Origin of the sequence: Tibeticola sediminis (genome assembly GCF_003843835.1) — a bacterium.
GTDB lineage: Bacteria > Pseudomonadota > Gammaproteobacteria > Burkholderiales > Burkholderiaceae_C > Tibeticola > Tibeticola sediminis.
Genome location: NZ_RKQL01000002.1, coordinates 1 through 57,671, shown reverse-complemented (window position 1 = coordinate 57,671; position 57,671 = coordinate 1). Strand labels below are relative to the sequence as shown.

The window sequence follows — 57,671 nt, the reverse complement described above, 5'->3', positions numbered from 1 at the left end:
CGCTGCCCAGCCCCGCCGAACCCGCGCCCTTGGACGCGCGAGCCGCCGCCAACGGCGCGATTTGGCAAAGCAACACGAACATCGCCTTGTTCGAGGACGGGCGTGCGCATCGGGTCGGCGACCTCATCACCATCTTGGTCAAGGAAAACGCGAACGCCACCAAAGCCAGCAACACGGCGGTGAAGCAATCGGACGATGTCAGCGCCGGGCTGAAGTCGCTGTTCGGCAAGCCCGTCACGCTGGGAGGCGGCTACAGCCCCGACATCGGCATGAGTTCGAGCACCAAATTCTCGGGCGATGGCAGCACGGCCCAAAGCAACAGCTTCACCACGACGCTGCAAGCCACGGTGACACGGGTTTGGCCCAACGGCAACCTCGAAATCTCGGGCCAAAAAGAGGTCACCCTCAACGGAGGGCGCGAATTCATCCGCGTCGCCGGAGTCGTCCGCGCGCAGGATGTCAGCCCACAAAACACGGTGCTTAGTACCCAAATTGCAAATGCACGGGTGGAATACAGCGGCAATGGCGATGTGTATGCCGCAGCAAAGGTGCCCTGGCTGACGAGCTTCTTCCTCTCCCTCTGGCCGTTCTGAACATGACGATCTCCTCACTCAAGACTGCCCGCCCCCTGCGCCCAACCGGCGTGTGGCCGGCGCTGCGCGCGCTCGCCAGCGCCTGGCTGCTGTTTTGCGTGTCCGTGGTGAGTTCGGCTGCAACCATCCGCGACCTCACGGCGATCGAGGGGGTGCGCATCAACCAGCTCGTCGGCTATGGCCTCGTCGTCGGCCTCGCCGGAACGGGCGACCAGGCCACCCAGGTCCCCTTCACGACGCAATCGATGCTGGCGATGTTTCAGCGGCTGGGCATCAACCTGCCGCCAGGGGTGGCCAGCAACCTGCAGCCCAAGAATGTCGCCGCCGTCCTGGTCACGGCGAACCTGCCGCCGTTCGCGCGTCCGGGCCAACAAATCGATGTCACCGTGTCGACGGTCGGCAACGCGTCGAGCCTCGCGGGTGGATCGCTCATCATGACCCCGCTCAAAGGCGCCGACGGACAAACCTATGCCGTAGCGCAAGGCAATGTGGTGGTCAGCGGCTATGGCGCCAAGTCCGGCGGCAGCAGCAGCCAAACCAATTTTCTGACCGCGGGAACGGTCGCCAATGGTGCCACCGTCGAGCGCGCCGTGGCCTCGGGCCTGCAGCCCGGCGGCGCAGTGGTGCTCTCGCTCGGCACGCCCAGCTTCGGCACGGCCAGCCGCATCAGCGAGCGCATCAACGAGACCTTCGGCCCCGGCACCGCGCTCGCGATCGATGCAGGGACGATTCAGGTCAACGCCCCGCCAACACCCGGCGAGCGCACCGCCTTTCTGGGCCGGCTGCAAGCCCTCGAGATTCAACCCGACGCCCCGCCCGCGCGCGTCGTCGTCGACGCCCGCAGCGGAACGGTCGTGCTGGGCCAGAACGTGACGCTCGGCACCTGCGCCGTCGCGCACGGCAACCTCTCGGTCACGATCGACACCGAGTACCAGGCGAGTCAACCCAACCCCTTCGGCGCCGGTCAGACCGTCGTCACCCCGAAGACCGACGTCAAGGTCCAACAGGACAAGGCGAAACTCATGATGTTCAACGCCGGTGTCACACTCGAGGCGGTCGTCCGCGCCCTCAATGCAGTCGGCGCCAGCCCGAGCGACCTAATCGCCATCCTGCAGGCCATGAAATCCGCCGGAGCCCTACAGGCGCAAATCGAAGTCATTTGAGCGGTCGTACCCCATGAATCCGATGCTTCCTTCAAACCCCAGCGCTTCGGCCGCCCGCGCGACCGAGGCCTTGTCGTTCGATGGGCTGCATCGGCTCAAGCATGCGGCCAGCCAAGCACCGGCCGACCCGGCCACGCTCAAGGCCGTTGCGCGGCAATTCGAGGCCCTGCTGCTGCAGCAGATGCTTGCGGCCATGGGGAAGACGTCCTTCGGGCCCAATCTGCTTGGCGAAACGGCCGCTCCGGTGCTTCAGTCGCTGTACCAGCAGCAACTGGCCACCACGCTCAGCCAAGGCCCCGGCCTCGGACTCGGCAGCTTCCTCGCCAAGGAATTGAGCGTGCGCTACGGGCGCCCCAACGCCCCGGTCACCGCGCCCGCCTCGCCCGCGGCTCCTTCAGTCACCCCGGCTCCGGTCGATGCGCCCATGGGAAGCCAGCCGGCCGCGTCCCAACCACCCGTGCGCGTCAAGCCCTCCCCGCCCCAGCCGCCGCAAAACGCCCCGCAGCCGAACCCGCCGGGCGTTCCACCACACGCGGCCCAGGCGCCTGCGGCCGCAGGCGCCCCCTCCACTGCAGCTGCGGTGAATCGGCCCGCGACGTCCGCGGCTGCCAGCAGCGATTCCGCGAGCGCGCCGCGCGACTTCGTGGCCTCGCTGCTGCCGCATGTGGAGCGAGCCGCCCAGGCCCTGCGGGTGAGTCCGGTGGCCTTGCTCGCCCAAGCCGCGCTGGAGACCGGTTGGGGGCGGCACGCCCCAGGCAACAACCTCTTTGGCATCAAGGCGGCGGGCGGCGAAACGCAGAGCATCCAGACCCTCAAGACCACCGAATACACCCCGCTTGGCCAGGTCGTGCAGCATGCGGCCTTCCGGGCCTATCAAGACATTTCCGACAGCGTCGAAGGCTTCACCCAACTGCTGTCGCGCTCGGCCCGGTACGCCCAGGCCTTGGGACAACAAAGCGTCGAGGCGTATGCGCGGGCGATCCAGCGCGCCGGTTACGCCACCGACCCGGCCTACGCCGAAAAGCTCGTCGCGATTGCCGACAGCCCGCGGATGAAGGCAGCCCTGGGCGCGCTCGGCCGTGGTACTTGGCTCGCGAAACCGGCGGTGCCAGCGGGCTCAAGCGAACGGCTATCGTGACGTTATGGAGCCACACTCGCGGAGTCTTTCCATGCCCTACGCCCCAACGGATTTTGAGGTCGACGAAGCCGAGGCCGTCCAGCGCGTCCTTGCCTCGCTGCAGGCGCAACGTCGGGCGCTTACGGCAACGACCGGGATGCGTGCAGTCCCCGCGCACGACCACGACGCCACGCCGTTGCCGCTCGAGCCGGTCTGGCCGCCTCTGCTCGAGGCCTTGGCCGCGCACGCCGCCCGACGTCAGTCCAGGCAAGCCACCACCACCTCCGAAACCTTGGACGCGCTGGTGCGGCAACTCCAAGCGGAGTCCACCGAACTCGAAGCCCTCGTCGAGCAGCGCCTGGCTGCGCTGGCCTCAATGCTCGAGCGCCACCACCGGGCGGCTTCCTCGGCGCTCTATTCCGCCGCGCCGGCTGCGGCCGTGCCGACGCGACATAGCCTGGGGAGAGGCTGACATGGGCGGGATCTCTGGCCTCGTCGGCAACGCCCTCACGGGGCTGCAGGCCGCTCAAAAAGCCCTGCAAGTCACGGGCAACAACATCGCCAACGTCAACACGCCGGGCTACAGCCGCGAGACCCTGCTGCAAACGCCCCAGGCGCCCAGCCAACTCGGCGGGCTTTATTTGGGCAACGGCGTCCTGGCCGAAACCGTCAGTCGCTCTTACGACGCGTTCGTCCAAGGGCAGATCTGGTCTTCGACCGCCAGCGCCAGCGGCGCGCGAACGTTCAATGACTTGCTGCAACCGCTGGTGGGCTTGATCGCGAACGACGTCGCCGGTCTCGGGTCCTCGCTGAACCGGTTTTTCTCGAGCGGCGTCGCGCAGGTCGCGGCTTATCCTGCTGACACGGCTGCACGGCAAACCATGTTGGGGCAGGCGCAAACGCTCGCGCAGACGGTGCAGACCACGGCGAGCCAGCTCTATGAGATGAACGATGCCCTCAATCTGCGGCTGCGCCAGGGGGTCGAGCAGGTCAATGAGCTCACGCGCCAAATCGCACAACTCAATGTGCAGATCAACGACTTGTCGGGTTCCGGCCAGTCGCCGAACACGCTGCTGGACCAGCGCGACCAACTGATCACCGAACTGGCAGGCCAGGTCGGCATCAGCGTCGTGCGCCAAAGGGCGGCGCTGAACATCTACACCTCGAACGGTCAGGTGCTGGTCGCGGGAGAGCGTGCGCTCGCGCTCGAGGCCAAGCCCGGCAGCTTTGATCCGTCCGCGCTGGAGATCGGCTATGTGGGCAACCCAAACAGCCTGTCCTCCAGCCTGCAAGGCGGCGCGCTCGGCGCCTTGATTCAATTCCGCGAACAGTCGCTCCAACCCGCCCAACGCAGCCTCGGGCTGATCGCCACCGGCCTGGCCAGCGCGGTCAATGCCCAACAAGCGCAGGGGCTCGATCTGAACGGCCAGTTTGGTGGACCTCTGTTCGAGGTCGGTCCGGTCCAGGTGCTTGGGGCCAGCGGCAACAGCAGCGGCGTGTCGATCAGCGGTAGCGTCACGGACGCCAGCCGGCTGAGGGCGACGGCCTACGAACTGAGCTACGACGGCGCCGCGTGGAATGCCATCGACCGCAGCACCCAGCAAGCGGTCGCACTGACGGTTTCCAACTTAGGCCCAGTCACGCAGCTCGACTTCGACGGCGTGCGGGTGAGTGTCCAAGGCGCCCAGGCTGGCGACCGCTTCCAGGTCGAGCCGACCGCCGCAGCCGCCTACGGTATGCGCGCATTGCTGACCGACCCCAGGAAAATCGCCGCGGCCGCCCCCTACGTCAGCAGCGCCGGCGCGCTGTCGAGCGGTGCGCTGGTCAACACCAACCTGGGGAACCTGACGCTTTCGGCGGGCGCCGCTACGGCCACGAGCGGCTCCGTGCTCGTCTCCGCAACCGCCCCGCAGGCGTTGCAAATCACGCTGACGAGCGGGGGCACCAGCGGACAAAGCATCGGCTTTACCGTCACCCAGCCCGGCACCACGGCGCCCATCCTCGCTACGGGCAGTCTGACGCTTGGCAGCAGCGGGACGACGATCTCGGTTCCCTACCCCAGCCCCGGTCCGGGCGGGTATTGGACCGTGACGCTTTCGGGCAATACCGCCGTGTCGGGGGACGCCTTTACGCTCTCGCCACCGGGGCCAGGCAACGGCGGAAATGCCCGCGCCATGGCCGCGTTGCAGACGGCCAAGCTTCTCGATGCCGGGCCCACGACGCCCGCCCGCACCTCCCTCGAATCGGCCTATGCCCAGCTGGTGGGCCGAGTGGCCAGTCAAGGCAACCTCGCGCAAAACACGGCCAATGCCGCCGAGGCAGTGGCGCGGCAAAACGAAGCATCGCGCCAAGCGATCGCGGGGGTCAACCTCGACGAGGAGGCTGCCCGGTTGATCCAGTTCCAGCAGGCTTACCAGGCTGCCGCCAAAGCCATCCAGGTGGGCAACACGCTGTTTGCCTCACTGTTGCAGGCCGTTCAGTAACCCCAAACGGTGGACTCGCCATGCGCATCAGTACCCCCCAGTTCTACGGCTCCAGCCTCACCGGCATCCTCAACCAGCAGAACACGCTCAACACCCTGAGCCAGCAGCTCGCCACTGGCAGCCGCATCGTCAACCCCTCGGATGCCCCGGTGGCGGTCGCTCAAAACGCCGCGCTCAACGGCCAGATCGAACGGCTCGGCACCTACACGCAGAACGCCCAATACGCCCAGGGTGCTTTGCAACTCGAAAGCAAGACCCTGCAAAGCGTGGGCACGCTGATCGACCAGGTTCGGCAGTTGGCCGTGCAGATGAACAACGCCACGGTCAATGCGCAGGATCTGCGCAACGCCGCGGCCGCCATGAAAGGCTATGTCGAACAGCTGGCGCAGTACGCGAACACCCAAGATGGCCAAGGCAACTACATCTTCGCGGGCAGCAAGAGCGACGCGATGCCTTTCGTGCTCGAGGCCGACGGGCGTGTGCGCTATCTGGGCGATGGCGGCCAAAACCAATTGGCCTTGGGCCCCAGCTTGAGCGCGGCCATCAGCGACGCAGGCGACGGCATTTTCCTCAGCGCCCGGGCGGCCAACGGACAGTTCACCGTCAGTTCCAACCCGGCCAACAGCGGCAGCGCCACGGCCGGGCCGGGCACGGTGAATGACCGCGCACTGGCCGACCAACTGTTGCTCGTCAATGGCACGCAATATCAGATCAGCTTCAGCGGCTCCGGCAGCGGCACCACCTACACGATCACCAGCGGAACGGGTGGCGTGTTTTCGCCCACCCCGATGGCCAGCGGCAGTTACACCGAGGGCATGAGCCTGGGTTTGCCGCCCGGCGGCAGCCCGGCCATCACCGTCCCCATTCTGGGCACGCCCGCCAACGGCGATCAATTCACCGTGCAAGCGGCGTCGCCCCAGGGACTGTTCGAGACCTTCCAGTCGCTCGCCGCAGCCTTGACGGCGACCGACACATCGCCCGGCACGAATGCGCGTCGCGCCCAAGCGATCAGCAACGCGCTCGCAAGCCTCGACCAAAACCAAACCCGGCTGCTCGACACCCAGGCCACCATCGGCGCCCGATTGCAACAAGTGCAGGCAGTTCAGGCGCAAAACACCAGCCTCACCGTCCGCCTGCAAACGGAACAGTCCGAACTGACCCAAATCAACTACCCCGAAGTCATCACACGCTACCAGCAGAGCCTGACCGCCCTGCAAGCCGCGCAAAAGGCATTCATGCAGTTACAGGGGATGAACCTGTTCCAGTATCTGTAGAGTACGGGTCGTACAAGCAATGAACCCACCAGCCGCCGCCATCGCCGAAACAATGGCAGGGCTGAGGGGCACGCCGGGGACTGGCTCAGCATTGCCTTCGGTAAAACGCCTTGATCTCGAGGATGAACCTTGAACTTGCAGCGCGCTTTTGACGTTGATTCCAAGCTGAACGAGCGGCAACTGCATCGCCGCGTCACCCTGCAAACGCTCAGTGCGCAGCGTATCGAACCGGTAACGGTCCGATTCGACGCCCTGCTCATTGAGGGGCAAGCTCAGCCTCACGCCGATCTGTACTTTTACGTCCCGAGCCGGGGACGCTTGATTCCAGCGCTGGCGTTGCCCCTGGACACTCTCCGAAATCGCCTCGTTTGGCCCGAGGTGTTTGCTGCTTGGCCCGCCCAATTTCTGGCGGAAATTTCCTCGCGCGTGCTGGCTTTATGGCGGCAACAGCCGCGACTGGGACAAGTCATCCCGATCGGCGACTTTGACCGGGTGTTCGGTGGCTCGGTCCAACAAATGCTCGACGGCCGCTCGATTCCGGGACTCGAAAACTATTGGACCTCGGCCCAGGTGTTGAATCGCTATCAATGGGTCCAGGAGCGGGTCCACTCCGGGCGTATTCTGGAGGTCGCAACCGGACCCGGATATGGTGCGGCTTGGCTGCTCGAGCGACGCCCAGGGGTTTCCGATTACCTCGGCGTCGACCTCGACGCCTTAGCGATTGGACTCGCACGACGACTCAATCCGGAGGCACGCGCGCGCTTCCATCTGGGCCCGATCGAGGCGCTCGAGGAGAGCGGCTTCGACTGGGTTTTTTCACTGGAAACGATCGAACACACGCCCGACCCTGAAGCCTTTTTGATGGAACTCAAGCGACGCCTTGCGCCAGGCGGTCGAATGCTAGTGTCTTTGCCCTGCGAACGCTGGCACGGGTTCCATTTGAATCCGCATCATTGGAGCGCGTGGAACTACCGCCGCATTCGGGACTTCCTGCAACCCCATTTCGAGCGGGTTCATTACTGGCGACAGGGACGGCCGCGATTCACCGAAAACGCGCTCGAAGAAACGGGCCGCATCACGCCTTTGAGTCAAATCGATCCCGACTGGGATGAGGACTATCTCATGCTGCTCGAAGGTCCCCGACCAGCGCCTCCGCGCCCCAGGATCGTGGTGCAGCGGCGGTACGCGCGCGGGGATGTCTTGCAAGCCACGCCGATCGTGCGCGCGGTTCGGCAGCGCTTCCCAGACCACACCATAGTCGTCTCGACCGATATCGACGAGGTGTTTGCGGGAAATCCGAACGTGGACCTTCTGATGGCGACGTCCTCGGACTTCCGCCCTCGGCCAGATGACCAGGTCATCAATCTGGACGTCGCCTACGAACGGCGGCCAAAGCAGCACATCCTGAGCGCCTACGCCGAAGAGGCCGGAGTCACACTACCAAACCCCGCGCTGGAACTGCACCTCGACCGCCGCGATTACGCCCAGGTGAACCAGTGGATGGCGGGCGCGGGCCCATCCTGGGGAACAGTGAAACGTATCGTCGCGGTCCATATGGGCGCGACGCCAGATCGCTCCTGGCCACCTTCTCATTGGGCAGAGTTTCTCAGCGCCTTCAGCTCAGACACAGAGGTCGGCATCATCGCCGTTGGTGCGGGCGCTGATTTTCAGCCGCCGGCGGCCGAACGGATCCTCAACCTCGTCAATCGACTGGACTTGCGCGAAACGGCTGCAGCCATTGCGACTGCCGACCTCCTCGTGGGCCCCGACTCCGCATTGCTGCATATCGCCGCTGCAGTCGGGACGCCTGCCGTTGGCCTCTACGGAATGGCCGATCCACGCTTGCGCGTGCCCTTCGGAGCCGACCAGACCGCCTTACGCTCGCCGGTCGACTGCGCCGGTTGTCTGCATGATCTGCCCGCGCCAAACACCAATCCCCGCTGCAAATTCGGTCGATCATTCTGCATGGAGGAAATTGCTCCAGCGGTCGTCGTCGAAGCGGCACGGGCACGACTGGCCCGGTGCGAGCCTCATGCCTGGAGAGTCCGGCTGCACCTCGGCGGTGGACAGGATGTCCACCTCAAAGAGGCGGTCACCTCGGCTATTGGCGGTCAGACGGACACTCAGCCCTCCCCCCTACCAACCCTGCCCTGGCTCCCCGAAGCTCGATGCTTGCCCACCGAACGCTCCTGGGCCGAAGAAACAATCGAGCGCTGGCGCCAGGAGCCGGCGGGCCTGCCCCGCTTTACGATTGCGGTGCTGCCGCATCCCGAGAACGCCTTCGGCGCTGATGCGAGCGCCGCAAGTCTCGCGGATCAATGGCTGCCCGGCGAGTCCCAAGTGCTGGAGCCGCGCGGGGACGCCGCAGCGCTGATCGCGGACGCCAACGCGCAGCTGATCGGCAGTGGGGCCGATTGGGTTGGCGTCATCGATGCCGGGGACCGACTCGCCCCCGATGCGTTCTTCCGCATCGCCCATGCGCTGCGTCAGCATCCCGGGTGGCAAATCGTCTACACGGACGAAGACCAGCTCAGCGCCGAAGGGCAGCATCTGCACCCCCATTGCAAGCCCGACTTCAACCTCGACTATCTGCGCAGTCTCCCGTATGTCGGAGGCCTGCTGCTGATTCGGCGGGATCTGTTCCAGACCTTGGGCGGATTCGACCCACAGGCCGACGGCGCCGAGGACTACGACTGGATGCTCCGCGCTTGGGAACACCTGCAGGCCAGCGGCGCGGGCGAGGCCGCCATCGGCCATGTGCCCGAGGTGCTCTACCACCGTCTGCAGGGGTCGGGGCATACCCGGCGCTCGATCCCTGAAATTCTGGACGCCGGCCAGGCGGCTTTGCAGCGCCACCTCGACCGCGTGGCACCTGGGGCGAAAGCCGAGCCCGGTCCGTTTCCGCCGTCATTTCGCGTGCGCTGGCCCCTGCCCGAGGTGCCGCCGCTCGTCTCGGTCCTCATCCCCACGCGCGATCAGCTCCCGCTGTTGCAGCGCTGCATCGAGTCGGTCATCGAGAAAACCCGCTACCCGGCTTACGAAATCCTGATCATCGACAACGGCAGTGAAACGCCGGAAGCCTGCAGCTATCTCGCGGCGATCGAGGCGAAGGAAGCCGAGCTCGGGGGGCGTCTTCGGGTGGTCCGTCAACCCGGGCCATTCAACTTCTCGGCCATGAACAACGCGGCGGCCCGGCTGGCGCGCGGCGAGTATCTGCTGCTGCTCAACAACGACACCGCCGCGCTGCACGAGGACTGGCTCGATGAAATGATGGGTCATGCCGTGCGAACGGATGTGGGCATCGTCGGCGCGAAGCTGCTGTTTCCCGACGGAAGGATCCAACACGCCGGCGTGATCCTGGGAATGCGCGGTCCCGCCGAGCATCCGTTCATTGGCCACACCCCCGAAGACCGCGGCTACTTTGGCCGCGCGCAGCTCACGCAAGACCTCTCGGCCGTCACTGGCGCCTGCCTGCTCATTCGTCGGTCGCTCTATGAGGCAGTCGGGGGGCTCGATGAGACCGCATTCAAAGTCTCCTACAACGACATCGACCTCTGCCTGAAGGTGCGCACCGCCGGCTACCGGGTCGTGTTCACGGCTTTTGCGCTGTTGCTGCATGAAGGCTCGGCCACGCAAAAGGCGCAGAACTCTGCGCCGCAAACGAACCCGCCCCAGAAGGAAGCCTTGACGCCGCCCGACCCGGCCAAACTCCAGCGCTTCGAAGCCGAGAAAGAGGCGATGTATCGACGCTGGCTGCCGCTGCTCGGCCGAGATCCGGCCTACAACCGGCATTTGACGCTTGCCAGCACCGAATTCCAACTCGAGGATCAGCCTTGCGTGAGCTGGGACCCAGACTGGCGGCCACGGCCCCGGATCCTCGCGCATGCGGCAGACCGGGAAGGCTGTGGTGAGTACCGCATCATCGCGCCGCTGCGCGCCTTGAACCGCGCCGGCATGACGCAGGGTTGGGAGTCGATGCGCCTGTTCGAGCCGGCCGAGATGGCACGGATCGAGCCCGACACGCTCGTCGTGCAACGCCAGCTCGAGTGGCACCAGATCGAATTCCTCGAAAAACACCGACGTCACTCCCGGGCGTTTCGGGTTTTCGAAATCGACGACCTGATCACGAACCTGCCGCAAAAAAGCGTTCACCGCCAGCACATGCACAAGGACATGCCCAAGCGCCTGCGCCGCGCGGTCGGCCTGTGCGATCGCCTGGTGGTGGCAACCGAGCCGCTCGCACGCGCCTATGCTGGGCTGTGTGATGAGGTCCGCGTTCAGCCCAACTATCTCGAACGCGCCCGCTGGGGGGCGCTGCAGCCGCCGCGTCGCGAGCACCCCAAACCCCGGGTGGGCTGGGCCGGCGGCGTGGGCCACCTCGGCGACCTGGAACTGCTGCGGGACGTCGTGCGCGAGACGGCGAATGAGTTCGATTGGGTCTTTTTTGGTATGTGCCCCGAGCCGCTGCGCCCGTACGTCCGAGAATTCCACCCTGGCGTGCCTCTGGACCAATACCCCGCCAAGCTCGCCGCGCTCGACCTCGACATCGCCGTGGCTCCGTTGGAAATCAACCCCTTCAACGAAGCCAAGAGCCATTTGCGACTGCTCGAATACGGCATATTGGGCTATGCCGTCGTCTGCACCGACATCGTCCCCTACCAGGGGGATTTTCCGGTCGTGCGGGTGCCCAACCGTTTCAAGGAATGGACCAAAGCCTTGCGCGAGCTCGCCAACGACCGCAGTGCGCTGCGTGCCGCGGGCGACGCTCTGAAGCAACAGGTTCGCGCTCGTTGGATGCTCGAGGATCACCTCGGGAGTTGGCTGTCGGCCTGGACGCGGTCGGACGTATGATTTACCTCTTCGATGCGCAGCCTCGAGCCCGTTTGAGGCGCATGATCACAAACACTCGCCACCCATGACCGAACCTATGTCCGGCGCCTCCGCGCCCGATGCAGCCGCCGAGGCGTCCAACGGCGCGCGGCATGTGCACATCGGACGCCAGCCGCTGGTCGACCGCAAACAGAAAATCGTCGGCTACGAATTGCTGGCCCGCGAAAGCGCGACATCGACCGCTGCGCCATTGCCGCTTGCCGGCAATGCAGACTCGGTGATGCTCTTCAACGCGCTCTCCGAAGTTGGCAGTGAAAACCTCTTCGGTGACAAGTTCGCCTTCGTCAACGTGCAGCTCTCGGAGCTCGGTGGCGATCACTTCGACCTGGTTCAACCCGAGCGGGTCATTCTCGAGCTTCCGCGAGTCCCGGTCGATGATCCCGAACGAATTGCCCAAGCGGTAGAGCACATCCAGCGCCTGGCCGAGCAAGGCTTTCGGTTTGCGGGTGGCGTCTTTACCGCCACCGCCGCCTACAAAGCTTGGCTGCCGTTCATCCGTTTTCTGAAAATCGACGCGCGCTCCTTGCCGGCCGCAGCACTTCCCGCCTTGATCCGCAAACTCGAGTCGCTCAGCGGCGTCCAACTCGTGGCCGAAAAAGTGGAAACCCATGAGGCGTTTCAGAACTATCTGACGGCCGGGTTTCATCTGTTCCAGGGGTATTACTTCGCGCGGCCACAAACGGTGACCGTCAAGGCCCTGACACCGGCCTACACCACGGTTTTGCGCTTGATCGATCAGGTCAACAAACAGGCCGAAATCGCCGAGCTCGAAGAAACCCTCAAGGGAGACCCCGCGCTGTCGTACAAGCTGCTGCGCTACATCAACTCCTCCGGGTTCGGGCTGATGACCGAGATCACGTCGTTTCGCCACGCGATCTTGATCCTCGGCTACAAAAAGCTCTTCCGCTGGCTCGTCTTGCTGCTCGTCACCACGCCCAGTCACAGCGCGGCTTCGGCGCTCGCACTGAACGCCCTCACCCGCGGCCGAATGATGGAAATCCTCGCGCGGCACTCCATGCCCGATGAATTCGCCGATCACGCCTTCGTGACCGGCGTGTTTTCGATGTTGGACGTGATGTTGGGCACGACGCTCGAGGAGGCACTGGGGCCACTGGCCCTGCCCGAGACCGTGTCGCTCGCGCTCCAGCAAGAAGCGGGGCCGCTCGGCCCCTACCTGCACATCGCTCGTGCCTGCGAGACCGACCTCGACTCCGGACTCGAAGAAACGGCGGCCTTGCTCGGGCTGACTGAGCACCAAGTGGCCATGGCGCATCTGGAAGCGCTCGCCTGGGCGGAAAATCTCGGCATTTAATTCACAAAGCGCGAGCCCCACCGTCATGCGCGAAGTCACCGCCACGCTGTTCAAGGACGAAAACCGCCTCACGACCCAACAAAAGGCGGAAGTGGTCCTCAGACGCCTGCAGCAAAGTCGCGAGCCCATTGCCGTCATCCCCACCGGGCGTGCCGAGGAGTTCACCTCGATGATCCTCGCCCTCGACAGAGGCAAAGGCGAGATCCTCATCGACGAACTCAACCCCGAACATGGAAACGCGTTGGTCTTGCACGGCGACCCGTTTTTTTGTCTGGGCAAATCCGAAGGGGTTTATGTCGGATTCGAGACTCGGGTCATCGACCGGGTCATGTGGGAAGGCTATGGCGCGCTGCGCGTGCACTATCCGAAAAACACCTACTACCTGCAACGACGCAGCTTTTTTCGGGTGTTGGTCAACCCGGGCGACATCAATCGCGTGGAAATCGAACGCCGCGGCGCTCGCAACCTAACCGGCACCTGCCACGACATCAGTGGACGCGGCATGCGTCTGCTCTTGACCTCGCCCACGGACTTTGTCCTCAGCGAAGGCGAATACCTCCCACAGGTGCGTTTTGAACTCGAGGGCGTCGAACTCGCCAGCGAGGCGCGCGTTCGCTTCGTGGGCCCCGTCCGCAACACCCGCATCCGACAGCCGATGCGTCCAGTCGGGATCGAATTCCTGAACATGAGCCCGAATTTTGAGCAACGGGTCATGGCCTACGTGCAGCGACGCGACCGTGAAACCCTCCGCGAGCGCGAACGACGCTACTGACCGGAAATTCGGGACGGAACGTCCAACAACGCCCCAGCCCAAGCGCGCCGCAGCTCAGACTGCCGCTGCGGTGACAAACCGCACCAAATTCCTGCTCCCTCGACCTCGTCGGGCTCGAACACTCTTTGATGAAAGCTGCGCGTGCTCGGGTCAAACATCAGCGGCGCCCACCGGTGACAGCCGATCGAAGCCGAGCCGCCAGGCCGCGGAAGGATGACGAGCACGTAAGGGCCCGGCATCCCTGACTCCTCCGCGTCGATGCCCCCTCGGTAGCGCAGCCCAAACGCCTCTGCGGGTGCGATCAAAAACGCGAGCTCCGGGCTTTCCACCGACTGCAGCCAAAGAAACGGCTCTTGTCCCTCGCAACTCAGAACCAAGTATTGGTGCAGTCCGTCGAAACCCGGCAAGGGCGGCTCGCACCGCCATCCCAACCGGGCCGGTACAGTGAGGCGACCGAAACGGGTGCTCAACTCGTACACGCCAGGCTCGATCGCCGATGCATCCGCCTCAAGCATGCGGTCCCTCCTGTGGCACGTCTGTCGCATCGGCCGCGGGACATCCCTGCGTTTTCAGGAAGGCATCGAGCGCACCGGGACTCTGCGGCGCCAGCGACGCGGCCCGATTGAGGTCTACCACCTCGGTGTAGAGCTCTTCACGAAGAATGCACAGTTCGCGTGGCCCCTCGATGCCCAATCGCACCCGACCACCGCCGACGTGCAGCACCACGATGCGGACCTCCGAACCGATGCGTATCGCTTCGCCTTTGCTGCGGCTGAGGATCAACATCCGGGTTCACGCTTTTCCAAGGGGCCGCCCGGTGGACAAAGATGCGGCCGCCTGACCGTCCCCCCGATACACCGATGCCGAGGAACCACCGGCGGCGCCGCCCAGGGCAGACAACATGGCTTCGGCGTTTTGGAGCAAGGCGCCGACGAGTGCGCCGTTGGCGCGGTTGGTTTCTCCGAGGCGGCGGAGTTCTTCCTTGAGCGGCGGCGTCAGGTCACCGACCGACAGCAGCGCCTCGAGCGCCCGACAGGCAGCGAGCTTTTCCGCCGCCAGGCGTTCGATGGCATCGGCATCCCCTCCGATGAGTGCCGCATGCTCAGCCTCCAACACCGCGCGCAGCCGCGCCAGAACCGACGACGGTTCGCGATTGAGTTCGGGGCTTACGCTCACAGGGGACGAAGATCGTTCGAGCCCGCACCGAGCGGCGTCACGCGACGGGACGAACCGCCGCGAGCACTTCGCGGCTGTCGCGCAGCAAGCCTTGAGCGATGGCTTTCGGATCAGCCGGATACTGTCCCGCCGCCACCAGTGCCCGTAGCTGGCCCAGACGCTCCGCACGGTTCGGGTCATCTGCCGCGACCCCGGCCTGGAGTCGCCGGGCCGCATCGGAGATCGTCACCCGTTCCTGGCCGGGCGAACTCGGCTTCGGTCGCGCTTCCACCGCCGGCGCGCGTCCAGCCTGAGCCGCAGCGACGCTTTGCGCCGAACCGCTGCTGATCATGCTTGCCAATGCGTTTTGGATCGGATTCATCGCGTACTCGAAAAGTTCATCCAGACGGTTTCCAGATCTCGTAGCGGGGTTAACGACACCAACTCGAAAAACTTGAGGGCAAGCCCGGAATCACCGACTGGCCGCGGCCTGCGCCGGCTGGCTGGCCACCGGCGCCGACGCTGCCCCAGCACTCACGCCGGGCCCGGCATCGATTTGCCCCTTGGCCTCTTCGGCATCGGTGGCGACCTGCTCCAAGGCTTGGTTGGCAAGGATGCGCTTGGCGGCTTCCTGCGTCAAGACCACGATGCTCACACGCCGATTCAACGGCGACTTCGGGTCGCTGGGATCGAACGGCGCGGCCGACCCCATCCCAACCACGCGCAGCACCTTTTGCTCTTCGAGGCCAGACTGCACCAGCACCTGGCGTACGGCGTTGGCCCGATCGGCGGAAAGGTTGTAATTGCTGTAGCCCTTGCCTTGGTTCTGATACATCAGGGCGTCGGTATGACCCGTGATGCTGATCTTGTTCGGCAGCCGGTTGAGCGTGGGCGCGATCTCCTGGAAGATCGTGCGCGCATAACCCTCGAGCTGTGCGCCCCCGAGGGCGAACATGGGCCGCTTGTCGTTGTCGACCACTTGAATGCGCAAACCCTCGCGCGTGATGTCGATCATCAACTGCGACTTGAACGCGGCCAGCTGCGGGTTGGCGTCGATCTGGGCTTCGAGTGCAGCCTTGAGCGCCTGGAGGTTGGCCTTGTCGATTTCCGCCTCGCGGATAGCGACCACCGTCGTCGCGTTCGGTTTGACTTCTTTCCCGGGCGTGCTGCCATCGCGCACCTGCCCAGTGGTCCGCGTGAGGTCGGTGCCGCCGGCTTGCAAGACCGACATCGCCGAGCCCGCGCCGGACCCGCCCTCCATCGAGACCTTCATCGGGTTCTGAAAATATTCAGCGATGCCCTGCAACTGCGCCTTGGTGGTCGAACCCAGCAGCCACATCAGCAGGAAGAAGGCCATCATCGCCGTCACGAAGTCGGCATAGGCGATCTTCCAGGCGCCTCCGTGGTGTCCGCCAGCGACCTTTTTGATGCGCTTGACGACGATCGGCTGCGGTTTGTTCGGCTCGGCCATGCGTCACTTCCCTTTGGCGCTGCGCAGATGCGATTCCAGCTCTGCAAAGCTCGGGCGTTCCGTGCTGTAGAGCACTTTTCGGGCGAATTCCACGGCAATTTGGGGCGGGTAGGCGTTCATGGTCGCGAGCAGTGCCACCTTGATGCTTTGGTACATCTTGGTTCCTTCCTCGGCCCGGTCTTCCATGCGGGTGGCAATCGGCGCGATGAATCCGTAGCCGATCAAGATACCCAACATCGTTCCCACGAGCGCCGCGCCGACCAGCTCGCCAAGGACCGCGGGCGGCTGATCCACCGAAGCCATGGTGTGCACCACACCCAACACCGCCGCCACGATACCGAAGGCCGGCATGCTGTCGGCAAGGCGGCTGACCGCATGGATGGGCATCTGGGTCTCATGGTGGTGCGTCTCGATCTCGACGTCCATGAGGTTTTCCATTTCCATCACGCCCAGATTCCCGCCGATCATCAAACGCAGGTAGTCGGTGATGAACTCGATGACATGGTGATCCTTCAGGATGCCGGGGTACTTCTTGAACACTTCGCTGGCGTGCGGGTCCTCGACGTCGGCCTCGATCGACATCAAGCCGTTTTGGCGCATGCGGGTGAACAGGTCGTTGAGCAGCGTGAGCAGTTCCATGTACTGCTGCTTGCTGTAGGTCTCTCTCTTGAACGCCGTCGGCAAGGCCTTGAGCGTGGCCTTGAACGACTTGGGGAAGGTTGCTCCAAAGAAGGCTCCGAGCGCGCCACCCCCAATCATCACCAGCTCGAACGGCTGGAACAGGGAATGCAAATGCCCGCCGGAGGCTGCGAAACCGCCCAGAAAGGCAGCCAAAGTGATGACGTAGCCGATGAACAGAAACATGGAGGGTCGTGCGAGGGCGCGGATAGACGCGATCGCAACAATCGTAACCGATCCACCCCGCCCCCGATAATTTCTTTCCGGACCATAAAGTCGTATCCAAACGTGCCGTTAGCAGGGCATCGGCGATGGTTCTGTCCACGCAAACCTCAAACTGAATCCCAGGAGTACCCCTTGAAATTCCTCGTCGTCGACGACTTTCCGACGATGCGCCGCATCGTCAAAGGGCTGTTGATGCAGACCGGCTACGTCACGGGAACGATCGACGAAGCCGAAGATGGCGTCCAGGCTCTCAAACGCATCCAGCAAGGTGGCATCGAGTTCGTGGTGACCGACTGGAACATGCCCAACATGCAGGGCATCGACCTGCTCAAGGCCATCCGCGCGTCCGAAGACCCCGCCATCCGCTCTTTGCCGGTGTTGATGGTGACCGCGGAGGCCAAGAAGGAAAACATCCTGGCCGCAGCACAGGCGGGCGTCAATGGTTACATCGTCAAACCCTTCCCGGCCGACGTCCTCAAAACCAAGATCGAGGGCATCCTCGAACGCCTGGGCAAAAAGCCTGCCTCCGAGTAATTCGCCATCATGACCAGCCCTGCTAACGACTCCCACACCACGATCGAAGCCTTAGCCAAGCTGCGCGAGGCCGACGCCCTGCTCGCCGAAGGCGTGCACCGCATCATGGGCATCGCCCGGGACATTCCCGGCGCAAGCCACCCGCTCGAGGAAGCCCTGCGGCTGAGCGAACAACAGGCCATGGCCACGCTCGAAGCCGTCGAGGCTGCGCAGGCCGAAGTGCGTGCGATCCGCGCCACCAACGGCGGCTTCATCGATGCGCGCCTCGATCGGCTCGACGAGTGTCTGCAGACCATCCTCACCAGCCAGCAGGGCCAAGATCTGGCCGGCCAACGGCTCAAGAAGACGATCACGCTGCTGCAAGCGGTGGAGCAACGCATCCAGGATGCGCTTCATGAACTTGGCGCCCTGGCTCCAGCCGCGGCCGTCACCGCTGACGAAGACACCTTCACCGGCGAGCGGCTCGACCAGGGTAACGTCGACGACCTGCTCGCCCAGCTCGGCATCTGAAGACCCCAGGAGTAGCCGCGCCATGGACAACGACATCCTGCAAGAATTTCTCGCCGAATCCCGCGAACTGCTGGCCGAGGCGCAACAACAGCTGCTGCGCCTCGAAGCCAACCCCACCGATGCGGCCACGCTGGGCGCGATCTTTCGGGCCTTCCACACACTCAAAGGCGGGGCTGGCTTTCTGGAAGCGCAAAACATGGTCGACTGGTGTCACCACCTCGAAGACCTGCTCGACAAGCTGCGCAGCCACCAGCTCAGCGCCGACAGCGGCATGATCGACGCCATCCTGCGTGCGAGCGATGTGATCGAGCGCATGCTCGACGAAATGGCCAAGGGCGAGAACCCGCAACCGGGGCCGCAGGCGCTGGGCGACTTGATCCAGGCCTATGCCCGAGGCGAACGGCCCGAGCCCGCAGCGACGGGAACCGAACCGTCAACCGAGCCGGCCCAGCCAAGCAAACCCTGGGCAGAGACACGCTTGGACGCATCGGGCTCCTCGGGCGTCTATGTCACCCAGATGGCCGAGCGAGCTGCGCCGAACGCGGGCGCTTCCGCGGCGGAGGCCTCTGGCGAAGAGGACCTCGAAGCGCTGTTCAACCAAACCCTGGACCAGGTATTTGGCAAAGGCCGAGCGCCCGGCGTGGTCGAGCCGCTGCACCCGCCGAGCCCAGGCGCGGCCACACCGGTGAGCGCTGCCGCGCCTGCCCCCGCAGCGCCCGTGACCGCGAGCGAAACCGCCGCGCGCGAAGACACCACGATCCGGGTCGATTCGTCGCGGCTCGATCAAGCGATGAACCAGGTGGGCGAGCTGGTGTTGCTGCGCAACCGGCTCTCGGCGGCCGTCGCGCGGCTGGGGCAGGAAGACGAGTCGCTCGTGCGGCTCGTGCGTGAGACGGACCTTGCGGTCAATGACCTGCAAAACACGGTCATGCGGCTGCGCATGCAGCCCTGCAAGCGCTTGTTCCAGAGCCTGCCGCGGGTCGTACGGGACGCCAGCCGGAGCCTGGGCAAGAAGGTTCGGCTCGAGCTCATCGGCGAGGACGTGGAAATCGACAAGACGGTGATCGACGCGCTTTCCGGGCCGCTCATCCACTTGGTGCGCAATGCGCTCGATCATGGGCTCGAAACGCCTGCCGAGCGGCTCGCGGTCGCCAAGCCCGAAGAAGGCGTGCTCGAAGTCGCCGCGATTCATCTGGGCGACAAGGTGCAGATCCGCATCCGCGACGACGGGCGCGGCATGAACCCACAAAAGATCGCCCAGTCCGCGGTGGCCAAGGGCCTGATCCAGGAGGCCGATGCCGCCCGGCTGAACGAGCGCGAGATGCTCGACCTGATTTTCCTGCCCGGTTTCTCGACCAAGGAGCAGGTCAGCGAACTTTCGGGCCGCGGCGTGGGCATGGACGTGGTGCGCTCTGCCGTCCAAGGCTTGCGCGGGCGGGTCGAAATCCTCACGCGCATCAATCAGGGTACGACCTTGCTTCTGGAACTGCCCTTGACGCTGGCGGTCTTGCCGGTGCTCTATTTCAAGCTGCGCCGCGAAACCTATGCGCTGCCGGTTTCGGTCGTCGACAACCTGATGGAGATCGACCCCAAGCACATCCACAGCATTTCGGGGCGGCTGATGGCCCATGTGGGCGACAACCGCATCGTGCCCTACATCGACCTGGGCGAGCAGCTTCAAGGCCGGCCCTTGCGACTTGGCCGCGACCCCTGCGAAGGCATTCTGACCGAGCAGGGCCTGCTCGTCGTGTCCGAGGCCGTGGGCACCGAAGACTCGGTCGTCAAGCCGCTCGACATTTCCGCGCAATCGAGCTGGTATCAGGGCGCGACGATTTCCGGCAAGGGAGATGTGGTGCTGATCGTCGACATCCAGGCCCTCACGCGCTCGATGCGGCTCACCCAAGCCGCCTGAATTGGAGACTCTGCCCATGAATCTCAACGCTTTCGACGAGCAAAGACGTCGCTTCGTCAGCGTCGCCGATGCCACTTTTGCATTTCAAGGCCAACTGCAGCGCCGTCTGCGCGAGATCGACCGCAAGGCGCTCAACGCGCAGGTGCTGGTCAAACGCCACGGCAAGGACCTTGCCGGCTACGGCGTGGTCGCCCAGTCGTTCCGCGAGGGCGCGCAGCAGCTGCAGGCAGTCGCGCATGAAGTGCAGCAAGCCATCCACCCTTTGATGCTCGGGTTCATGGAAACCCTGAGGGCGAGCCAGCGGCTGACGCTGCTCGAGCGTCTGCCCGAAAACGTCCGTGCAGCGGCACCGCGGCTGGGGCTGCTGGCCTCGATGCGGCACGAGCAAATGGCGAGCCACGATGAGCAAAGCCGCCGCTCGGCCAGCCGGCTGCATCAGGCCCTGGGGCGCTTCGAGGCCGTCGTGGCCGAACTCGAATATGTCGTCGTCAACGGGCGCATCGAAGCCGCGCTCAAAGGCAGTGCGCAGGCGGCGTTGCAGCAGGTGTCGATGGACATGGACAAAGCGGTGATTCAGGTGCGCGAGTTGCTGCGTGCCTACCGCGAGCAAATCGACCGTGCCGTCCACTGACACGCCCCGCCCTCTTCTTTCACTTTGATCGGACCAGCCCCATGAAAGCCGAAAATTTTTACGCCGAAGCCGGCCGCGAATGGTTCATCGTGTATGACCAACAAGAGTCGCGCGTGATCGACTCGAACGTCTATGCCTGCCGCGTCGACGGCCACACGCTGCTGTGCGATCCGGGCGGCTTCGAGGTGTTCCCGCAGGTGTTCTCGGCGCTCGTGGACGTCTTGCCACCGTCGAGCATCGAAACCGCCTTCGTGAGCCATCAAGACCCCGATATTGCGTCAAGCCTGCCGCTGTGGAATGCCGTCAACCCCGACATCCATTGGCATGTCTCCGAGCTTTGGGTGGGCTTCATTCGGCACTACGGCGCTCTCGACGCGAAGATTTCCGGCATCCCCGACGAAGGTGGCGAGCTGGTCTTGGGATCGGCCCGTATGCAATTGATCCCGGCGCACTACCTGCATTCCTCGGCCAACTTCCACCTCTACGACCCCTGGGCCAAGGTCTTGTTCTCGGGCGACGTGGGCGCGGCCTTGCTGCCGAGCGGCCATGCGGCCTTCGTGGACCGCCGCAACCTGGAAAGACCCGAAGCCTTCGACCGGCACATCAAGCACGCGGAGTATTTCCACAAGCGCTGGATGCCGAGCAACGAGGCCAAGCGCGCCTGGTGCGAGCGCGTCTCGAAGCTCGACATCGACTTCCTGTGCCCGCAACACGGCGCGATCTACACCGGCGCCAACGTGCAGCGCTTTATCGACTGGTTCGACAGCCTCAAGGTTGGAAGCGCGCTCGCCTGAAGCCCCGAAGATCGCCACCGACCCTCCCCCGAAGCACCCGAAAACCAGGAGCCCTCCCGATGAGCACCCCCAGCAACACCGTCACCCCCGCTTGGATGCACGCCATCGAACAGCTGCTCGAACCCCTCGGCTCGCTCGAAATGCTGGCCGAAGCCGACGAGGCCATGGACAACCGCATTTTCTACATGAACCGCACGGCGCGCGACTTCATGATGCAGCACCACAGCGGACTCAACAGCATGTTGCGCGGCGCCGATGTGCGGCAGGCGTTCAACCATTCGATCCACCAGTTTCACAAGGATCCGGAGCGCATCCGCGTGATCCTCCGCGACCTCGCCTCCGGCAAGGTGGCGATGCATGAAACCGACATGACCGTCGGACCCGTCACGTTCAACCTGCGCTTTGCGCCCGTGCGCGACGAGGACGGTAAAGTGATCGCCTTCCATGCCTCTTGGACCGACAACACGGGGATCAAGCGGGCTCAGGATCTGATTCCGATCCTGAACGGCGCTATCGGTGCAATGGAGGGCTCGGCTCATTCAGTCGCGCGAGCCATTGACAAGGTCAATGACGCGGTCGAGAAGGTCGCCCACGTGGTTCAAGGCAATGCCGACGGCGTCGGTGCGCTGCTGCAGCAGTTGAAGTCCATTGGAACCTTGGTGCAGAACATTCGGGAGATTTCATACCAAACCAACCTGCTGGCGCTGAACGCCGCGATCGAAGCCGCCCGCGCCGGCGAGGCGGGGCGCGGCTTCGCGGTCGTGGCCGATGAGGTGCGCAACCTCGCGCGCCGCGTGCAAGACACGACGGGCCACATCGAAGCCGCCACCGAACAAATCGCCCAGCAAGCCAACGGCATCGACCAGACCAGCCGCACGGCCCAACGCGACATGTCGCAAATGAGCAGCGTCATCGCCTCGCTCGCGTCGACCATGCATGAAATGACGGTGACCTCGGCCAAAGCCCAACTGGAGATGGCTCAGCAGGCACATCTGGCCTTCATCGACCGCATCATCGCTGAGGGCCGCCGCAGCCCGCCCGCCATGCAGCCGCAGGAGGTGCCTGACCACCACCATTGCGCATTCGGCAAGTGGTACGACAGCACCGGACGCGAGCGCTTTGCGGGTCTGGCCGCGTTCCGTGCGGTCGAGAGCACCCATGCGCTGGTGCACCAGACCGCGCGCGAGTTGATTGCCGCAGCTCAAGCCGGGCAGCGCGAGCAGGCCCTGCATCTGGCGTCGACCTTGAGCACGCAGCGCGATGAGATTCTGAGCAAGCTGCAGGCGCTCAAACACGAGGTCGACGCACAGCAACGCGCTGGCTGAGCCCCAGCCGAGGACTGTGTACCGAGGAATGAAGTCATGAACACCGAAGCGATCGAAGCGGGCATGCAGGGCACCCAAGCCGAAGGGCTCTCCGGCTGGCCGCGCGTGGCCCCAGCCGAGCAGCCGCCCGCAGAGGCCGAAGGCTCGGGCGAAGCCGGCTTTCTCGAGCGGCTGCGCGCCGACCGAGAAGCGGTCTTGAGCGCCGTGCTGGACTGGTTCGAAGGCCGGGGCGACGGCGCGCTGCGCGCGATCGAGCTCGTCGATACCGAGCGCTGGCTCCGCGCGTTCGGGCAAGCCCGTGCCGCTTTGGTCGCAGGCGCCGACGCGAACCGCCGGGCGATGCGGCGCATTGCGTTTTCCGAGGCCCGCGTGGTGGGCTTCCAAAACGAGTTTTCCCGGCTGGCGTACCTCGTCACCGATACGGCGCGCGGGCTGCAGCAAGCCTCGTCCACCACGCAGTCGGCCGCGCAAGCGCTCGAGCGCCTGGGCGAACGCGCCCAGACGACCGCGGAGCGGATCGACCAAGGCGCACGCGCCTTGCTGGGCGTGCAGGAAGAAGTGCGCGACGTGCGCGGCTTCGTCGAGGCAACCCGCGGCAAGCTGACCGGCTTCGTCGGCTCGGTGCAAACGGTCGAGACACTCACCAGCGGCATTCAGGAGGTGGCGAACCAGACCAATTTGCTGGCGCTCAACGCCGCGATCGAAGCCGCCCGCGCTGGAGAAGCGGGCCGCGGCTTTGCGGTGGTGGCCGACGAGGTGCGCAACCTCGCGCGCAAGACGGCGCAGATCACGCGGCGCATCGAGGAACTGACGCTGACCATCCGCGACAACTCGGCCGACCTCGACACCGACATGGCACGCGCGGCGCAGCGCATGGAGCGTGTCGGGCATCTGGTGCGCGCCGTGCAGGACACCACGGACGCCGCGCGCCAAACCATGACCGAGGTGATCGAGGTCGCCAACGCCGAGCAAGCCGAAATGGCCGAGATCGTCGCCCACGCGCAGACCCAGGCGCGCAGCGCTGCCGAGGCGCAGACCATGCTGGGTGGACTGGAAGCGCAGTTTGGCTCGCTGCTGCAAACCGTCAACGACGCGCGCGCGGACCTCAAGACCGGCGCAGCAGCGATCGGTGCCTTCGGCGCGCCGGACCTGGCCCTGCGCGTGTCGCTGGCGATGCATTACGCCTGGATCGGCGAATTGCTGGCCGCGGCACAAAGCGGTCGGGTCGTGGACATGGATGTGTCGAACTTCCGCGCCTGCTATTTCGGCAAGTGGTATTACGGCCCGGCACAACACTACTTTGGCAGCCATGCAGGCTTTACCACGACCGAGTCGGTGCACCAGCGGGTGCACCGGATCGGCCAGTCGCTGGTGGAGGCGTTGCGCGCAGGCGACGCCGGGCGCATCACGAGCTTGGCGGCCGAACTCGAAGCCGCGAGCGACGCCATCACCGAACAACTCGAATCGCTCATGCGCGCCGTGAACTGAACCGAAGCGAACCGCGACGCCCCCTATTCCCCTGATTTCCACCGATGGAGTTTCCTATGTCTACCGTGCTTCAAGAAGTCGATGAGCGTTCCCGCCTCGCTGGCACCAACAAGTTCGAGCTGCTGCTGTTTCGTTTGGGCGCAGACCCGGGCGGGCGACGCGAGCTGTTTGGCATCAATGTGTTCAAGGTGCGCGAAGCGCTCGTCATGCCCCAGGTGACGGCGATGCCGGGCGCGCCCCAGCATGTGCTGGGGGTGGCCAATATCCGCGGCCAGATCGTGCCGGTGATCGATCTGCCTGCGCTGGTGGGCTGCACGCCCAAGGGGCTCAACATCCTGGTCGTGACCGAATACGAGCGCTCGGTGCAAGGCTTTGCGGTCGAGGATGTGGAGGAGATCGTGCGGCTCGAGTGGAGCCAGGTGCTCTCGGCCGAAGCCAACGCGGTCGGCGGCATGGTGACGAGCATCGCGCGGCTCGATGACGGCGACCAGACGCGGCTGGCGCTGGTGCTCGATGTCGAAAAAGTGTTGCGCGACGTGCTGCCATCCAGAGTGCAAGAGGTCAAGCCCGAGGCCGTGGGGCAGCGGCTGCAGATCAAGCCGGGCAGCGTCATTCTCGCCGCCGACGACTCGTTCGTCGCGCGCAGCCAGATCGAAAAAGTGCTGCAGGCGCTGCAGGCCCCCTACGTCATGACCAAAACCGGCAAGGAGGCCTGGGAGAAGCTGCAGGCGTTGGCGCATGACGCCAAGGCCGAAGGGAAGGATGTGCGCGACAAAGTGGCCGCGGTGCTGACCGACCTCGAGATGCCCGAGATGGACGGCTTCACGCTGACGCGCAAGATCAAGGAAGACGAGCGTTTCAAGGCGATTCCGGTCGTCGTGCACTCGTCGCTGACGGGCCAGGCCAACCAAGAGCATGCGCAGAAGGTGGGCGCCGAGGGTTTCGTCGGCAAATTCGTCGCCGAGGAATTGGGCGCAGCACTGCGCAAGGTGGTCTCGGGGGGCGAGCACTGAGAGCCGCCGCAAGCCCCAAACACGCCCCAAACACACACCAGGAGTACAGATCATGAAAACGGAGCGTCCCCAGAGCCTTGAAGCTTGGCTCCAACAGCGGCCGCTCGACCTTCGGCCCGAGGCCATTGCTGCCTTGCCGGCCGCAGAGCAGGAGTTGCTGGGCCTCCAGCGCAGCTTCACCGACAAGGTCACCGATGCCGCCACCGACGTGGGCTATACGCTGGCGCGGCTGCGGTTCAACACCAAGGCGACGATCGCCGAAACCCTGCGCCAGCGCCAGGCGCTCGTGGAGGCGTTGCGCGGGGTTGCCCAAACCTTGACCCAAACCGCGCAGAACATCGACCGGGTACAGATCGAAACCAACGCGGTCGAAAGCGACACCGACCGCATCGACCACCTGGCCAGCGAAGGCGCCCAACGCGGCGCGGCGATCCGGGCGAACTTCGAGACCCTGGTGCAGGCCAACGCGCGCAACCAGCGTGAAATCGAGGCGCTGCGGCAGCAGTTTTCGGGCATGGTGAAGGAGATGGCCGTCATACGCGAAATCGCGCAAAAGACGAATCTGCTCGCGCTCAACGCGAACATCGAAGCGGCGCGCGTGGGCGATGTCGGCCGCGGCTTTGCGGTGGTGGCCGAAGAAATCCGCAAACTCGCGCAGACCACCGAAAAGTCGGTGGTGTCGATCAACAGCGGCGTCGGGACCATCGACCAGCGGCTGACGCAGATTGCCGAAGCCACGCAGCGCTTCACGCAGGGGATGAGTTCCAGCGGCGAGGAGGTGCAGGTGATGTCGGAGCAGTTTGGCGAAATCGCCAGCGGTGTCCACGGCATTGCGCAGCGCATGCACGACGTGGCCGCGCGGCTCAACGCGGAAGCCACGCAACTGCGCGCGCTCGATGGAACCTTTGGTCAACTGACCGTCGAGCAAAAACGTCAGGCCGAGGCCGCCGAACAAGCCGGTCAGCGTACCGGCGAGGCGCTGGACGAAGCGCTCAACAAAGCGCAACGGATGTTCGAGGCGGCCACGATCTTCCGCACGCAGTCGCAGGTCAGCGCGGTCGTCGATGACGTGCTCGCCGCCCAAGCCGAGCTCACGGCGCGGCTGCAGCGGGCGCTCGATGAGGGTGAACTCAGTGAAGCCGACCTGTTCGACGAGGATTACCAGCCGGTTCCGAACACCAACCCGCAGAAATACCTGACCCGTTTCACCGCCTGGTTCAAACGCGAAATTCAACCGATCGAGGACCGCTATCTCGCCAAGTCCGATCAGTACCGTTACGTGTTGTTGGTCGACCGCAACGGCTATGCGCCGGCCCACAACAGCGTTTACGATCAACCCATGACCGGTGACCCCAAGCGCGACTTGCTGCACAGCCGATCGATGCGCATCTTCAACGACCCGGTAGGTGCGACCGCGGCGAAAAATCAGAGCGGTCTGCTGCTGCAGATTTACTCGCGCGACACGGGCGAGGTGATGCGGGAGTTGTCCGTCCCGATACACCTGCGCGGCCGCCACTGGGGGGCGCTGCGCTTTGCGTTCGTTTGACGGCGACGGCAAACGCACCGCCCGCGTGCGGTCATGATGGAAGCGGAGGATGTGCACGCATGACCGAGGAAACGCGTACCCGAGCCGGGTGGCTCGAGCGGCTGCGGCGGCTGTGGCCAGGCTCGGCTGCGGCCTCGGAAAATCCCCCGAGCTTGCCATCGCCCGCAGACGACCCGCGCCATGTACCGCTGCCGGTTTACGGCGATGCCCTCGCACGCAACGGCTTTGAAGCGCTCGCGCTTTGGGAAGCCGATGAAGCCGAGGCCCGGCAGATGCTGGCGCAGCGGCTGGCGGATGCGCGCCGGGGTGGGGCAGATTCGATCACGACCGCGCCACCCGGCCCTGCCGACTGCGCCTTCGGGCAATGGCTGGTTGCGCTGCGCCCCGAGGGGCATTTCGACCTGCTCGACGATTTGAAAATGTGGCACGACCACTGGCACCGCCTGCACCGCCAGATGGTCGGGGAGCTGGCACAGGGCCAAACCGGCGCGGCGGAAGACGCCCTGGGCAGCGCGCCGAGCCCATGGACCAACGCGGCGCGGCGCGTGCGCGGCTTGCTTGAAGCGCTGTGGCTGCAGCGGCCCATGCCGGCTTTGGAACTGCGCACCCCCGGGCGCACCCGATGGCTCGAAGCGCGGCTGCTGCGCGAGGCCGACGGCGGCGAACGCCTGACGGTCTCGGTGCGCCAGGAACTGCCTGTCGGCGCCCTCGTGATCGTGCGCGACACCCATCGGCCGGCTGCGCCTTCACGCCCGTACCGCGTCGATCACTGTCGGCCTGGGCAGCGGGGGCTGCTCGACCGGGGTGTTTACATCGCTTATCTCGTCGCCTGATTGCTCTTATTTTCAGAGCAACTGAGCGCCGATTCACGCCGGCAAACACCCAAAAATCCTTCAAAAACTTTTGAATCCCCCCTCGCACGGCCTTGCGGCAGGGTTGCGCGCAGGCAACGGCTCGAGCGAACCCAACACGCCACGGGTAGCCTCGGATGGTCACGAGACGCGGTGTGTGTAACACTATGCGTCGACTGTGCGACGCTGGCTCCGAGAGTGGGATGAGCCGGTGTTCTTGAGGCCCTATGCTCCACCCACGTCATGCTACTGAGCCGTCCTGCCGACGTTGACCCGACCAGCCGTCGCCTGTTGCGCGTGGTTCTGGCGGCCAACCTTGCGTTCGCCGCGGGGCTGCTCGCGCATCTGGCCTGGTCGTTCCAGGCGCACTGGCGCAGCCACCAAGGTCAACTCCGAAGCGAGACGGTTTTTCTGGCCGATGCCATGGATCAGCGCTGGGCGGCTTTGCGCAGCGCCTGCGACATGGCCATCCGACGGCTGCCGCGTCGCGCGGACGGACAGCTCGATCTCGACGCCGCCCGCGGCTGGCTGCCGCTGATCGGACAGCAACTGCCCTGGGCACGGCTGGAGTTGCTCCACGACATCGGTGGGCCGCCAAGTTCCACGGCGTCCGGGCTGGTGTTGCTGCCGACGGCCGTCGAAGGACCCGTGCCCGAAGCCTGGCAAACCCCCGTCCTCTGCCCTTTGCCACAGGCCGCCGGCGTGGCTGTGGTGTTTCAGGTGCCGCTGCATGCGATCCTGCGGCAATTGGCCCGGGCGGGTGACGACGGCACCGGGGTGCCGCCCATCATGGGTGTCGTCCGGGCCGATGGCCACGTGCTCGCGCGGGTGCCGGCCCCACCGAACGCGGCCGTTTTGTATGCGCGACCCGCCCAGGGCATCCTCGCGCGCACGCTGGTGGCTCAACCGCAAACGGAGGGTGGTGTCATTCGCGGCTGGGTCGAATCCGCGAACGCCGAGTTTGTCATTGCATGGCGTCGGGTCGCCGACGGCTCTGTCGCGGTGTTCGTGAGCCAACCGGTGCGCCAGATCCTGCTGACCTGGCTGCCCGACCTGGCAACCAAGCTTGCCATCTGGCTGCTGCTGATCGGCGTTCAAGTCATGGCGTGGCGGCAGTTCCAGCAGATCCAGAACCGCCAGCGGGCCCTGTTGCGGCTGCGCACCGCGCTGGCGCAACTGAGCCAGCAAAGCGCGCAGGCGAGCGACGCCGATCGTCTGTTTCAACAAGCCTGCGCCCTTGCCGTGCAAGACGCGGGTTTTGCCGCGGCGGCGGTGCTGCGGCTGGAGGCGGAATCCGGGCGCGCCCAGGTGCTTGCAGCCGATGGGCCGCTACCCGGTGCGGGCGTGCAGGTGACCGTCGCCGATTGGGTCCGCAGTGGCGGCGGGCCCGGCGCGCTGGCTTTCGCGGCACCGGGTGCCCCCCCTCTGGTCGTGCCTGCGGCTCCCGCAGCCGCCAGCGCCGCCGCGCTGCACTGGGCCGCCGTGGATATCGACGGGACCGAGGAACCGGGGCTGGTGCTGCTGCTCGGGCAGAGCGCGCCCTACACGCCGGAGGCACACGACGAGTTGCCGCGCTTTGGCCGCGAGCTGCATCGCGGCCTACAGCGCTTGCGGCTGCTCGCCGATGAGCGCAGCGCCCATGAACGGCTCGAACGCAGCCATGAACTGCTGCGGGTCATTCTGGCCGAAATCGACACCCTGATTGGCGCGCGCAGCGAAGCCGAGGTCTTGCAATCGGCCTGCACCCGGCTGCTCGAAACCGGCTTGTTCGTGGCAGCCTGGGTGGCCCAGCCCGAGGCGAGCGGGGCGCTACGCTTCATCACCGCCGCGGGAGACGCCGCCAGCACGGAAGCCGCTCTCGAGCCTCTGCGGCTCGGAACCACGGCCGCTTTGGCCCAGGCTTGGGAGACGCAGAAGTTGGTTCGCGCCGCCACGACCGATACCGTTCTGCTCGAGCCGTGGTTGCCATATGGCGTGCCCGGCTGGCAGATGGAAGCGCTGGTCCTGCCGCTGCGGCGCGCCGGAGCGCCGTGGGCGTTGATGGGCCTCGTGGCGCTGAACGGCGAGGACGTCGACACAGCGATGCTGCCCATGCTCGAGCGTGTGGCCGAACTGATCGCGCGGGCGCTCGACGAACTCGACCTCAAACACGCCCTCGAATCGGAGCGGACGCGGCAGGCCCATCTGGCCCGGCATGACGCCTTGACGGGTCTGCCCAACCGCCTCGCACTCGAGCAGGAATTGCCCCTGGCGCTGGCCCGAGCACGCCGACACGAGACGCTGGCCGTAGTCGGGCTGATGGACCTCGACGACTTCAAGCCGGTCAACGACCAGTGGGGCCACGCCGCCGGCGACGTTTTACTGCAACAGCTGGCCCAGCGGCTGCGCGCCGCGGTGCGTGAAACCGACTTCGTGGCGCGGCTGGGTGGTGATGAATTCGTCGTGGTTTTCGAAGATGTGCAGCGCGACGAGGACATCGAGCCGCTGCTCACGCGGCTGCACGGGGTGGTCGAGGCACCCTTCGTGCTCGACGGCTCGATCACGGTCTCGGTCGGGATGAGCCTGGGCTTCACGGTCTATCCCGACGACGAGGTCGAAGCCCATGAATTGATGCGACACGCGGACACGGCGCTCTATGCCAGCAAAGCGCACAAAGCGGACCGCACACGCTGGTGGGTGCGGTGGCACTCGGGCACCGAAGCCGAGCGCGACGGGGAAGCGCAAGCCGACGCCGACGTCGGCAACGCGTACGGCCCGGCGGCGCAACGCGTGCTCGCGCCATTGGGGGACGAGTTCGAGCGCTGGGCGCCGGAACTGGCCGACGTCTTGATCGCGCACGCACAAAGCATTGCCGCTTTGGCACCGTTGTTCGATGGGCTGGGTCCGACGTCACGGGCGCAGCACCGAGCGCTGCTGGCGACGCACATCGGGCTGGTGCTGCGGCCAGATCTGCTCGAAGCCGAGCATCGCCAGGCGGCCGAACGCTTCGGAGCGGGGCACACGCTCGCGTCGGTGCCGATCCGGGCCCATCTGGGGCAAATTTTCGCCCTCGAAGAAGCGATCGCTGAACGCGTCTCAGGCTGTCCGCTGCGCGGCAGCGAACGCCGCCGCATCGTCGACATCATCCATCGGCGCCTGGCGGTCGAACTCGAAGCCCAAAGCGACGGCGCGCATGAGTTGCAAAGCCGCTATCTGGCGACGCTCGACATCCTCGAAGATCGCCTGGCAGCCAGCCTGCATTGGGCCGACGCGGTGCGTGCCACGCTCGCAACCTTGATGGAACTGCCGGGCATGCGTGCCGGCGTGCTCTACAAGCCGGACGCCACCGGCGCGTTCGTCCCTGAATTCACGGCGGGTACCTTCGATGACTACGTCCGTGCCTGGCAGGCGCTCGGGCGCGCCGGCGTCTCCTTGCAGCCCGACAGCCCCTTTGGTCGTTCGCCCCATCCGCGCTGCTGGCACAGCGAGCACATCGAAACCAATGCCAGCTACGACACCGACCCGCGCATGGCCGTCTGGCGCGACGCCGCGCATTCGGTCGGCATCTACAGCTCGGCCGCGGTGCCCGTCAAAGACAACCACGGCCATATGCTCGCGGTGCTGGGGGTTTATGGTGCCTTGCCGGCCATGTTCGAGTCCCCGTGGATGCAGCGCTTTCTGCGCAGCGTCGCGCTGGTGCTCGAGCGCGCGGCTGCGCGCCGGGCGTCCACGGGCCCGCAGGTGCTTTCGGCCGACGAACGACGGCGGCTGCGCGCGCGTCTGGTCGATGGCGGTTTGGAAATGCACGCGCAACCCATCCTCGACTTCCAGAGCGGCACGGTGCGGGGCGTGGAGATGCTCGCGCGGCTGCGCACCGAGCAAGGCGAGCTGCTCGCGCCGGGGCAATTCCTGCCGTGGTTTGGCACCAGCGAGCTCACGCGGCTCTTCACCCTCGGTCTCGAGCAAACGCTGCACTGGCTGCAGCTGTGGCGCCGCGAAACCGGTGCCGACTTGTATGCCTCGCTGAACCTGCCGCTCGAGGTGCTGCTGCAGCCCGACTGCGCGCGCTGGGTACAGGCGGCGCTGGAGCGTAGCGGCATCGAACCGCATCGGCTGCATCTGGAGCTGCTCGAAACCAGCGACTTCGACGACGAGGCGCGGCGCGATGCCGCGGTCGAATCGCTCGCCGCGCTCGGCGTGCATTTGGTGCTCGATGATCTCGGCAGTGGCTATTCGAGCCTGCTGCGGCTGCGGTCGCTGCCCTTCGACATCGTCAAGATCGACCAGGGCCTGATCCACGAGGCCCAGGCCGACCCGGTGCGCATGGTTCGCTTCATCGGCGCTCTGGTCGAGCTGGCGCATGCCTTGGGCAAGAGCGCGGTGGTCGAAGGTCTGGAAACCGCAGACCTGATCGCCATGTCGGCCGCCCTCGGCGCCGACGCCGGGCAGGGCTATGCGATCGCGCGGCCCATGCCCGCCAGCAAGCTGGCCGCCTGGATCGAACAATGGGGCGCCACGGTATTTCATACTTCCACCGCCGACGCAACGAACCCGATCGTCGCGCACAGCCGTGCCTGGTCCCGGCAAAGGCACGCGCGGGCGGAGGGGACGGATGTGGCGAGCCTGTTCATGGAGGCCAACTGACATGAGCCGCAAACCGCTCGACCCCACCGATGGCATGGTCGATGTGAAATGGGACGACCCGCGCATCCAAGCCTTGATGGCCCAGACTGAAGGTTTGCGCCTGGAAAATCGGGGCTTGAGACGGCCGCAGCGCGTGCTCATCCACCGCGGCTGGAGCGAAAACCCCCGGCCGGATCGGGCCATGATGACCGCCGAATATGAGGATGGCCGTGTGGTCTTGCTGACCAACGTCGCGTTTGAACGGAACAGCCCCGTGATGGTCGAAATCGAAGCCGTCGGCGACGTGCCCGCGGTTGATCTGTTTGGCAAAGTCGTCGACAGCCGGACCGGCACCCGCGCCGAAGAACAGCAACACCGCGTGTGGGTCGTGACCGTACAGGTGGTCAAACGCGCCGGAGCGCATCTCTCGGGAGTCCATCCGTGAACCCCAGCACCGCCTCGTTTCTCTCGCTCACGACCCAAATTCTCGAAGGGATCGCCAAGGGACTATCCCCGACCATGCTCGCGGAACAGTTGTGCCGATCGGCCGAGGTGCTGGTGCCGGGCCGCATCGCGAGCATCATGCGGCTCGAACGCGACGGCCGCTTGCATGTGTTTGCGGCGCCCTCGGCCCCGACGGCTTTGCGGGCCATGTTGGACGGGCTCGAGCCGGGGCCTTGCTCGGGCTCTTGCGGCAGCGCCGTGTTTTTGCAGCAGCCAAGCCTTGTCGCTGAGATCGATCACGATCCGCGCTGGGACGACCGGCGGCCGGTGGCCGAAGCCTGGAACCTCCATTCCTGCTGGAGCTGGCCGGTCTGGTGTGGCGATGTCGTCGCCGGCACGTTTGCCCTGACCTCAACCGAGCCCGGAGCTCCCACGCCCGAGGCTCAGGCACTGCTGGAATTCGCCGCTTCGCTCGCGGGAACGCTGTTTCGGCTGGCCGAACTCGAGGCCGAGGGTGAGCCGCTGCAGGATCGGCTGCGCGCGCAGGCCCGGCGCGACCCGCTGACCGGCGTGTGCAACCGCCTGGGCTTCGAAGAGGCCCTGAACGAACGCCTCGCCGCGGCCGCGCAAGCGGGCACCCCGCTGACGATCGCGCGGCTCGACCTCGATGACTTCCGTGCCGTCAACGATCGTCATGGCCGCGCGACGGGTGATGCCTGTCTGCGCCAGGTGGCTGAGGTGCTGCAACAGCGGCTCGGCGCCCATGCCCTCGTCGCGCGACCGAGCGGGGACGAATTCAACGTGGTGCTCGAAGGCGAACCTCCGACCGATACGCTCGAGCGCACCCTGGGCGAATTCGATCTGCGCGTGCCGCTCGGGAACGACCCGCTGGGCCCGGCAGAGCCGGTCCGGCTGACCGCGAGCGTCGGGCTGGTGCGCTTTCCGGCCGACGGCCGCGACGCCGACACGCTGCTGCGCCGTGCGGGCGAGGCTTTTTTGCTGGCGAAGCGAAACAAGGGCGGTGGCCCCCACTGCTGGGTTTGGACCGCCACGCTCGCGCAGGCGCTCGAACCCCCGGAGCCCGATCTGACCACCACGGCGGCCTATGGCGCCGCCGCGCAAGCGGCTTTGCAGCGGGCACAGCCGAGCCTGAGTCCGGTTCTGGAAAGCCTCTCGGCGCGCTTTTATGCCCTGATTGCCAACGACGCGTCCGCCGCGCCGGTGCTCGCGCACCTGACCGAAGCGGAACAAGCGCATGCCGCGCAGCAGCTCATCCAGCACCTCCAATACATCCTGACGCCGGACCTGAACGTGCGTGAACATCAGGAGCGCTCGCGCCAAGTGGGCCGCACGCATGCGCTCGTCGGCATGCCCACGCGGACCTTCGTGCGTTCGCTGGGTTTTTATGCCCAGCAGCTTCGGGGCTTGATCAGTCACCTGCCTTTGCCCGCGGCGGAGCGGCGCACGCTCGCGCATCTCGTGAGCCTGCGCTTGCAAACCGAATTGGAATGGCAACTCGACGGTGCCCAAGAGATTCGAACCCGCTACAACGACCTGCTGTATCAACTCGAAGCGCAGCAGCGGCATCCTTCACCTGGCATGGAATATCTGCAGGATGCACTGGAAGCCGTCACCGAACTGCCCGGTATGGTCACGGCGGGAATCACAGCACCCGACGTCCAGGGGCGCTTCGTGGTCGAGGTGGCGTCGCAGGCGACGCCTTTGATCGCGGCCATCAAGCGACGTCTGGGCTCCCTCGTCGTGCCCAGCCTGCATGAAGGCGACCCGGGCTATGCCGGGGTGGTGTCCACCGCTTGGATGACCGAGCGCACGGTCACGCTCGCGAGCGTCGCCAAGGACGGGGCCCAGTCCCCTTGGCGGGACGCCTTGCTTGACGTCGGCATTCGCAGTGCCGCGGCGGTTCCGCTTTCCGATCCGAGCGGACGCATCACGGGGGTGCTGGCGCTCTACGGCGCCTACCCCGGCATGTTCGAAAACCCGGTCGCACGCAGCTTCATCGAGCGCCTCGGGCAGACGCTCGCGCGCGGCTGGAACCGCCGGCAAGAGCCCGCGCGCACGCTCGACCCGGTGCCGGTCGGCGAGCGTCGCCATTGGCGCACCGCGCTCTTTGGCAGCGGCCTCGTGATGCAGATGCAGCCCATCGTCGACCTGCGCACCGGACTGCCCTACCAAATGGAGGCGCTGGCCCGGCTGCGGCTGGCCGACGGCAGCGTGCTGCCGCCCGGCCGCTTCCTGCCCTGGCTCGGGCGCGCCGAACTGGTGCGGCTGTTCCGGCATGGACTCGAGCTGGCCCTCGCGCGCGTAGCGTCCTGGCAGCGCGAAGGGCACACCCTCAAGCTGAGCGTCAACCTGCCGGTCGAGGTGCTGCTGTTGCCCGAGTGCCCCGATTGGGTAAGCTCGGCTCTCGCGCAGCACGGGCTGGAGGCCGAGCGGCTGCTGATCGAACTGCTCGAGGACGCGGAATTCGACGATGCCGCCGGACGAGACGAAGCCGTGGCCCAACTCGCCGCCACCGGCGTGCGGCTCGCCATGGACGACCTGGGCAGCGGTTATTCCAGCCTGGTTCGGCTGCGCACCTTGCCGTTTCACACCGTCAAGATCGACCAAGGCTTGGTGCGCGAGGCGCATCGCGACCCGGCGCGCGCGCTGGGTTTCATCGGCGCCTTGATTCAGCTCGCCCACAACCTGGGCTTGTGGGTGGTGGTCGAGGGCCTCGAGACGCCCGACCTGATCGAAGCCGCCGCGATCCTCGGAGCCGACGCCGGCCAAGGCTATGGCCTCGCGCGGCCGATGGACGCCGACGCGGTGAGCGCCTGGCTCGGCCAGTTCTCGCTCTCCCCGGAGCGGCTGACGCCCCAAACCGCCCTGGGCCGCGTTGCCCACGATTGGGTGCTGCGCCAGCGCGAACGGGCGCATGAACGCTCAGCCTAGGGCTCGGCCAGTTCGACGCGTTGACGCCCGGCGGCTTTGGCGCGCAGCAAGGCGGCATCGACGCGGCGATAGAGGTGGGTGAAGGATTCGCCCACACACCACTCGGCAACGCCGGCGCTGAAGCTGACTTCCACGCGGCGGCCGGTGCCCGGATCGGTGAGGCGTTGGGTGCGAAAAGCCTGCAGCAGTCGGCTCAAGGCCCGATGCGCGCGCGCGGCGTCGGCGTCGGGCAGGAGGATGAGGAATTCCTCCCCGCCGATTCGCGCGATCAGGTCGGTCGGGCGCATCAGCCGCCGGGACAGGTCGACCAAGGCGCGCAAGACTTGATCGCCAAAGTCGTGGCCGTAGTGGTCGTTGATCGCCTTGAAATGATCGAGATCGAGCAGCGCCACCGAGAGCGGCGTACCCGACCGGGCCGCCCGCGCCGTCTCGCGCGCGAAGGCCTGATCGAGCCCGCGGCGGTTGAGCGCGCCGGTCAGTGGGTCTTCCTGCAACTTGACGCTGGCTTGCTGCAGTTCCTGCTCCAGCGCCTCGATGCGTGCCTGCGCGGCTGCGGCTTCCTGGCGCGCCTGCTCGAGCTGGGCCCCGAGCGCCGCGCTGCCGCTGTGCAGTTCACGACCGCGCAGCAACACGTCTTGGACGATGCTGCGGATCTCGTCCCAATCTTCGCTCTGCTCGAGCCGAGCGAGGTCTTGAGCCAGGCTTTCATTGGTGCGCGCGCTTTGGTCGGCAAACTCGGCAAGGCTGCGCACGACGAGGCTGATGAGCGCCTTGGCCGCCTCCCGCGCATCGTCGCCGCTCTTCTTCGCGACGCCCTGCTGGTAGACGAGCTCCTTGAACACCTCACGAGCGCGGTCGATGTGCTCGGGGTTGAGTGCTTCGTGCAGCAGCCCGTGGATGAGCTGAACCTGCGCCGCCGCGCGGTCGTCGGGCCCGAGCCAGTCGACCAGATGATCGAGCATGAGGTCGACGAGCCCCATGAGCCCCTCGACCACGGACGCGGTTTCTTCCTGCACCCGCTCCCAATGGATCCAGAGCTCACGCGCCTGGGCGGTCAGCGCGTCCAAGTCGGCAGAGCCATCCTCCGAAGCCGCGAGCAGTTCGCGGGCGCGCGCCTTGATCGATTCGTCCCGGCAGTACGGCAGCAGGCCATAGCGCAGGCTTTGCGTCCAGAGGCGTCGCCACGCGCCCGCCGCACCGCCTTCGGCCGCATCGAGCGGCGCGGGCTCCGAGGGCTCCGCCCCAGAGAGCGGCTGGCGCGCCGGCAAGGCGGCCCAATGCTGCACGAGGTCGGCCAGGCTCGCGAGCCAAGGCAACACCCCCATCGCCGGGGCTTTGGCGGCCAAATTCGCCAACGCCTGCCGCTTGTGCAGCTGGCTCAGACCCGCTTGGGATCGCTCCCACTCATGGAGCAGGTCGAGCACCAGCCGACCCAGTTCCAGGCCGGCGGGCGCTGCTGCCTCAGAGGTCCGGTCACGAGGCGCGCGCGATACGGCGTGCTCGGGGCGGCTGCCGGAGAGCTCGGCAAAGAGGGCCGCATAGTTTTCCGGTGTCGGGGGCAAGCCGCGGCTGGCAAGCTGCCGCAGCGTCTGCCGCGCGATTTCAGCGACGTTGATCGTGGGTTGGTCCATGGCGAGGAAGCGAGCGGTCGTTGCTTCTATTGTCGCCGCTGCGCATCATGGATGCATGACGGCGACATCACGGGGGTGTGGAAGCCTCCGCCGCGTCCTCGTGCTCGAGCCGCCACAGCCAGGCGAGCAGTTCGGCGACCGCCTGGTACAGCTCCGGGGGGATCTGGCTGTCGAGATCGACCTGCATGAGCAGCTGCAGCAGCTGCGGCGAGCGGTGCACATACACCCCCGCTTCCCGGGCGCGGGCAATGAGGGCTTCAGCCAGGTAGCCCTGCCCTTTGGCCACCACCCGCGGCGCAGGGTCCGCCCCCTCCTCGTACGCCAGCGCGACGGCCTGCGGCGGCCGACGCGGCTCGGGTTCATCCGCCGCCATCGACCGGGCCCTCGCGCGACTCGACGGCACGCGCAATCAACTCGACCGCATCCACCCTCAGTCCCAACGCAGCCAATGCCGCACTGAGCTCTGCCCGATGGGCTTCGAGCCGGTCCGCTGCCGCCGGGGCGTGCTCGACGCGGATCGCCAGTTGACGCTGTGGCCCCAGCCGCAGCCACGCCTGCACCGGCCCGAGCGTTGGAAGCTCGAGCTCGAGCCGGGTCTGCCAGCCCGATGACGCCTCCGCCTCGCCGCCGCCGGGTGCGCGGCCCTGGTCGCGCTCGATGCGCCATCGCATCGGCTGCCCCGGCCAAGCCCATCCCGACCACTCGAGCGCCGGCTGCGCGAGCAGGGCCAGTTGCTGCTGCACCGTTCCGTGCAGCCCTTGCGGCACCTGCCAAGCGGTATCGACATGAAGCTGCGCCTGGATCGCCCGATACGACTCGACCGCCACCCGCGCGGCCGTCGGCGCGAGCGTTTCGCGGGCGTCCGCGTCCGCCCGGGCCGCGCCCGCAGCCAGGTCGGCGCGGGTGGCGGCGCGGGTGTCGGCACGGGCGTCGGGGCTGCCGGCGTCCCGCTGGCCTTCCTCGACGCCCTGCGCTTGGCCTTTTTCAAGCATTTTGGCCGGGACGCCGGCGTCAAATGACGCTTCATTGCTCTCATTTTTGAAGCTTTGAAGCGCTGCGCCGGAGGCCTCTTGCGGCGTTGCGGGTGGCGCGGCCGCGCTGCTGGCAAACGCCGCCTGAGGTTCGAGCCGCAAGGCTGCCGTGGGCTGCTGCCCCTGGAACCAGGCGAGTAAGTGGCTTTCGTAGAAGAGGCCACTGCGTTCGATGCGCTGCGCGAGCGCCGCCGCCAGGGCCGAGCGGTCCGGCAACGCACCCTGCGGGACGATGGGCTGGGGGTCGCGCAGCGCGGCGGCGCCGTCCGAGCCCTGCGCCAAGCGTGAAATCCACCGCCCCGTCTCAGAAAGCCGTGCGCCATCGGGGCTGCCGTACCCCCCCGCCTCGTCTGAGACGCGGGCCAGAAACACCGTCAGCGGCGCCGTTGCCACAGCCGCGCCCGACACGGGACGCCCAGGCACCTGAACCGAAACGCCCGGCTCCGCCCCCCCGCGCTCCGACAGCACCACCAAGTCGAGCTTCTGACCCGGCGTGTAGGCGCCCGGCACCGCCGCCGTAAACAAGCCCCGTCCCAGCCGCAGCAGCCATTGCCCCGGCGCTTGCAGGGCGACGACCTCGGCGACCACGCGTGCGCCGGGCTGCACGGCCAGACCCGGCTGCTCCGAGCCCGGTTGCGGCAGGGCTTTGAGGAGCGCGCTTGGGTTGCTCTGACCGATGCCCGTGGGCGGCAGCGTCGGGGCCGGAACGGTGCTCATCGTGCGCCTTGGTGCAGACGGACCATCAACTCGGCTTCGGCCTCACTGAGCCCGACGAGCGCGGCGATCTCCCGCACCGAGCGCCCCTGCTCGACCAGCCGGGCCATCAAGGCACGCATCTCCTGCTCGAGCAGGGCTGCATCGGGTGACGCAGCCCCAGCAGTCGGGACCTGGGCGTCGCCCACCGGGCCGGCCACGGCGTCTCCTGCCGCCGCTTCGGCCTTGGGTTCGGCCCGCCCGACGCCGACCCCAGGCGCGGCACCGACCCGCCCAGCGCTCGGCACCGGCGTCGGTGGCGACCCAAGGGGCTGCGGATGCCAAACCGGTTCACGAAAAGCCTGCGCCTGGCGCAGCGACTCAGATTCCGGTGGCGTCGCGGCGCTGTCCGATTCGGAGGGCGTCGACTCGATCCGGCGGCGCAGCGCCGCAATCTCTTCCGACTGCCGCAGGGCCTCTGCAGCGAGCCGCCGCAAGGCCAGCAACGCCAGCACCAGCACCAGCGCCAGCAGTGCCATCGGCACCGCCCAAAACATCCGTGGATCCATGGCTACGCGTTTGAACCTAAATCCGGCAGTTGGGCGCGCCCAGGCGGGCCGTCATCGGGCGCGCGGGCAAGGCGCAAACCACAGCCATGGCGCTCGCCATGGCGAGGATTTGCAACGCCGCCCCCGCGCCCGACGGCGGCTCGAACGGGTGCGCAGCGCTCACCCAAGCGGTGAACGGCTTTTGCACCAAAAACGGTTGAGACATCAACAACTTGCATTGAGCTGAAAGCGGTCAACTGCCGGATTTAGGTTGAATGGCTGCCGCCCCAGGTCGAGCGGCTAGGACGCAACGATCGCGCTGCGCAGCCGGTCTTCGATCAAGCGGGGGTTTTCGCCTTCGGCGATGGCGACCAGTCCCTCAACCATCAGATCCTGCAGCGCGGCACGCTCGCGCACGATGGCCTTCATTTTGTTGGCGACCGGCAGAAAAAACAAATTGGCCGAGCCCACGCCGTAAATCGTGGCGACAAAGGCCACGGCGATACCCGAGCCGAGCTTGCTCGGGTCGGCCAGGTTCTCCATCACATGGATGAGGCCGAGCACCGCGCCGAGGATGCCGATCGTCGGCGCATAGCCCCCGGCCGATTCGAGCACGCGCGCCGCTTGCAGGTCGCGATGTTCGGTGGCGGCAACCTCGCGCTCGAGCGTCAGCCGCAGCTTCGCCGGCTCGGTGCCATCGACGAGCAACTGCAGACCGCGGCGCAGCAAGGGGTCGTTCTGTTCTTCGATTTGGTCCTCGAGCGCGAGCAGGCCCGAGTGTCGGGCCGTGGTGCTCCAGCGCAACACTTGCCCGATCACTGCCTCGGGGTCGATCGCCGGCGGCTGCAGCACCCAGGGCAACATCCGCACCGAGCGCAGAAAAGTCGCCATCGGATACTGCAGCATCACCGCGCCCGTGGTGCCGCCGATGACGATGAGCAGCGCCGTCGGCTGAACGATGGAGGCCACGCGACCGCCCTCGAGCACCTGCCCGGCCACGATCGAGCCGACCGCCACCACCAGACCCAAGACACTCAGAAGATCCATCGTTCCTCGCCCTCAATGACCGGCTGCCGGAACGGCCGCCGCCCCGTGCGACGCAAGCCGCGCCCGCAGGCGCAAAACCGCTTGCTTCATCAACTGGCTGACTCGGGACTCGGTCACACCGAGCACGGCGCCGACTTCCTTGAGCTGCAGGTCTTCCTGGTAGTAGAGGGCCAGGACCAGTCGCTCACGCTCGGGCAGCTCCGCAATCGCCTGCTCCAGATCGCGGGCCAGTTCCTCCGAGGCCAGAATCTGCTCCGGCAAGGGCTGCGTCCCCGCAACATGCCGATCCAAAAAGTCCTCACCTTCGGCGGCTGCCAAATCCTCGAGCGACACCAGGTACAGGCTGCACTCGGCCAAGGCCTCGCGATACGCCTCGAGCCCGAGACCGAGCTCGGCCGAGATTTCCTCTTCCTTCGGTGGGCGGCCCAAACGCTGCGTCAGCGTCTCGATCGCCTTTTGGATGCCCCGCTCTTTCGCGCGGCTGCGCCGCGGGAGCCAGTCCATACGCCGCAATTCGTCGTAAATCGCGCCCCGGATCCGCACCGCGGCATAGGTGGCGAACTGCGCCGGTGACTGCTCCTGACCTCGCTCGAGCGCATCCCAGAGCCCAATCATGCCGGCCTGCTCCAAATCGGCGACATCCACCGAAGAAGGCAACTGCGCCGCCATCTGTCCGGCGATCCGCCGAACCATGGGCAGCATCTCGCGCAGGCGCTCATCCTGGGCACCCGCTGGGGCATAGGACTGGGTTTTCATGCACGCGGCCGCATCGCCCGGCCCCTCATGACGCCGGCGAAGCCGGCTCGGGTTGCATCCATTGCTGCATGAAAAACGCCAACTGACCGCCCGCCCCTTCGGGCATGGGCCAGGTGCGCACCCGCTCGACCAGCGCGCCAAAAGCCTTGGCCGAGGGGCTGCCCGGTGCCGACTCGATCACCGCCCGTTGCGCCCGAACCGCTGAGCGCAGCGCGGGGTCGAGCGGAATCGCGCCGGCAAGGCCAATCGACACGTCGAGATAGCGGTCGGCCACGCTGCAGAACCGGGCAAACAGCGCCTTGCCCTCGGCCGCATCGCGAACCATGTTGGGCAACAACTGAAAACGCTTGAGCCCATATTGCCGCGACAGCACCTTGACGAGGGCGTAGGCGTCAGCAATCGAGGCAGGCTCGTTCGACAGCACGACCACCACCTCTTGTGCAGCGCGGCTGAAGGTCAGCACATCGCCCGAGATTCCGGCCGCGCAATCGATCAGCAGATAGTCCACCGGGACATTGAGGCGGCTGACCGCGTCGATCAGGTTGGCCTGCTGTGCAGGCGTGAGGGCCGCCATGCTCGCCACGCCGCTCGCGGCGGGCAAGACCCACAGGCCATGCGGGCCGCGCACGAGGATCTCCTCGAGCGAGCGCTCGCCCCGAATCACGTGGGACAAATTGAAGCGCGGCGCCAGACCCAGCAGGATGTCGATGTTGCCCAGACCCAGGTCGGCGTCGAACACCATCACCGACTCTCCCAGACGCGCCAGGCCCACCGCCAGATTGGCGACCACGTTGGTCTTGCCGACACCGCCCTTGCCGCTGGCCACCGCAATGACGCGCGTCGGCCGGCGATGCAGTCGCCGCAAACCCTCTGCTTGATCCTTCGTGTTCATGCGCTCTGACGTTTAGGCTGCTGCACGCTCGCCGGGCCGGCTCCGCGGCCGCCCTGCTCCTGCGGACGACTGGCCAGCAGCAGTGCTTTCATCTTATCAACCGACGGCGCGTGCAAGTCCTCGGGAACCCGCTGCCCATCGGTGTAATACCAAAGCGGCAGCGGCTGCTCGATCAGCCACTGGATCGCGGCGCCGAACATCGAGGTCTCGTCGAGCTTGGTGAGCACGCAACCAGCCACCTCATGGTCGCCGTAGAGCCTCCAGAGCGCATCGTAGAACCCGCGCCCCATTCCGCCGGTGAGCAGCAACAGGCGCTGAACCTGGGTTCCCAAGCTCGAGAGCCACTGCAGCTGCTCCTCGAGCCGTTGATCCCTGGGCGACAGGCCGATGGTGTCGACCAACACGAAGCGGCGCGAAGCGAAGGCCCGCAGATGCTCGGAGAGTTCCTCGGCGTTGCGGGCGACCACGACCGGAACCCCCAGAATGCGCCCGTAAATCTTGAGCTGCTCGACCCCCCCGATGCGGTAGGTGTCCGTCGTCACCAGCCCCACCGCCTGGGTGCCGTGTGCCAACACCAGCCGTGCCGCGAGCTTCGCCACGGTCGTCGTCTTGCCCACGCCCGTCGCACCGAGCAAAGCAAACACCCCGGACGCCCCCGTCGACAGATCCCGCCCGGTCGGCAGCCGTTCCAGAATCTTCGAAAGTGCCCGATCCAGATCCTGCGCGCCGTCGGCAAACGGCGCACAAAAACCGCGCTCGAAGCCCAAAGCCTCGAGTTGCGCCACCGTCGCCGATGCCGGCGCCTGACCTGGCAACACCTGCAGCATCCGCTCCTGCACCCAACCGCGAAAGTCGCGCAACTCCGCGCGCAGCGACTCGAGCTCGCCGGCCACGTCCGCCTGCGGCTCGCTCGGCCGCTGCGCCTTCGGGGCGGGCGCAACGGGGGATGCCGCCACGGCCGCAGGCTCAGGAGCCGCGTCCCGCACGGCCGGGCCAGCGTAGCCCGGACGCGGCCTTGCGCTCCCACTCGGTGACGACGGCGTCTCAGCACTGGGCCGGCGCGCAGGCTCGGCAGCGGGCGCCGACCGTACGGTCTCCTCCGCCTGCGCGGCCCGCGCCGCCTCGGCCTGGATGTAGCGGGCGTCGAAGTCGACCGCCGCCATCAACTCGACGCCGCCGACCACCTCGCGGTTGGACAGGATGACCGCGTCGGGACCGAGTTCCGCGCGGATCCTTGCGAGCACCTCCCGCGTATTCGCGCCCGTGTAGCGCATGATTTTCATGTTTTAGGCCCCGAGTGTGGCAACGATTCTCACCTGCTTCTGATCCGGAACTTCCGCATACGACAAGACCCGCAGTCGTGGCGCGGCGCGGGACAACATGCGGGCCAGGAAGGTCCGCAGGGGCGCACCCGTCAAAACCACGGCGGTCATGCCCTGAGCTTCCATGGTTTGCATCAGTTCCGTTGCCTTCTGAAGCAAGCGTTGTGCCAAGCCTGGCTCCAACACCGCGTTGTGCGGATCGGCACGCAGCGTGTTGAGCAGGATCTGCTCCAGCTGCGGATCGAGCACCGCCGCAGCCAACTCCTTGTTCGGCCCCGAGAGCATTTGGACGATGAACGGACCGAGCGCCAAACGCACACGCGCCGTCAACTCGTCGGCATCCTGGGCTTGCGGGGCATGCTCCGCCAAAACTTCGGCGATCGTGCGCATGTCCCGAATCGGCACGCCTTCGGCCAAGAGGTTCTGCAGCACCTTGCGCAGCCGATCGGCGGTAAGGAGCTTGGGCACCAAATCCTCGACCAGCTTGGGCGAGCGCGTCGCCAGGTGCGCGAGCAGGGCTTCGACCTCCTCGCGTCCGAGCAATTCGGCCGCGTGCGTTTGCAGCACTTGATGCAAATGGGTCGCGATGACGGTGCTCGCGTCGACGACCGTGTAGCCCGCAGCCGTCGCCTGGTCGCGTTGCGACGGCGCAATCCACACCGCAGGCAGCCCGAACGCGGGCTCGGTGGTCGCTTGGCCCGACAGCGGCGCCGAAACCCCGCCTGGGTTGATGGCCATCAAGAGCTCGGGGAACACCTCGCCCGAGCCAACCTCGACGCCCTTGACGCTCAGACGGTAGCCACCCGGGCGCAGTTCCAGGTTGTCGCGAATGTGAACCGGCGAGACCAAAAAGCCCATTTCCTGCGCAAACTTCTTGCGCACCCCCCGAATCCGCGCCAGCAACTCACCGCCCTGGTTGCGATCGACCAGCGCAATCAGCCGATAGCCCACATCCAGCGACAGCGGATCGACCGGCTCGATCTGCTCCCAGCTCACCTCCTCGGCCTCGGCCGCTACGGGCGGCGGTGGCGCGACCGCCGCTTCGGCCGCCAAGCGCTGCTCCTGCCGCTGACGCAGCCAGACCAGCCCGCCGAGCACCGCCGCCGCCAAGAGGAAAGACAGATGCGGCATGCCCGGCACCAGAGCGACCAGCCCGAGGATCCCGGCCCCGATCGCCAAAACATGCTTGTGGCCAAAAAGCTGGCTCACCAACTGCCCGCCCACATCCTGCCCGGTCGAGACGTTGCTGATGACGATGCCGGCCGCAATCGACACCATCAAGGAGGGAATTTGCGCCACCAGTGCATCGCCGATCGACAACAAGGTATAGGTTTGCGCCGCCTCACCCACACTCAGTCCGTGCATCAGCACACCGATGACCAAGCCCCCCAGCAGGTCGATGAACAAGATCAGGATGGCGGCAATCGCATCGCCGCGCACGAACTTGCTCGCACCGTCCATGGCGCCGAAGAAGTCGGCCTCCTGGGCGATTTCGGCGCGGCGCTTGCGCGCCTCCTCTTGATCGATCAAGCCGGCATTGAGGTCGGCATCGATCGCCATCTGTTTGCCCGGCATCGCATCCAGGGTGAAGCGCGCGGACACCTCGGCAATGCGCCCAGCGCCCTTGGTGATCACGACGAAGTTGATGACCACGAGGATGGCAAAGATGATGATGCCGACCGCGTAATTGCCGCCGATCACAAACTCGCCAAAAGACTCGATGACCTGGCCAGCCGCGGCCGTGCCCCCTTGTCCGTGCAACAGAATCACCCGCGCCGCTGCCACGTTGAGCGAAAGCCGAAGCAGGGTCGTCAAAAGGATGACGGTTGGAAACGCCGCAAAGTCCAACGGCCGTTTGAGATAGAGCGTCACCAACAGAATGACGAGCGAAACGGAAATGTTGAACGTGAAAAAAACGTCCAACAGAAACGTGGGCAGCGGCACCACGAGCATGGTGAGGATCAGCATCACCAGGATCGGCGCCGCAACGAGCTTCCAGTCGATGCTGCTGCCGATCCGACGCAGTCCGTCGAGCACTCGGGCCTGGGGTTTGGGGAGGGGGGTTGCGCTAGCCATGGTCAGTGTTGCGGCATCGCGTCCGCACTGGTATCGAGGTCAGAAGGAATCGGCCACTCCTGCGGCAGTTCAACGGCGGCCGGGGCGAGCCGCAATTGGTACACATAGGCCAGCAGCAAGGCCACGGCGTTGTAGAGCGCAGCGGGAATTTCCTGCTCCAGTTCGCCGTAGCGATACAGGGCACGCGCCAGTGGCGGCGCCTCCACGATGGGTACGGAAGCCTCGCGGGCAATCTCCCGGATGCGCTGGGCCACGCGATCGCTGCCCATTGCAACGATGATCGGCGCCCGCGCCGAACCCTGGTCATACGCCAGCGCCACGGCAAAATGCGTCGGGTTGGTCACGACGACATCGGCTTTCGGCACGGCCGCCATCATGCGGCGCCGCGCCCGCTCGCGCTGCAGCGCCCGAATGCGCTGCTTGATCTGCGGATTGCCCTCGCTTTCGCGGCTTTCATCCTGTAGCTCCTGCCGACTCATCCGCAGCCGGCTGAAGTGCTGGTAGAGCTGCCACGGCACATCCACCGAAGCAATCAGCAGGGTCGCTGCCGCAAGCCACATGAACGCCCTGCCACACAGGACCGCCATGGATTTGATCGACTCCTGCGGCGCGAGCTGCAACAAAAGGGCCAGCTCTCCTTTCTCCGACCACAAAACCCAGGCAGCCACCGCGCCGACCACCAGTGCCTTGAGCGTGGCCTTCAGCAGCTCCATCGCCCCCTTACCCGAAAAAATTCGCCCGAACCCTTCGACGGGATTGAGCCGCGAAAACTGTGGCGCAAACGCCTGAACGCTGAAAATCCAGCCCCCCATCGCCAGCCCGCCGGCCAGGCTCGCCACCAAACCAATCGCCAGCATCGGCAGCAGGATGCCCACCCCGGCGACAGCCATCTGCCCCACAAAGGCCATCATCGCGCCGGTATCCCGCGCTGCCTCGGCCGGAATGGCTAGCCCCCCCAGCAGCAGATGGGCAAAGGCCCCGTAGACGCTCGACCCCCAAACCCAAAGCCCGGCGGCCGCCGCCAGCAGCAGCAAACTCGAGGAAAGGTCGCGCGAGCGCGGAACCTGGCCTTTTTCACGCGCCTGCTCGAGGCGCTTCTGTGAGGCCGGTAATTCGCGTTCCTGGGCAGAATCGTCAGCCATGTTTCATAGCGTTAGGTTCAATGCTCTGAAGCACCACCGGCCATCATGACCGCCTGCGCCAGGTCGAGCCCCCGTTCGACCAAGCCCCGAACGACCGTCTCGAGGCTCGGCATCGCGAAATAGAGGGCCAGCAAGCCCAGCACAAAGAAGATCGGAAACCCGAGGTTGAACAGATTGAGCTGCGGCGCGAGCTTCGACAAGACCGCGAGCCCCAGGTTCGCAATGATCAAAGTCCCCAAGACAGGCGCCGAGAAAGCCAGCGCCAACGCAAACAAAGTCCCGCCCTGGGCAGCGAGCATCTGCCAAGCGCCAGACCCGAGCAACGGCCCGGCCCCGACCGGAACCAGCGTGAAGCTGCGCGCGAGCACCGCCAGCATCATCAGATGCCCATTGAGCGCCGTGAACAGGAGCAGCGCGAGCACGTTCAAGAAGACCGCCAGACTGGCAACCTGGGTTCCCTGCGCTGGGTCGAGCAGGGTTGAAAACCCCAAGCCCATTTGCAGCCCCACGATGCTGCCGGCGAGTTGCACCACGCTCAACATCAGCGTGACCGCCAAACCCATCACGAGACCGATCTGCAGCTGCTGTACGACCGTCAGCCATCCGGTCGCATCGAACGCCACCGGAGGCATGGGCGGCAACGCCGGAGCCAAGGCCACGGTCAGCACGACAGCGAAAGCAACACGGACCCGAGTCGGAATTTGACGTGCAGAAAACAGGGGCGCGGCCATCAACAGCGACAGGATCCGCAGGAACGGCCAGAAAAAAGCGCCGATCCACGCGTACACCTGTGCCGTCTCGAAGCTCAACATGGCGGCCTCGACTCACCCGACCATTTGCGGAATGGCCTGGAATAGGCGGATGGTGAAGTCCATCAACACCCGCAGCATCCAAGGCCCCGCCACGATGCCGGCGAGCCCCATGGCCAGGACCTTGGGCACGAAACTCAGCGTCATCTCGTTGAGCTGCGTCGCCGCCTGAAACAGGCTCACCAAAAGCCCGACGAGGAGCGCCGCGCCCAACAAGGGCGCCGCCAGAAGAAAAGTGACCCAAACGGCCTGCTGGCCCAGGGTGGTGATCGTCTCTGCACTCATGGCGTGTGCCTTTTCAGCGAACGAAGCTTTGAACCAAGGACCCGATGACGAGGTCCCACCCGCCCACCAGGACGAACAACATCAGCTTGAGCGGGAAAGACACCGTCACGGGCGACAACATCATCATCCCCATCGACATCAGCACGGCGGCCACGACCATGTCGATGATCAGGAAGGGAATGAACACGATGAACCCGATCTGGAACGCCGTCTTCAGCTCCGACGTGACGAAAGCCGGGATCAACAGCGACAAAGGCGTATCCGCCGGCTTCTCGATCGCTGGTTGGCCCGACAGTTTTACGAACAGCGCCAGCTCTTCCTGCCGGGTCTGCGTCAACATGAAGGACTTGAGCGGCTCGGATCCGGCTTGCAGTGCCTGAGTCATCGTGATCTTGTTGTCCAGAAGCGGAGCGACGGCGTTGTCGTTGACTTGCTTCAGAACCGGCGACATGACGAAGAGGGTCAGAAACAGCGACAGGCCGACGATGACCTGGGCCGGCGGTACCGTCGTCGTTCCCAGGGCTTGCTTGAGCAGAGACAGAACGATGACGATCCGGGTGAACGCGGTCATCATCAAAATCAGCGCTGGCAGAAACGTCAGCGCCGTCATGAAGATCAGCGTCTGCAGGCTGAGCGTGTATTGGGTCCCACCGCCGGCGACGGGCTGCGCGGTCACGGCCGGTAGACCCTGCGCCATCGCCAGCCACGGCAACCCGAGCAGCAACAGCGCAACCCAGACGGACTTGTTTCGCCCCATCATGACTGAACCTCCCGCTGGCGCAGGCGCATCGCATCCCCCAAACGCTGGGCGAATGACTCCGTGGGCACGGGCGCAGACCCCGGATCGGTCGCTTCTGGCGCGGGCAGCACCCGCAGCAGCGTCGGCCCCTGCGTGCCGCCCACCCCGATCAGCAAATGCTCACCCGCCACCTCGACGACCTGGAGCCGATCCCGCGCAGACAACGCCAGGTGGCCCACCAAGCGGATCTTCGCCGCCGCCGAACCGGTGCGTTCCTGCAAACGTCGCAGCCAAACCACCATCGCAAACAGCAGGCCGCCCGTCACGGCCAAGCCGCCGACCGCCTGCAGCAGGAGTGAACCGACATTGAATTCCGCCATGCTTGATCCCATCAGACGCGTTGACTTCTTGACGCTCCGCTCGTCGCGCGACAAGAAGCCGACGCGTACACCCTTCCACGGAGAGTCCTAGCGGGGGATAAGCAATAGCCGTGCCGACGCTCATGCGCCGTAACGCAGACGAAAAAAAGCCGCACCAGCCAAGATGGTGCGGCTCATGAGAGAGAGCGCTCGCTTGCGCCGTCGAAGATCAGAGGCGCGTGATTTTCAAGGTCTTGCCGGTCGTCGACGTTCGGCGCGGAGCGGCGCCTGCGGGCACATAAGGCCTCCCCGCCGACTCGGAGCGGCGTGGGCCTCCGCGGCCCTCGGATGCAAATGGCTGGGCCGAGCTGCGGCCGGCCTTCGAGCGCGGTCCATTCCAATCCCCGCTCGGCGAGGACTGGCGAGCACCCATTCCCCCTTCGCCGCGGCCACGCCCCTCGGAGGCAAAGCGCCGGTCTTGGTCACGCTCCGGACGCCGCACCTGCCCGTCGTCCTGCGGACCGTGGCCGGGCGCAGAACGAGGCTTGAACCGCTCCCCACGGGCGGGCTCGGAACGGCCCGTGGGGCCAGACCCGAACTTGCGCTCGCGTGAGGGACGCTCACCGTAGGACGATCGGCCGGCACGAGGCTGGGCGTAGGAGGAAGGCGCACGCTGGGTCGGCTCGAGCCCGGCGACGACCTCGGCCTGGAAGGTCTGCCGACTGTACGCCTCGATGTCAAAAATCTTTCGACGATCCCGGAATTCGGCGAACGTCACCGCCAGACCGTCGCGTCCTGCGCGGCCGGTCCGACCGATCCGATGGGTGTAGTCTTCGGCCTTCATCGGAAGCCCGAAGTTGAAGACGTGCGTGATCGTCGGAACATCGATACCGCGGGCCGCTACATCGGTCGCCACGAGAATCTGAACCTGACCGTTTCGCAATGCCATCAACCGGCGGTTGCGCAGGCCTTGGCTCAGGGCGCCGTGCAGAGCGACTGCAGAAAACCCATCCTGCTGCAGGTCATTCGCCAGTGCATCGCACTCCACCTGGGTGCTCGCAAAGACGATGGCTTGATCGATCGACGCGTCGCGCAGCCAGTGCTCCAGCAGCTGACGCTTGTGCTGGGCGCTGTCGGCCCAAAACAGCTTTTGCTCGATGTTGGCATGGCGCTCTTGCGGCGTGTCGACTTGGACCCGCTGCACATGCGCGCCGTTGTCGTGCATCACCCGCATCGCGAGCTGCTGAATCCGCGGCGCGAATGTGGCGCTGAACATCATGGTTTGTTCCCGCGCACTCGTCAGACGGTTGATCTCGGCCAGATCATCGGCAAATCCGAGGTCAAGCATACGATCGGCCTCGTCCACCACCAACACGCGGACCGCATCCAGTTTGATTTGTTTCGAGCGCTCGAGATCGAGCAAACGGCCGGGCGTGGCCACAACCAGATCCGCGCCCTGCAACTTGGCAACCTGGAGCTGGTACGGCATGCCGCCGACAACATTGGCGACTCGGATTCCCTTGCAATGCTTGACCAACTCGATCGCATCGTGGGCCACCTGCTGAGCCAACTCCCGCGTCGGGCAAACCACCAAAGCGGCCGGCGTCGCTGGCTTGAAATGCCGCGGCTGAGTCGGGTCCTTGCGTTTCGGACGTTTGGGAGCCTCTTCCCCGCGCGCCGCGGCTTCAGCGACCTGGCGTGCCCAGTCTGCTTCTTCTTGCTCCCGTTGCTGCGCCTTCACCGCCAGCAAGGTATGCAACACCGGAAGCAGGAAAGCCGCCGTCTTACCGCTGCCAGTTTGGCTCGAAACCATCAGATCGATGGCGCCCGTCGCCTCGCTCGACAAAGCGCGGCTGATCGTTTGTTGCTGGACGACCGTCGGCTCGGTGTAGCCGAGGTCAGCCACGGCGCGCACCAGTTCGGCAGCCAGGCCCAAGCGCTCAAAGCCATTCGGGGGGGAAATCGTGTCGGCTTCGCTCGCAAACGTCGAACCGAGGGGCGCAGGGGCGCCCAAAATGTCATTCTGTTGAATCATGATTTTTCACAACACGCGGCAGCCGTACCCGATCGGGGACGGCATGGCCTCGTCAATGGTTAAAAAACATCAACCATCAAACGAAACCCGATCGCTGCGATCCCCCGTGAACGGGGAATACACAATGGCTCCAGAAGCCTGACCAGAACGGCAGCCCCGCATGGGAGCCCCGAGTGTGTGAAGGGAGATGCAAACAAAAAACCTGGCCCAGGAGGCCAGGTTCAAGCGAACTATAACACAAACGCGTCGGCAACTTCAGGCCGCGGCCGATGGCGCGGCTGCCTCACCCACCCGAAGGAAGTGCGTGCGGTAATGGGCGAGTTCATCAATCGACTCATGGACATCGGCCAGCGCCGTGTGCTTTTGCTGCTTCTTGAACGAGGCGCAGACCTCCGGTCGCCAGCGCTTCGCCAGTTCCTTGAGCGAACTGACATCGACGTTGCGGTAGTGGAAAAAAGCCTCCAGACGAGGCATGTACCGCGCCAAAAACCGCCGATCCTGCCCAATCGAATTCCCACACATCGGCGCGACCCCCTTGGGTACATAAGCCGCTAAAAACTCGAGCAAGATGTCTTCGGCCTGCGCTTCGGTGATGGTCGATGCCCGGACCTTGTCGATCAAGCCGCTGCGCCCATGCGTGCCCTTGTTCCAGGCATCCATTCGGTCAAGCACGGCGTCATCCTGATGAATGACCAACACAGGTCCTTCGATGCGCGGCTCGAGGTGAGGGCCCGTCACGACGACGGCGATCTCGATGAGGCGCTCAGTCTCGGGATCGAGCCCGGTCATTTCACAATCGACCCAGACCAAATTGAGGTCTGACTTCATCAAGCGCTCCGGAGCCGGCGCAGTTTCAAATTGAACGTTCATACGACGAATTGTCGCTGGAAATCAGCGGCATCGAGAGCGCTTCGGAAAACCGGTGATCCCAAAAATGGCGGCCGGCGCCTCGTGCTACCGGGATGCGCGGCGCACGAGGGACTGGTTCCGTTGCCCTAAACTCCATGCATGAATTCCAGCGCCAGTCTCTCCGCGTCCGATCTTTGGAGCCTCTTTTTTTGCGGATTGCTCGCCGCCTCGTTCATACTCCAGCAGTGGTTGGCCGCTCGACAGATCCGGCATGTCGCTGCGCATCGCTCGAGCGTCCCGCCCGCCTTCGCAGCGCAGGTGCCGCTCGATGCGCATCAGCGTGCAGCAGACTACACGATCGCCAAGACCCGCCTCGGAATGCTGGAGACCGCATGGAGCATGGCGCTCGCCCTCGGATGGACGCTGCTGGGGGGGCTCGAGCAACTCAACCTGGCCCTGTTGCGCGCCGTGGGCGCCGGCTTGCTTCAGGAGTTGCTCGTGCTGACGGCATTCGTGACCATCAACGTCATCCTGGAATTGCCGTTCGCGCTCTATAAGACCTTTGGGATCGAAAGCCGGTTTGGCTTCAACGGAACCAGCCCACGGCTCTGGTTGGCAGATGTCGCGCGAAGCGCGCTCGTCAGCGCCCTCATCGGCCTGCCCGTGGCCCTGGGCTTTCTTTGGCTGATGCGGGAAACGGGCCGTTCGTGGTGGCTGTGGACTTGGGCCGGATGGATGTCGCTCAATCTGCTTCTGTTGTGGGCCTACCCGGTGCTCATCGCCCCCCTGTTCAACCGTTTCCTTCCGCTACCCGATGGCCCACTCAAGCAGGGTCTCGAGCGACTGCTGCAGCGCTGTGGTTACCAGGCATCGGGACTCTTCGTGATGGACAGCAGCCGCCGAAGCGGCCACGGCAATGCTTACTTCACGGGCTTCGGCCGAACCAAGCGCGTCGTTCTTTACGACACGCTGTTGCAACAATTGGAGCCCGAGGAAGTCGAAGCCGTCATTGCCCATGAGCTGGGGCACAACGCCCATCACCACATCCTGCAGCGATTGGCGCTGCTCGCCGTTCTGAGTTTCGGGGGCTTTGCTTTGCTCGGCTGGCTCATCAAGCAAACCTGGTTCTACACGGGCCTGGGCGTGACCCCGAACATTGCCTGGGGCATCGACGCTCCCAGCAACGCGCTCGCATTGACGCTGTTCATCCTCGTCCTCCCGCACGTGACAACCTTGCTCGCACCTGTCCTGTCGGGATGGTCTCGCCGCCAGGAGTTCGAGGCGGATGCCTTTGCAACGAAATGCGCCCCCACGGGTGCCCTGGAACGTGCGCTGCTCAAACTGTTCCGAGACAACGCCTCGACACTGACTCCAGATCCTTTGTACGCGCGTTTTTTCTATTCCCATCCCCCCGCTTCTGAGCGGCTGATGCGCCTGCGTGCGGAATGAAACCCAACACCGGCACTCAAGGGAACGGGGCCCGCGTCATTGCGAGCTATGGACGGCATTATTTGATCGAGACCGATGAGGGCCATCGTTGGATGGCTCATCCCCGAGGTAAAAAAATGGTCGCTGTCTGTGGCGACCGAGTTCAGTGGTCGGCCAGCGGTGACGCGGCGGTCATCGAGTCGGTGCTGCCGCGGCGAAATTGCCTGCTTCGCCGCGATGCCGTCCGTACGAAGGTTTTCGCAGCGAACATCGACCAGATCTTGCTGTTGGTTGCCGCTGAGCCGGATTTCTCTGAGGAGCAGCTGGCGCGGGTGCTCATCGCCGCCGAGGCGGAGCAGATTCCCGCCGTCATTGCGGTGAACAAGCGGGACTTGGGACCAGCGCACGCCAAAGCGATGGCCCGGCTCGCGCCTTATCCCCAGATGGGCTACACCCTCCTTGGCTTTTCGCTTCAAGGGCCTGAGGCAGGCGAACTCGACAGCATCCGATCGTTATTGACGGAGAAGGCCACACTCGTTCTTGGCCCCTCGGGCGCGGGCAAGAGCTCCCTGATCAATCGGCTCGTTCCCCACGCTCAAGCCGAGACCCAGGAAATCTCGCAGGCCCTGAACTCGGGCAAGCACACCACGACGCGAACGACCTGGTACTGGCTGGACCGTGCCCGAAACAGCGCGGTGATCGATTCACCCGGCTTCCAAGAATTCGGGCTGCAGCACATCGAAGCGTTGGCGCTCGCAAGCCTCATGCCCGACCTGCGGCGCCATATCGGCCACTGCAGGTTTCACAACTGCACCCACCTCCACGAACCCGATTGTGCCGTCATCGCAGCCGTCGGCGCCCCCGGGCCAGAAGGAATTGCCCCGCAACGCTACCGGATCTACCAAACCCTGTTTGCGGAGTGCAGCAAGGCGCGCGAGTACGCCCGCGGCGGGCGTCCACCCGATTGGCAATAGGCGCGCTGTTTTCAGGGGGCATCTCGCGACCAGAGAGCGGTCACCCGAGCGAGCGGGCCGCCCGGTCTCATCCAAACAGCCGCCCGAGCGCCAAGAGCGCCAGCACCAAAAGCCAAAGGACGACCGATCGCCAGAGCAAACCCACGACCTGCGGTAAATGCCCGACCTCCGGCATGGCCCAGCCACGGGGGAACTCGCCCGCCCCCTGCGCCGGGCTTTGCTCCGGACCCTCTTCCTTTTTTGCCGCACCGAGATCCAGGTTGAGCGCGCCGGAACCCGCCGCAACGATGAGCCGGTCGCTCGAGCCCTCCCCCCAATCCTCGGAAAGCCCGCGCCAGACCTCGATGGCGTCCTCGAAACTGCCCACCATGGCGAACCAAAGCGCCGTGACCCGAGACGGCACCGCATCCAACCAAATCCAGGCCTGACCCGCCACTCGCATCAGGGAAGCACTTTCGACCACCACCTCACCACCGCGGCGTTTCAAGCCATCCCTCAAGCGATCCGACAAACGATAGAAAACCGCCCCTGCAGGACCGCCACCGAGCGCTGCGACGACGACATACCAAAAAAGCACGCCGAACATGTGTCGGTGCCCATCGATCAAGGCCTGCCGAATCAAGGCGCGTATCAGTTCGGTCGTGTCTTCCGGCGAGGGTTCACCGCGCCATTGCGCCAGCACCTGCCGCGCGCGGGCCAGGTCATCGGCCTCGAGCGCCTCGCGCACTTCGGCAAAACGATGACTGAAGCGCCGAAACCCCAGCGTTGTGTACAGCACCGCCACATGCCACAACAACGCCAGCGGCCAGCCCGCGACCGCCTGCGCCCCGAGATGAACGCTCAGCACGAACAGCGCCGGAACGGCAACCGCAGCACCCCACGCCAGCCAGCCATGGTGATGTTGGCCGGCGTCGAAATTGCATCGAGCCCATTCGAACCAGCGATCGATCCAGCGGTCCATTGGGTTCCCCTCGGAAACCGGACGAACCTGTTCCAACAACAGCGCCAGGACGATTGCAATCAGATTCATGAGGATGAATGATAGGCGGGCCGCATCCCTCACCGAGGGGCCGACAACATCCGATAGAGATTGCGCAGCATGCCCGCCGTGGCGCCCCAAATGAACCGCTCGCGCGGCGGCTGCGTACTCCGATCGAGATAGGGCATCGAAAACCACTCGCGCTGCGCACCCTGCCAAGCCACGGAGTGCCTTTGATGGTGCTGGGGATTCATCAGGAAATCGAGGGGAACTTCAAAAATGTCGCTGACTTCACTGGAGTTTGCGCGCAGTGGCGCCGATGGATCGACCAACCCCACGACAGGCGTCACCAGATAGCCGCTGCCCGTCGTATAGGTCGGCATCAAACCCAGCGCCTCGACCCGGGTGGGATCCAGACCCACCTCCTCCTGCGCCTCCCGCAGCGCTGCCATGATGGGGTCGGCGTCGCCCTCATCGATCCGTCCACCGGGAAAGGCGATCTGACCTGCATGGCTCGAAAGATGCTCCGCCCGCTCGGTCAGGAGCACATGAACGGGAGCGTCCCTGCCCCGTGACGCCAACAGCGGGATCAGGACCGCTGCCGGCTTCAAGCTGCCGGGTAGCCACTGTGGCTCGGCCCGCAATTCCGGGACCCAGGTGGGCGGTGATTGGAATCGCCGGCGCAGCCGGTCCAGGGTCAATTCAGCCGGATCAACGCGCGGAAGGTGCGCATCGACCCCGATGACCGGGACCTCCCGCGGGTTGAACGAGGGCGGCGGCCGACGAATGGCACGCGACTCCCGCATGATTAGGCCAAATAGAGACAAAAAAGCCGCTCAGGATAGGCCTGAGCGGCTTGAGTCACGTTCACAGGTGCGCAGGTCAGGCTGCGGGCGCCGCCTTCGCACGATTGGGCAGCTTTTCCTTGATGCGCGCCGACTTACCGCTGCGGTCACGCAAGTAGTAAAGCTTCGCGCGACGCACATCACCGCGGCGCTTGACTTCGATGCTGGCGATCAAGGGGCTGTAGGTCTGGAAGGTCCGCTCCACCCCTTCACCGCTCGAAATCTTGCGCACGGTAAAAGCGCTGTTGAGGCCTCGATTACGCTTGGCGATGACCACGCCTTCGTATGCCTGGACACGCTTGCGCGAGCCTTCGACCACGTTCACATTGACGATCACGGTATCACCGGGACCAAATTCGGGAATATTTTTGCCGAGGCGAGCAATTTCTTCCTGCTCGAGCGTCTGAATCAAGTTCATGTTTACACCTTCAGACGATCATGCCCGCGCTACACAAAAGGCGGATGTCGAAACCAAAAGTCGACAGGGGCCGCGGGGCCCACTTCAAACCGCGGCCGGGCAGAGGATCGAAGCCCGTGATTATAGCTCCGTTGGCGATTGACCTGGAGCTGCGCGCCGAAGCACATGCTCGTCGTCGACGCTCAGTGCACCAGACGCACGCGCTCGCTCAATCAGGTCTGGACGCGCACGTGCGGTGATGGACAGCCGCTGCTCACGCCGCCATCGCTCGATTTGGGCATGATTGCCTCCGAGGAGTTCCGGCGGGACCGAGCGTCCCCGCCAATGTTCCGGGCGGGTGTAATGCGGACAATCCAGCAGCCCGTCCAGCGCCGGATTGAAGCTATCTTGGAGGCTGCTGTTTGCGTCACCGAGAACGCCAGGCTGCAAGCGCGCAACCGCGTCGAGCAGGGCCATCGCCGGGATCTCGCCGCCGGAAAGAACGAAGTCCCCCAGGCTGAGTTGGACATCGACGTAGGCATCGATGAAACGCTGGTCAACGCCCTCGTAGCGTCCACACAAAAGAATCGCGCCCTCCCCAGCCGCCCATTGGTTGACCACCGCCTGCGTGATCGACTCGCCGATGGGCGAGAACAAAACCAGCGGCGCCGGAACGCGGTCTTGGCGCGCAGCCCGGATGGCTTCAAGCGTCAAATACAGCGGCTCGGCCATCAACACCATACCCGGCCCCCCGCCGAAGGGGCGATCATCGACCCGGCGGTAGTTCCCTTCCCCGTAGTCGCGCGGATTCCACAGATGCACGTCCACCCGCCCATCCTGGTAAGCACGGCGCGTCACCCCCGAAGTCAGAAACGGGCCGAACAGTTCCGGAAACAGGGTGATGACGTCGAAGCGCACGGGATGGAAAGTGAGGGCCCCAAGGCCTAAGTGGGCGCGGCCCCGAATCAGAGGCTGAGAGGGAATTGGGCGTGCCCGAAGGGGCACCCCAAAACGCGCCCGAGTAGGCGCAAAGCACAGCCGTAGCTCGGGCTACGGCGCGCATTTGCAACGCCCTCGGGCGTGTTTTGGGACGTCAAAG

The 57,671-nt window shown here is 65.6% G+C and carries 51 protein-coding genes and 1 pseudogene (1 of these 52 running past the window's edge); 25 read left to right on the top strand and 27 right to left on the bottom strand.

What is annotated here, in order from left to right:
* The 9 genes from EDC62_RS05165 to EDC62_RS05120 form a co-directional block, all read left to right on the top strand.
* Positions 1–593: the 3' portion of a flagellar basal body L-ring protein FlgH gene (locus EDC62_RS05165; protein WP_124221273.1), read on the top strand. The gene continues 196 nt to the left of window position 1, outside the view; only the last 593 of its 789 coding nucleotides appear in the window; the start codon falls outside the window, past its left edge; the stop codon is at positions 591–593.
* 2 nt (positions 594–595) lie between these two features.
* The gene (locus tag EDC62_RS05160) at positions 596–1,756 is read left to right on the top strand and encodes a flagellar basal body P-ring protein FlgI (RefSeq protein ID WP_124221271.1); all 1,161 of its coding nucleotides are present in this window, start codon (positions 596–598) and stop codon (positions 1,754–1,756) included.
* A 22-nt stretch (positions 1,757–1,778) separates the two neighbouring features.
* Entirely contained in the window at positions 1,779–2,894 is a 1,116-nt protein-coding gene (flgJ, locus tag EDC62_RS05155; RefSeq protein WP_245968762.1) for a flagellar assembly peptidoglycan hydrolase FlgJ, read from the top strand.
* Positions 2,895–2,925: 31 nt separating this feature from the next.
* A complete protein-coding gene (locus EDC62_RS05150) occupies positions 2,926–3,345 on the top strand; it encodes a hypothetical protein (RefSeq protein ID WP_124221267.1) in 420 nt (139 codons plus the stop codon).
* Between the two features lies 1 nt (position 3,346).
* Positions 3,347–5,356 (top strand): flagellar hook-associated protein FlgK, encoded by a 2,010-nt coding sequence (gene flgK / locus EDC62_RS05145; RefSeq protein WP_124221265.1) that lies wholly within the window; start codon positions 3,347–3,349, stop codon positions 5,354–5,356.
* A gap of 20 nt (positions 5,357–5,376) precedes the next feature.
* Positions 5,377–6,630, top strand: coding sequence for a flagellar hook-associated protein FlgL (flgL, locus tag EDC62_RS05140; RefSeq protein ID WP_124221263.1), 1,254 nt, complete (start codon positions 5,377–5,379; stop codon positions 6,628–6,630).
* Between the two features lie 129 nt (positions 6,631–6,759).
* Complete coding sequence (locus EDC62_RS05130; protein WP_170159016.1) at positions 6,760–11,481, top strand: glycosyltransferase; 4,722 nt, start codon at positions 6,760–6,762, stop codon at positions 11,479–11,481.
* A 64-nt stretch (positions 11,482–11,545) separates the two neighbouring features.
* Positions 11,546–12,832: an EAL and HDOD domain-containing protein gene (locus EDC62_RS05125; protein ID WP_124221257.1), complete on the top strand. Its 1,287-nt coding sequence runs from the start codon at positions 11,546–11,548 to the stop codon at positions 12,830–12,832.
* 25 nt (positions 12,833–12,857) lie between these two features.
* The gene (locus tag EDC62_RS05120) at positions 12,858–13,604 is read left to right on the top strand and encodes a flagellar brake protein (protein WP_124221255.1); all 747 of its coding nucleotides are present in this window, start codon (positions 12,858–12,860) and stop codon (positions 13,602–13,604) included.
* On the opposite strand, the gene fliW is transcribed toward EDC62_RS05120, so the two are convergent.
* The 6 genes from fliW to motA all read right to left on the bottom strand — a co-directional run bounded on the left by fliW (position 13,598) and on the right by motA (position 17,094).
* Positions 13,598–14,119, bottom strand: a complete 522-nt coding sequence (fliW, locus tag EDC62_RS13285; RefSeq protein ID WP_170159015.1) for a flagellar assembly protein FliW — start codon at positions 14,117–14,119, stop codon at positions 13,598–13,600. The genes EDC62_RS05120 and fliW overlap by 7 nt on opposite strands.
* The gene (locus EDC62_RS13280) at positions 14,112–14,390 is read right to left on the bottom strand and encodes a carbon storage regulator (RefSeq protein WP_124221250.1); all 279 of its coding nucleotides are present in this window, start codon (positions 14,388–14,390) and stop codon (positions 14,112–14,114) included. The genes fliW and EDC62_RS13280 overlap by 8 nt, the downstream gene beginning before the upstream one ends.
* Positions 14,391–14,396: 6 nt before the next feature.
* Entirely contained in the window at positions 14,397–14,780 is a 384-nt protein-coding gene (locus EDC62_RS05105; protein ID WP_124221248.1) for a hypothetical protein, read from the bottom strand.
* Positions 14,781–14,817: 37 nt separating this feature from the next.
* Positions 14,818–15,141: a flagellar biosynthesis anti-sigma factor FlgM gene (gene flgM, locus EDC62_RS05100; protein WP_124221246.1), complete on the bottom strand. Its 324-nt coding sequence runs from the start codon at positions 15,139–15,141 to the stop codon at positions 14,818–14,820.
* 90 nt (positions 15,142–15,231) lie between these two features.
* Positions 15,232–16,230, bottom strand: a complete 999-nt coding sequence (gene motB, locus EDC62_RS05095) for a flagellar motor protein MotB (protein WP_124221244.1) — start codon at positions 16,228–16,230, stop codon at positions 15,232–15,234.
* A gap of 3 nt (positions 16,231–16,233) precedes the next feature.
* On the bottom strand, positions 16,234–17,094 hold the full coding sequence (gene motA / locus EDC62_RS05090) for a flagellar motor stator protein MotA (protein WP_124221242.1): 861 nt from the start codon (positions 17,092–17,094) through the stop codon (positions 16,234–16,236).
* Between the two features lie 171 nt (positions 17,095–17,265).
* Between motA and EDC62_RS05085 the strand changes: the two genes are divergently transcribed.
* From EDC62_RS05085 to EDC62_RS05025, 14 genes and pseudogenes are all read left to right on the top strand, one after another.
* On the top strand, positions 17,266–17,667 hold the full coding sequence (locus EDC62_RS05085; RefSeq protein ID WP_124221240.1) for a response regulator: 402 nt from the start codon (positions 17,266–17,268) through the stop codon (positions 17,665–17,667).
* Positions 17,668–17,676: 9 nt separating this feature from the next.
* Positions 17,677–18,177 carry a chemotaxis protein CheZ gene (locus EDC62_RS05080; RefSeq protein WP_124221238.1) on the top strand — a complete coding sequence of 167 codons (501 nt, stop codon included), beginning with the start codon at positions 17,677–17,679 and terminating at the stop codon, positions 18,175–18,177.
* A gap of 22 nt (positions 18,178–18,199) precedes the next feature.
* Positions 18,200–20,089, top strand: a complete 1,890-nt coding sequence (locus EDC62_RS05075; protein ID WP_124221236.1) for a chemotaxis protein CheA — start codon at positions 18,200–18,202, stop codon at positions 20,087–20,089.
* 16 nt (positions 20,090–20,105) lie between these two features.
* Positions 20,106–20,720: a chemotaxis protein gene (locus EDC62_RS05070; RefSeq protein WP_124221234.1), complete on the top strand. Its 615-nt coding sequence runs from the start codon at positions 20,106–20,108 to the stop codon at positions 20,718–20,720.
* Positions 20,721–20,761: 41 nt separating this feature from the next.
* Positions 20,762–21,514 (top strand): oxygen-binding di-iron domain-containing protein, encoded by a 753-nt coding sequence (locus EDC62_RS05065; protein WP_124221232.1) that lies wholly within the window; start codon positions 20,762–20,764, stop codon positions 21,512–21,514.
* 59 nt (positions 21,515–21,573) lie between these two features.
* Positions 21,574–22,419, top strand: a pseudogene (locus EDC62_RS13215) (methyl-accepting chemotaxis protein); the annotation flags it as partial.
* On the top strand, positions 22,405–22,839 hold the full coding sequence (locus tag EDC62_RS13275; protein ID WP_425469960.1) for a CZB domain-containing protein: 435 nt from the start codon (positions 22,405–22,407) through the stop codon (positions 22,837–22,839). The pseudogene EDC62_RS13215 and the gene EDC62_RS13275, both read left to right, overlap by 15 nt.
* A 36-nt stretch (positions 22,840–22,875) precedes the next feature.
* Complete coding sequence (locus EDC62_RS05055; protein ID WP_124221228.1) at positions 22,876–24,327, top strand: methyl-accepting chemotaxis protein; 1,452 nt, start codon at positions 22,876–22,878, stop codon at positions 24,325–24,327.
* A 56-nt stretch (positions 24,328–24,383) separates the two neighbouring features.
* Positions 24,384–25,340: a chemotaxis protein gene (locus EDC62_RS05050; protein ID WP_124221226.1), complete on the top strand. Its 957-nt coding sequence runs from the start codon at positions 24,384–24,386 to the stop codon at positions 25,338–25,340.
* Positions 25,341–25,392: 52 nt separating this feature from the next.
* Complete coding sequence (locus EDC62_RS05045) at positions 25,393–26,886, top strand: methyl-accepting chemotaxis protein (protein ID WP_170159014.1); 1,494 nt, start codon at positions 25,393–25,395, stop codon at positions 26,884–26,886.
* Positions 26,887–26,945: 59 nt separating this feature from the next.
* On the top strand, positions 26,946–27,719 hold the full coding sequence (locus tag EDC62_RS05040; protein ID WP_124221222.1) for a hypothetical protein: 774 nt from the start codon (positions 26,946–26,948) through the stop codon (positions 27,717–27,719).
* Between the two features lie 261 nt (positions 27,720–27,980).
* Positions 27,981–32,360, top strand: coding sequence for an EAL domain-containing protein (locus EDC62_RS05035; RefSeq protein WP_124221220.1), 4,380 nt, complete (start codon positions 27,981–27,983; stop codon positions 32,358–32,360).
* A 1-nt stretch (position 32,361) separates the two neighbouring features.
* Entirely contained in the window at positions 32,362–32,784 is a 423-nt protein-coding gene (locus tag EDC62_RS05030; protein WP_124221218.1) for a hypothetical protein, read from the top strand.
* Positions 32,781–35,735, top strand: a complete 2,955-nt coding sequence (locus tag EDC62_RS05025; RefSeq protein WP_124221216.1) for a bifunctional diguanylate cyclase/phosphodiesterase — start codon at positions 32,781–32,783, stop codon at positions 35,733–35,735. Before EDC62_RS05030 ends, EDC62_RS05025 begins: the two co-directional genes overlap by 4 nt.
* Here the strand turns inward: EDC62_RS05025 and EDC62_RS05020 are convergent.
* The 17 genes from EDC62_RS05020 to orn all read right to left on the bottom strand — a co-directional run bounded on the left by EDC62_RS05020 (position 35,732) and on the right by orn (position 51,970).
* Complete coding sequence (locus tag EDC62_RS05020) at positions 35,732–37,366, bottom strand: GGDEF domain-containing protein (protein WP_124221214.1); 1,635 nt, start codon at positions 37,364–37,366, stop codon at positions 35,732–35,734. The two genes, EDC62_RS05025 and EDC62_RS05020, sit on opposite strands and share 4 nt — an antisense overlap.
* 67 nt (positions 37,367–37,433) lie before the next feature.
* Positions 37,434–37,739: an EscU/YscU/HrcU family type III secretion system export apparatus switch protein gene (locus EDC62_RS05015; RefSeq protein WP_124221212.1), complete on the bottom strand. Its 306-nt coding sequence runs from the start codon at positions 37,737–37,739 to the stop codon at positions 37,434–37,436.
* On the bottom strand, positions 37,726–39,114 hold the full coding sequence (locus EDC62_RS05010) for a flagellar hook-length control protein FliK (protein WP_124221210.1): 1,389 nt from the start codon (positions 39,112–39,114) through the stop codon (positions 37,726–37,728). The genes EDC62_RS05015 and EDC62_RS05010 overlap by 14 nt, the downstream gene beginning before the upstream one ends.
* Entirely contained in the window at positions 39,111–39,659 is a 549-nt protein-coding gene (locus tag EDC62_RS05005; RefSeq protein ID WP_124221208.1) for a DUF2802 domain-containing protein, read from the bottom strand. Before EDC62_RS05005 ends, EDC62_RS05010 begins: the two co-directional genes overlap by 4 nt.
* Before the next feature lie 16 nt (positions 39,660–39,675).
* Positions 39,676–39,864 (bottom strand): hypothetical protein, encoded by a 189-nt coding sequence (locus EDC62_RS05000; RefSeq protein ID WP_124221206.1) that lies wholly within the window; start codon positions 39,862–39,864, stop codon positions 39,676–39,678.
* 74 nt (positions 39,865–39,938) lie between these two features.
* Entirely contained in the window at positions 39,939–40,685 is a 747-nt protein-coding gene (locus EDC62_RS04995; protein ID WP_124221204.1) for a flagellar motor protein, read from the bottom strand.
* Between the two features lie 12 nt (positions 40,686–40,697).
* Entirely contained in the window at positions 40,698–41,441 is a 744-nt protein-coding gene (locus EDC62_RS04990) for a FliA/WhiG family RNA polymerase sigma factor (protein WP_124221202.1), read from the bottom strand.
* 25 nt (positions 41,442–41,466) lie between these two features.
* Positions 41,467–42,333, bottom strand: a complete 867-nt coding sequence (locus EDC62_RS04985) for a MinD/ParA family protein (RefSeq protein ID WP_124221200.1) — start codon at positions 42,331–42,333, stop codon at positions 41,467–41,469.
* Positions 42,330–43,616 carry a flagellar biosynthesis GTPase FlhF gene (gene flhF / locus EDC62_RS04980; protein WP_124221198.1) on the bottom strand — a complete coding sequence of 429 codons (1,287 nt, stop codon included), beginning with the start codon at positions 43,614–43,616 and terminating at the stop codon, positions 42,330–42,332. Before flhF ends, EDC62_RS04985 begins: the two co-directional genes overlap by 4 nt.
* Before the next feature lie 3 nt (positions 43,617–43,619).
* Entirely contained in the window at positions 43,620–45,731 is a 2,112-nt protein-coding gene (gene flhA / locus EDC62_RS04975) for a flagellar biosynthesis protein FlhA (protein ID WP_124221196.1), read from the bottom strand.
* 2 nt (positions 45,732–45,733) lie between these two features.
* Positions 45,734–46,873, bottom strand: coding sequence for a flagellar biosynthesis protein FlhB (gene flhB, locus EDC62_RS04970; protein ID WP_124221194.1), 1,140 nt, complete (start codon positions 46,871–46,873; stop codon positions 45,734–45,736).
* Between the two features lie 17 nt (positions 46,874–46,890).
* Positions 46,891–47,685: a flagellar biosynthetic protein FliR gene (gene fliR / locus EDC62_RS04965; protein ID WP_124221192.1), complete on the bottom strand. Its 795-nt coding sequence runs from the start codon at positions 47,683–47,685 to the stop codon at positions 46,891–46,893.
* Between the two features lie 12 nt (positions 47,686–47,697).
* Positions 47,698–47,967, bottom strand: coding sequence for a flagellar biosynthesis protein FliQ (gene fliQ / locus EDC62_RS04960; RefSeq protein WP_124221190.1), 270 nt, complete (start codon positions 47,965–47,967; stop codon positions 47,698–47,700).
* Positions 47,968–47,980: 13 nt separating this feature from the next.
* Complete coding sequence (gene fliP / locus EDC62_RS04955) at positions 47,981–48,724, bottom strand: flagellar type III secretion system pore protein FliP (RefSeq protein WP_170159035.1); 744 nt, start codon at positions 48,722–48,724, stop codon at positions 47,981–47,983.
* A complete protein-coding gene (locus tag EDC62_RS04950; protein WP_170159013.1) occupies positions 48,724–49,086 on the bottom strand; it encodes a FliO/MopB family protein in 363 nt (120 codons plus the stop codon). Before EDC62_RS04950 ends, fliP begins: the two co-directional genes overlap by 1 nt.
* Before the next feature lie 208 nt (positions 49,087–49,294).
* Entirely contained in the window at positions 49,295–51,100 is a 1,806-nt protein-coding gene (locus EDC62_RS04945) for a DEAD/DEAH box helicase (RefSeq protein WP_124221186.1), read from the bottom strand.
* A gap of 255 nt (positions 51,101–51,355) precedes the next feature.
* On the bottom strand, positions 51,356–51,970 hold the full coding sequence (orn, locus tag EDC62_RS04940; RefSeq protein ID WP_124221184.1) for an oligoribonuclease: 615 nt from the start codon (positions 51,968–51,970) through the stop codon (positions 51,356–51,358).
* A gap of 138 nt (positions 51,971–52,108) precedes the next feature.
* On the opposite strand from orn, the gene EDC62_RS04935 reads away from it, so the two are divergent.
* Positions 52,109–53,398 (top strand): M48 family metallopeptidase, encoded by a 1,290-nt coding sequence (locus tag EDC62_RS04935; RefSeq protein WP_124221182.1) that lies wholly within the window; start codon positions 52,109–52,111, stop codon positions 53,396–53,398.
* Positions 53,395–54,351 carry a ribosome small subunit-dependent GTPase A gene (rsgA, locus tag EDC62_RS04930; RefSeq protein ID WP_124221180.1) on the top strand — a complete coding sequence of 319 codons (957 nt, stop codon included), beginning with the start codon at positions 53,395–53,397 and terminating at the stop codon, positions 54,349–54,351. The genes EDC62_RS04935 and rsgA overlap by 4 nt, the downstream gene beginning before the upstream one ends.
* A 67-nt stretch (positions 54,352–54,418) precedes the next feature.
* Here rsgA and ampE read toward each other — a convergent pair whose 3' ends face one another.
* From ampE to trmD, 4 genes are all read right to left on the bottom strand, one after another.
* A complete protein-coding gene (gene ampE, locus EDC62_RS04925) occupies positions 54,419–55,381 on the bottom strand; it encodes a regulatory signaling modulator protein AmpE (RefSeq protein ID WP_124221178.1) in 963 nt (320 codons plus the stop codon).
* Between the two features lie 29 nt (positions 55,382–55,410).
* Complete coding sequence (locus EDC62_RS04920) at positions 55,411–56,136, bottom strand: CoA pyrophosphatase (protein WP_124221176.1); 726 nt, start codon at positions 56,134–56,136, stop codon at positions 55,411–55,413.
* 76 nt (positions 56,137–56,212) lie between these two features.
* A complete protein-coding gene (gene rplS / locus EDC62_RS04915) occupies positions 56,213–56,593 on the bottom strand; it encodes a 50S ribosomal protein L19 (protein ID WP_124221174.1) in 381 nt (126 codons plus the stop codon).
* Between the two features lie 120 nt (positions 56,594–56,713).
* A complete protein-coding gene (gene trmD / locus EDC62_RS04910) occupies positions 56,714–57,490 on the bottom strand; it encodes a tRNA (guanosine(37)-N1)-methyltransferase TrmD (RefSeq protein ID WP_124221172.1) in 777 nt (258 codons plus the stop codon).
* Between the last annotated feature and the right edge of the window lie 181 nt (positions 57,491–57,671).

What these genes read in the sequence shown, in the direction of transcription:
- EDC62_RS05160 (WP_124221271.1), top strand. Translation starts at nt 596, where the DNA reads ATGACGATCTCCTCACTCAAGACTGCCCGCCCCCTGCGCCCAACCGGC.
- flgJ (WP_245968762.1), top strand. Translation starts at nt 1,779, where the DNA reads ATGCTTCCTTCAAACCCCAGCGCTTCGGCCGCCCGCGCGACCGAGGCC.
- EDC62_RS05150 (WP_124221267.1), top strand. Translation starts at nt 2,926, where the DNA reads ATGCCCTACGCCCCAACGGATTTTGAGGTCGACGAAGCCGAGGCCGTC.
- flgK (WP_124221265.1), top strand. Translation starts at nt 3,347, where the DNA reads ATGGGCGGGATCTCTGGCCTCGTCGGCAACGCCCTCACGGGGCTGCAG.
- flgL (WP_124221263.1), top strand. Translation starts at nt 5,377, where the DNA reads ATGCGCATCAGTACCCCCCAGTTCTACGGCTCCAGCCTCACCGGCATC.
- EDC62_RS05125 (WP_124221257.1), top strand. Translation starts at nt 11,546, where the DNA reads ATGACCGAACCTATGTCCGGCGCCTCCGCGCCCGATGCAGCCGCCGAG.
- EDC62_RS05120 (WP_124221255.1), top strand. Translation starts at nt 12,858, where the DNA reads ATGCGCGAAGTCACCGCCACGCTGTTCAAGGACGAAAACCGCCTCACG.
- fliW (WP_170159015.1), bottom strand. Translation starts at nt 14,119, where the DNA reads ATGCTTGAGGCGGATGCATCGGCGATCGAGCCTGGCGTGTACGAGTTG.
- EDC62_RS13280 (WP_124221250.1), bottom strand. Translation starts at nt 14,390, where the DNA reads ATGTTGATCCTCAGCCGCAGCAAAGGCGAAGCGATACGCATCGGTTCG.
- flgM (WP_124221246.1), bottom strand. Translation starts at nt 15,141, where the DNA reads ATGAATCCGATCCAAAACGCATTGGCAAGCATGATCAGCAGCGGTTCG.
- motB (WP_124221244.1), bottom strand. Translation starts at nt 16,230, where the DNA reads ATGGCCGAGCCGAACAAACCGCAGCCGATCGTCGTCAAGCGCATCAAA.
- motA (WP_124221242.1), bottom strand. Translation starts at nt 17,094, where the DNA reads ATGTTTCTGTTCATCGGCTACGTCATCACTTTGGCTGCCTTTCTGGGC.
- EDC62_RS05080 (WP_124221238.1), top strand. Translation starts at nt 17,677, where the DNA reads ATGACCAGCCCTGCTAACGACTCCCACACCACGATCGAAGCCTTAGCC.
- EDC62_RS05075 (WP_124221236.1), top strand. Translation starts at nt 18,200, where the DNA reads ATGGACAACGACATCCTGCAAGAATTTCTCGCCGAATCCCGCGAACTG.
- EDC62_RS05070 (WP_124221234.1), top strand. Translation starts at nt 20,106, where the DNA reads ATGAATCTCAACGCTTTCGACGAGCAAAGACGTCGCTTCGTCAGCGTC.
- EDC62_RS05065 (WP_124221232.1), top strand. Translation starts at nt 20,762, where the DNA reads ATGAAAGCCGAAAATTTTTACGCCGAAGCCGGCCGCGAATGGTTCATC.
- EDC62_RS13275 (WP_425469960.1), top strand. Translation starts at nt 22,405, where the DNA reads ATGTCGCAAATGAGCAGCGTCATCGCCTCGCTCGCGTCGACCATGCAT.
- EDC62_RS05055 (WP_124221228.1), top strand. Translation starts at nt 22,876, where the DNA reads ATGAACACCGAAGCGATCGAAGCGGGCATGCAGGGCACCCAAGCCGAA.
- EDC62_RS05050 (WP_124221226.1), top strand. Translation starts at nt 24,384, where the DNA reads ATGTCTACCGTGCTTCAAGAAGTCGATGAGCGTTCCCGCCTCGCTGGC.
- EDC62_RS05045 (WP_170159014.1), top strand. Translation starts at nt 25,393, where the DNA reads ATGAAAACGGAGCGTCCCCAGAGCCTTGAAGCTTGGCTCCAACAGCGG.
- EDC62_RS05040 (WP_124221222.1), top strand. Translation starts at nt 26,946, where the DNA reads ATGACCGAGGAAACGCGTACCCGAGCCGGGTGGCTCGAGCGGCTGCGG.
- EDC62_RS05035 (WP_124221220.1), top strand. Translation starts at nt 27,981, where the DNA reads ATGCTACTGAGCCGTCCTGCCGACGTTGACCCGACCAGCCGTCGCCTG.
- EDC62_RS05030 (WP_124221218.1), top strand. Translation starts at nt 32,362, where the DNA reads ATGAGCCGCAAACCGCTCGACCCCACCGATGGCATGGTCGATGTGAAA.
- EDC62_RS05020 (WP_124221214.1), bottom strand. Translation starts at nt 37,366, where the DNA reads ATGGACCAACCCACGATCAACGTCGCTGAAATCGCGCGGCAGACGCTG.
- EDC62_RS05015 (WP_124221212.1), bottom strand. Translation starts at nt 37,739, where the DNA reads ATGGCGGCGGATGAACCCGAGCCGCGTCGGCCGCCGCAGGCCGTCGCG.
- EDC62_RS05010 (WP_124221210.1), bottom strand. Translation starts at nt 39,114, where the DNA reads ATGAGCACCGTTCCGGCCCCGACGCTGCCGCCCACGGGCATCGGTCAG.
- EDC62_RS05005 (WP_124221208.1), bottom strand. Translation starts at nt 39,659, where the DNA reads ATGGATCCACGGATGTTTTGGGCGGTGCCGATGGCACTGCTGGCGCTG.
- EDC62_RS05000 (WP_124221206.1), bottom strand. Translation starts at nt 39,864, where the DNA reads ATGTCTCAACCGTTTTTGGTGCAAAAGCCGTTCACCGCTTGGGTGAGC.
- EDC62_RS04995 (WP_124221204.1), bottom strand. Translation starts at nt 40,685, where the DNA reads ATGGATCTTCTGAGTGTCTTGGGTCTGGTGGTGGCGGTCGGCTCGATC.
- EDC62_RS04990 (WP_124221202.1), bottom strand. Translation starts at nt 41,441, where the DNA reads ATGAAAACCCAGTCCTATGCCCCAGCGGGTGCCCAGGATGAGCGCCTG.
- EDC62_RS04985 (WP_124221200.1), bottom strand. Translation starts at nt 42,333, where the DNA reads ATGAACACGAAGGATCAAGCAGAGGGTTTGCGGCGACTGCATCGCCGG.
- flhF (WP_124221198.1), bottom strand. Translation starts at nt 43,616, where the DNA reads ATGAAAATCATGCGCTACACGGGCGCGAATACGCGGGAGGTGCTCGCA.
- flhA (WP_124221196.1), bottom strand. Translation starts at nt 45,731, where the DNA reads ATGGCTAGCGCAACCCCCCTCCCCAAACCCCAGGCCCGAGTGCTCGAC.
- flhB (WP_124221194.1), bottom strand. Translation starts at nt 46,873, where the DNA reads ATGGCTGACGATTCTGCCCAGGAACGCGAATTACCGGCCTCACAGAAG.
- fliR (WP_124221192.1), bottom strand. Translation starts at nt 47,685, where the DNA reads ATGTTGAGCTTCGAGACGGCACAGGTGTACGCGTGGATCGGCGCTTTT.
- fliQ (WP_124221190.1), bottom strand. Translation starts at nt 47,967, where the DNA reads ATGAGTGCAGAGACGATCACCACCCTGGGCCAGCAGGCCGTTTGGGTC.
- fliP (WP_170159035.1), bottom strand. Translation starts at nt 48,724, where the DNA reads ATGGGGCGAAACAAGTCCGTCTGGGTTGCGCTGTTGCTGCTCGGGTTG.
- EDC62_RS04950 (WP_170159013.1), bottom strand. Translation starts at nt 49,086, where the DNA reads ATGGCGGAATTCAATGTCGGTTCACTCCTGCTGCAGGCGGTCGGCGGC.
- EDC62_RS04945 (WP_124221186.1), bottom strand. Translation starts at nt 51,100, where the DNA reads ATGATTCAACAGAATGACATTTTGGGCGCCCCTGCGCCCCTCGGTTCG.
- orn (WP_124221184.1), bottom strand. Translation starts at nt 51,970, where the DNA reads ATGAACGTTCAATTTGAAACTGCGCCGGCTCCGGAGCGCTTGATGAAG.
- EDC62_RS04935 (WP_124221182.1), top strand. Translation starts at nt 52,109, where the DNA reads ATGAATTCCAGCGCCAGTCTCTCCGCGTCCGATCTTTGGAGCCTCTTT.
- rsgA (WP_124221180.1), top strand. Translation starts at nt 53,395, where the DNA reads ATGAAACCCAACACCGGCACTCAAGGGAACGGGGCCCGCGTCATTGCG.
- ampE (WP_124221178.1), bottom strand. Translation starts at nt 55,381, where the DNA reads ATGAATCTGATTGCAATCGTCCTGGCGCTGTTGTTGGAACAGGTTCGT.
- EDC62_RS04920 (WP_124221176.1), bottom strand. Translation starts at nt 56,136, where the DNA reads ATGCGGGAGTCGCGTGCCATTCGTCGGCCGCCGCCCTCGTTCAACCCG.
- rplS (WP_124221174.1), bottom strand. Translation starts at nt 56,593, where the DNA reads ATGAACTTGATTCAGACGCTCGAGCAGGAAGAAATTGCTCGCCTCGGC.